This window comes from Streptomyces sp. UW30 (assembly GCF_008042075.1).
Lineage (GTDB): Bacteria > Actinomycetota > Actinomycetes > Streptomycetales > Streptomycetaceae > Streptomyces.
Genome location: NZ_RDBN01000005.1, coordinates 327,991 through 376,281, shown reverse-complemented (window position 1 = coordinate 376,281; position 48,291 = coordinate 327,991). Strand labels below are relative to the sequence as shown.

The 48,291-nt window shown below is 69.3% G+C and carries 44 protein-coding genes and 1 pseudogene; 30 read left to right on the top strand and 15 right to left on the bottom strand.

Going from position 1 to position 48,291, the window contains the following annotated elements:
• The first annotated feature begins 102 nt into the window (after positions 1-102).
• From EAO75_RS03375 to EAO75_RS03315, 13 genes are all read left to right on the top strand, one after another.
• Positions 103-2,013 (top strand): anthranilate synthase family protein, encoded by a 1,911-nt coding sequence (locus EAO75_RS03375; RefSeq protein WP_147993499.1) that lies wholly within the window; start codon positions 103-105, stop codon positions 2,011-2,013.
• On the top strand, positions 2,010-2,357 hold the full coding sequence (locus EAO75_RS03370; protein WP_147993498.1) for a YdhR family protein: 348 nt from the start codon (positions 2,010-2,012) through the stop codon (positions 2,355-2,357). The genes EAO75_RS03375 and EAO75_RS03370 overlap by 4 nt, the downstream gene beginning before the upstream one ends.
• Complete coding sequence (locus EAO75_RS03365; RefSeq protein ID WP_147993497.1) at positions 2,354-2,971, top strand: pyridoxal 5'-phosphate synthase; 618 nt, start codon at positions 2,354-2,356, stop codon at positions 2,969-2,971. The genes EAO75_RS03370 and EAO75_RS03365 overlap by 4 nt, the downstream gene beginning before the upstream one ends.
• A 42-nt stretch (positions 2,972-3,013) precedes the next feature.
• Positions 3,014-4,873 (top strand): asparagine synthase (glutamine-hydrolyzing), encoded by a 1,860-nt coding sequence (gene asnB / locus EAO75_RS03360; RefSeq protein WP_147993496.1) that lies wholly within the window; start codon positions 3,014-3,016, stop codon positions 4,871-4,873.
• A gap of 78 nt (positions 4,874-4,951) precedes the next feature.
• A complete protein-coding gene (locus tag EAO75_RS03355) occupies positions 4,952-5,353 on the top strand; it encodes a RidA family protein (RefSeq protein ID WP_147993495.1) in 402 nt (133 codons plus the stop codon).
• Positions 5,354-5,477: 124 nt separating this feature from the next.
• Complete coding sequence (locus EAO75_RS03350) at positions 5,478-5,969, top strand: PhzA/PhzB family protein (RefSeq protein ID WP_147993494.1); 492 nt, start codon at positions 5,478-5,480, stop codon at positions 5,967-5,969.
• Positions 5,970-6,016: 47 nt separating this feature from the next.
• Positions 6,017-6,427: a VOC family protein gene (locus EAO75_RS03345; protein WP_147993493.1), complete on the top strand. Its 411-nt coding sequence runs from the start codon at positions 6,017-6,019 to the stop codon at positions 6,425-6,427.
• A gap of 39 nt (positions 6,428-6,466) precedes the next feature.
• Positions 6,467-6,841, top strand: coding sequence for a DUF4186 domain-containing protein (locus tag EAO75_RS03340; protein WP_147993492.1), 375 nt, complete (start codon positions 6,467-6,469; stop codon positions 6,839-6,841).
• A 62-nt stretch (positions 6,842-6,903) separates the two neighbouring features.
• Positions 6,904-7,920, top strand: a complete 1,017-nt coding sequence (locus EAO75_RS03335) for a methyltransferase (RefSeq protein ID WP_147993491.1) — start codon at positions 6,904-6,906, stop codon at positions 7,918-7,920.
• Between the two features lie 61 nt (positions 7,921-7,981).
• Entirely contained in the window at positions 7,982-8,458 is a 477-nt protein-coding gene (locus EAO75_RS03330) for a DUF488 family protein (protein ID WP_261989135.1), read from the top strand.
• Positions 8,458-10,131: an asparaginase domain-containing protein gene (locus EAO75_RS03325; RefSeq protein WP_261989134.1), complete on the top strand. Its 1,674-nt coding sequence runs from the start codon at positions 8,458-8,460 to the stop codon at positions 10,129-10,131. Before EAO75_RS03330 ends, EAO75_RS03325 begins: the two co-directional genes overlap by 1 nt.
• A 56-nt stretch (positions 10,132-10,187) precedes the next feature.
• Positions 10,188-11,018 carry a PhzF family phenazine biosynthesis isomerase gene (locus EAO75_RS03320; RefSeq protein ID WP_315986984.1) on the top strand — a complete coding sequence of 277 codons (831 nt, stop codon included), beginning with the start codon at positions 10,188-10,190 and terminating at the stop codon, positions 11,016-11,018.
• A 128-nt stretch (positions 11,019-11,146) separates the two neighbouring features.
• On the top strand, positions 11,147-12,496 hold the full coding sequence (locus tag EAO75_RS03315; protein WP_147993488.1) for a replication-associated recombination protein A: 1,350 nt from the start codon (positions 11,147-11,149) through the stop codon (positions 12,494-12,496).
• Between the two features lie 62 nt (positions 12,497-12,558).
• Here EAO75_RS03315 and ychF read toward each other — a convergent pair whose 3' ends face one another.
• Positions 12,559-13,647: a redox-regulated ATPase YchF gene (gene ychF / locus EAO75_RS03310; RefSeq protein WP_147993487.1), complete on the bottom strand. Its 1,089-nt coding sequence runs from the start codon at positions 13,645-13,647 to the stop codon at positions 12,559-12,561.
• 586 nt (positions 13,648-14,233) lie between these two features.
• Between ychF and EAO75_RS03305 the strand changes: the two genes are divergently transcribed.
• The gene (locus tag EAO75_RS03305) at positions 14,234-14,632 is read left to right on the top strand and encodes a DUF6542 domain-containing protein (protein WP_315986983.1); all 399 of its coding nucleotides are present in this window, start codon (positions 14,234-14,236) and stop codon (positions 14,630-14,632) included.
• Positions 14,633-14,639: 7 nt separating this feature from the next.
• Here EAO75_RS03305 and ppgK read toward each other — a convergent pair whose 3' ends face one another.
• Complete coding sequence (gene ppgK / locus EAO75_RS03300; protein ID WP_147993486.1) at positions 14,640-15,389, bottom strand: polyphosphate--glucose phosphotransferase; 750 nt, start codon at positions 15,387-15,389, stop codon at positions 14,640-14,642.
• A gap of 29 nt (positions 15,390-15,418) precedes the next feature.
• Positions 15,419-16,444, bottom strand: coding sequence for a 4-hydroxy-3-methylbut-2-enyl diphosphate reductase (locus EAO75_RS03295; RefSeq protein WP_147993485.1), 1,026 nt, complete (start codon positions 16,442-16,444; stop codon positions 15,419-15,421).
• Between the two features lie 185 nt (positions 16,445-16,629).
• On the opposite strand from EAO75_RS03295, the gene xseA reads away from it, so the two are divergent.
• The 3 genes from xseA (at position 16,630) to EAO75_RS03280 (ending at position 18,849) form a co-directional block, all read left to right on the top strand.
• The gene (xseA, locus tag EAO75_RS03290) at positions 16,630-17,862 is read left to right on the top strand and encodes an exodeoxyribonuclease VII large subunit (protein WP_147993484.1); all 1,233 of its coding nucleotides are present in this window, start codon (positions 16,630-16,632) and stop codon (positions 17,860-17,862) included.
• Positions 17,863-17,871: 9 nt separating this feature from the next.
• The gene (locus tag EAO75_RS03285) at positions 17,872-18,114 is read left to right on the top strand and encodes an exodeoxyribonuclease VII small subunit (RefSeq protein WP_147993483.1); all 243 of its coding nucleotides are present in this window, start codon (positions 17,872-17,874) and stop codon (positions 18,112-18,114) included.
• 144 nt (positions 18,115-18,258) lie between these two features.
• The gene (locus EAO75_RS03280; RefSeq protein ID WP_147993482.1) at positions 18,259-18,849 is read left to right on the top strand and encodes a malonic semialdehyde reductase; all 591 of its coding nucleotides are present in this window, start codon (positions 18,259-18,261) and stop codon (positions 18,847-18,849) included.
• 97 nt (positions 18,850-18,946) lie between these two features.
• On the opposite strand, the gene EAO75_RS03275 is transcribed toward EAO75_RS03280, so the two are convergent.
• Complete coding sequence (locus EAO75_RS03275; RefSeq protein ID WP_147993481.1) at positions 18,947-19,468, bottom strand: DUF4245 domain-containing protein; 522 nt, start codon at positions 19,466-19,468, stop codon at positions 18,947-18,949.
• Positions 19,469-19,595: 127 nt separating this feature from the next.
• Here EAO75_RS03275 and glpX point away from each other — a divergent pair, with 127 nt between their 5' ends.
• On the top strand, positions 19,596-20,633 hold the full coding sequence (gene glpX, locus EAO75_RS03270) for a class II fructose-bisphosphatase (RefSeq protein WP_147993480.1): 1,038 nt from the start codon (positions 19,596-19,598) through the stop codon (positions 20,631-20,633).
• A gap of 145 nt (positions 20,634-20,778) precedes the next feature.
• Here glpX and EAO75_RS03265 read toward each other — a convergent pair whose 3' ends face one another.
• Together EAO75_RS03265 and EAO75_RS48475 are read right to left on the bottom strand one after the other, a co-directional pair.
• Positions 20,779-21,156: a WhiB family transcriptional regulator gene (locus EAO75_RS03265; protein ID WP_147993479.1), complete on the bottom strand. Its 378-nt coding sequence runs from the start codon at positions 21,154-21,156 to the stop codon at positions 20,779-20,781.
• Between the two features lie 173 nt (positions 21,157-21,329).
• Positions 21,330-22,211, bottom strand: a pseudogene (locus tag EAO75_RS48475) (DUF1707 domain-containing protein).
• Positions 22,212-22,381: 170 nt separating this feature from the next.
• Here EAO75_RS48475 and EAO75_RS03250 point away from each other — a divergent pair.
• The 4 genes from EAO75_RS03250 to EAO75_RS03230 all read left to right on the top strand — a co-directional run bounded on the left by EAO75_RS03250 (position 22,382) and on the right by EAO75_RS03230 (position 29,487).
• Positions 22,382-24,049, top strand: a complete 1,668-nt coding sequence (locus tag EAO75_RS03250; protein ID WP_187284287.1) for a fumarate hydratase — start codon at positions 22,382-22,384, stop codon at positions 24,047-24,049.
• 877 nt (positions 24,050-24,926) lie between these two features.
• Positions 24,927-26,312: a class II fumarate hydratase gene (locus tag EAO75_RS03240; protein WP_147993476.1), complete on the top strand. Its 1,386-nt coding sequence runs from the start codon at positions 24,927-24,929 to the stop codon at positions 26,310-26,312.
• 90 nt (positions 26,313-26,402) lie between these two features.
• Entirely contained in the window at positions 26,403-27,080 is a 678-nt protein-coding gene (locus EAO75_RS03235) for a DUF402 domain-containing protein (RefSeq protein WP_261989132.1), read from the top strand.
• Between the two features lie 277 nt (positions 27,081-27,357).
• A complete protein-coding gene (locus EAO75_RS03230) occupies positions 27,358-29,487 on the top strand; it encodes an ATP-binding SpoIIE family protein phosphatase (RefSeq protein ID WP_187284286.1) in 2,130 nt (709 codons plus the stop codon).
• 84 nt (positions 29,488-29,571) lie between these two features.
• On the opposite strand, the gene EAO75_RS03225 is transcribed toward EAO75_RS03230, so the two are convergent.
• Positions 29,572-31,977 (bottom strand): transglycosylase domain-containing protein, encoded by a 2,406-nt coding sequence (locus EAO75_RS03225; RefSeq protein ID WP_147993473.1) that lies wholly within the window; start codon positions 31,975-31,977, stop codon positions 29,572-29,574.
• A 268-nt stretch (positions 31,978-32,245) separates the two neighbouring features.
• Here EAO75_RS03225 and EAO75_RS03220 point away from each other — a divergent pair, with 268 nt between their 5' ends.
• The 5 genes from EAO75_RS03220 (at position 32,246) to EAO75_RS03200 (ending at position 37,081) form a co-directional block, all read left to right on the top strand.
• Positions 32,246-33,190, top strand: a complete 945-nt coding sequence (locus EAO75_RS03220) for an SPFH domain-containing protein (RefSeq protein ID WP_147993472.1) — start codon at positions 32,246-32,248, stop codon at positions 33,188-33,190.
• Complete coding sequence (locus tag EAO75_RS03215) at positions 33,187-33,435, top strand: hypothetical protein (protein WP_147993471.1); 249 nt, start codon at positions 33,187-33,189, stop codon at positions 33,433-33,435. The genes EAO75_RS03220 and EAO75_RS03215 overlap by 4 nt, the downstream gene beginning before the upstream one ends.
• Before the next feature lie 105 nt (positions 33,436-33,540).
• Positions 33,541-34,065 (top strand): PadR family transcriptional regulator, encoded by a 525-nt coding sequence (locus EAO75_RS03210; protein ID WP_147993470.1) that lies wholly within the window; start codon positions 33,541-33,543, stop codon positions 34,063-34,065.
• Positions 34,062-34,751, top strand: a complete 690-nt coding sequence (locus tag EAO75_RS03205; protein ID WP_147993469.1) for an ABC transporter ATP-binding protein — start codon at positions 34,062-34,064, stop codon at positions 34,749-34,751. The genes EAO75_RS03210 and EAO75_RS03205 overlap by 4 nt, the downstream gene beginning before the upstream one ends.
• Positions 34,748-37,081 carry an ABC transporter permease gene (locus EAO75_RS03200; protein WP_147993468.1) on the top strand — a complete coding sequence of 778 codons (2,334 nt, stop codon included), beginning with the start codon at positions 34,748-34,750 and terminating at the stop codon, positions 37,079-37,081. Before EAO75_RS03205 ends, EAO75_RS03200 begins: the two co-directional genes overlap by 4 nt.
• 68 nt (positions 37,082-37,149) lie before the next feature.
• Here the strand turns inward: EAO75_RS03200 and EAO75_RS03195 are convergent, their stop codons facing one another.
• The 4 genes from EAO75_RS03195 to EAO75_RS03180 all read right to left on the bottom strand — a co-directional run bounded on the left by EAO75_RS03195 (position 37,150) and on the right by EAO75_RS03180 (position 40,269).
• Positions 37,150-37,581 carry a hypothetical protein gene (locus EAO75_RS03195; protein WP_147993467.1) on the bottom strand — a complete coding sequence of 144 codons (432 nt, stop codon included), beginning with the start codon at positions 37,579-37,581 and terminating at the stop codon, positions 37,150-37,152.
• A gap of 4 nt (positions 37,582-37,585) precedes the next feature.
• The gene (locus EAO75_RS03190; RefSeq protein ID WP_187284285.1) at positions 37,586-37,978 is read right to left on the bottom strand and encodes a roadblock/LC7 domain-containing protein; all 393 of its coding nucleotides are present in this window, start codon (positions 37,976-37,978) and stop codon (positions 37,586-37,588) included.
• Between the two features lie 91 nt (positions 37,979-38,069).
• On the bottom strand, positions 38,070-39,134 hold the full coding sequence (locus EAO75_RS03185; RefSeq protein ID WP_261989131.1) for a MarR family transcriptional regulator: 1,065 nt from the start codon (positions 39,132-39,134) through the stop codon (positions 38,070-38,072).
• Positions 39,135-39,321: 187 nt separating this feature from the next.
• Entirely contained in the window at positions 39,322-40,269 is a 948-nt protein-coding gene (locus EAO75_RS03180) for a LysR substrate-binding domain-containing protein (protein ID WP_147993466.1), read from the bottom strand.
• A 135-nt stretch (positions 40,270-40,404) separates the two neighbouring features.
• Between EAO75_RS03180 and EAO75_RS03175 the strand changes: the two genes are divergently transcribed.
• Together EAO75_RS03175 and EAO75_RS03170 are read left to right on the top strand one after the other, a co-directional pair.
• Positions 40,405-40,959 (top strand): peroxiredoxin, encoded by a 555-nt coding sequence (locus EAO75_RS03175; protein WP_147993465.1) that lies wholly within the window; start codon positions 40,405-40,407, stop codon positions 40,957-40,959.
• A 5-nt stretch (positions 40,960-40,964) separates the two neighbouring features.
• Entirely contained in the window at positions 40,965-41,498 is a 534-nt protein-coding gene (locus tag EAO75_RS03170; RefSeq protein WP_147993464.1) for an alkyl hydroperoxide reductase, read from the top strand.
• 52 nt (positions 41,499-41,550) lie between these two features.
• Here EAO75_RS03170 and EAO75_RS03165 read toward each other — a convergent pair whose 3' ends face one another.
• The 4 genes from EAO75_RS03165 to EAO75_RS03150 form a co-directional block, all read right to left on the bottom strand.
• Positions 41,551-42,927, bottom strand: a complete 1,377-nt coding sequence (locus EAO75_RS03165) for an AI-2E family transporter (RefSeq protein WP_147993463.1) — start codon at positions 42,925-42,927, stop codon at positions 41,551-41,553.
• A gap of 138 nt (positions 42,928-43,065) precedes the next feature.
• Positions 43,066-43,779 (bottom strand): transglycosylase SLT domain-containing protein, encoded by a 714-nt coding sequence (locus EAO75_RS03160; protein ID WP_147993462.1) that lies wholly within the window; start codon positions 43,777-43,779, stop codon positions 43,066-43,068.
• A 418-nt stretch (positions 43,780-44,197) separates the two neighbouring features.
• Positions 44,198-45,523 (bottom strand): PhoH family protein, encoded by a 1,326-nt coding sequence (locus tag EAO75_RS03155; protein ID WP_147993461.1) that lies wholly within the window; start codon positions 45,521-45,523, stop codon positions 44,198-44,200.
• Between the two features lie 327 nt (positions 45,524-45,850).
• The gene (locus EAO75_RS03150; protein ID WP_147993460.1) at positions 45,851-46,624 is read right to left on the bottom strand and encodes an isoprenyl transferase; all 774 of its coding nucleotides are present in this window, start codon (positions 46,622-46,624) and stop codon (positions 45,851-45,853) included.
• Positions 46,625-47,476: 852 nt separating this feature from the next.
• Between EAO75_RS03150 and EAO75_RS03145 the strand changes: the two genes are divergently transcribed.
• On the top strand, positions 47,477-48,291 hold an 815-nt coding region (locus EAO75_RS03145; protein ID WP_147994268.1), incomplete at its 3' end, for a DNA glycosylase AlkZ-like family protein.

Below are 48,291 nucleotides of genomic sequence, written 5' to 3'. Positions count from 1 at the left end.
CGCCGACGCCGTTGGCGACTTCTCCGCCGAGCACCACCGGCTGGCCCTCGACTACGCGGCCGCTCGCTGCTCGGTGGTCACGACCACCGAGGAGGTCTTCCGATGAACTCGCGGCAGTTGCTCGAACACGTGCTGGGACCCAATCCGGGCCCCTTCGCCCTGCTGCACCGCCCCGAGACCCTGGGCCTGGACCGGATGGAGATCCTGCTGGGCCAGGTCAGCACCCCGGCCCGGCTGGCCGACATCCCGCTGGCCGACATCCCGCCGGCCGGGCGGCCCGGCGAGGTCCGGCAGGAAGCCCTGGTCCTGGTGCCCCATCAGCAGATCACCGAGCGCGGCTTCGCGGCCGCCGCGGACGGCTCACCGCTGCTCGCGATGTCGGTGACCGACCAGGGTCAGATCGCCACGTCCGAGGCGCTGAGACACCTGCCGGACGAGCCGATCGCCCTGGCCGGTGGACGTTTCGACACCGAGGACGACGCCTACGCCGACACGGTTCGCGCGGTGCTCGCCAACGAGATAGGCACCGGAGAGGGCTCGAACTTCGTCATCAAGCGCTCGTTCGTCACCACCATCACCGGGTACTCCACGCGCAGCGCACTGAGCCTGTTCCGCCGGTTGCTGACCCGGGAGACCGGCGCCTACTGGACCTTCCTCGTGCACACCGGTTCTCGAACCTTCGTCGGCGCCACACCGGAGCGCCACGTCAGCCTGCGGGACGGCATCGCGGCAATGACCCCGATCAGCGGCACCTACCGCTATCCCCCGACAGGGCCGGTCCTGTCGGAGGTCATGGACTTCCTCACGGACGGCAAAGAGACCGACGAGTTGTACATGGTCCTGGACGAGGAACTGAAAATGATGGCCCGGGTCTGCCGGGGCGGTGGCCGCGTGGTGGGCCCGTTCCTGCGGGAAATGGCCTGGCTTGCGCACACCGAGTACATCATCGAGGGGCGCAGCGACCTCGATCCCCGGGACATCCTGCGGGAAACGATGTTCGCGCCCACAGTGACCGGCAGCCCGCTCGAGAACGCCTGCCGGGTGATCGCCCGCTACGAGCCGCGCGGCCGCGGGTACTACGGGGGCGTCGCGGCCCTCATCGGCCGCGACGCCGGCGGCGCGCGCACCCTGGACTCCGCGATCCTCATCCGCACCGCCGACATCAGCACCTCGGACCTCGACGACAGCGGACATGTCGAGGTCGGGGTCGGCGCGACCCTGGTCCGGCACTCCGACCCCGACGCCGAGGTCGCCGAGACCCGTACCAAGGCCGCGGGCCTGCTCTCCGCGCTGGGCGCCGACGAGCGGCTCGACGCGCACCCGCTGATCCAGGAAGCCCTGGGCAGGCGCAACGGGACGATCGCACGCTTCTGGCTCAGCGACGCCCACTCGCGATCCCAGCCGCACCCGGTGCTGGCCGGCCGCCGGGCGCTGGTCATCGATGCCGAGGACACCTTCAGCTGGATGCTGGCCCACCAACTGCGCGCCATCGGGCTGACGGTGCAACTCTCCCGCTTCGACGCGCCGCACCGCTTCGACGACCACGATCTCGTCGTACTGGGCCCCGGTCCCGGCGACCCGCGGGACGCCGACCACCCCAGGATGGCCCACCTCACGTCGGCGATCGAGCACTTGCTGGCCCGGCGCATCCCCTTCCTGGCCGTGTGCCTGAGCCATCAGTTGCTGAGCCGACACCTCGGGCTCGGGCTGAGGCGCCGGGAGGTCCCGAACCAGGGCGTCCAGCGCGAGATCGACCTGTTCGGCTCGCGGGAACGGGTGGGCTTCTACAACTCCTACGTGGCCTGCGGGCGAGCCGAACAGTTGGAGTGTCCGGGAGTCGGCGAGGTGAAGGTCTGCCTGGACGCCGGCACGGGCGAGGTGCATGCCCTGCGCGGGCCGCACTTCAGCTCGGTGCAGTTCCACCTCGAATCGGTGCTCACCCAGGACGGGGAGCGTGTCCTGGGAGAACTGCTGGCACCGCTGACGGAGACCGAGGAGGTACTCAACGCATGAAAGCCACCATCTCCTGGTGGGACCTCTCCGGGTCCGACCAGACCATCGAGTCCCTACGCGCACACCTGCGCGACGAGGGCGTGGAGCCCTGGGCTCAGATACACGGGCTTCGGTCGAAGTTCTGGATCTCCGACCCGCAGACCAACCGCTGGGGCGCGGTGATGCTGTGGGAGTCCACGGCCGACCTGACCGCGCCGCTGCCGCCGAACCGGGCCACCGAGCTCATCGGCTACCCGCCGACTCTCCGCATGATGACCGACGTCGAAGCCATCGTCGAAGGTGTCCACTCCGGTCGGGCAGCCGATCTCGGCCTGGCCTTCGGACCGGTCAGGACGTCGTCATGAGCGTGCTGGCCAACTCCGCGGCACCCACCGAGTTCTCCGCCCCGCCCGCCGAACCGATGGGGCTGGTCCGAGCCTGGTTCGACAGCGCGGTCGCGGACGGCGTCTGCAAGCCCGCCTCGCTGGCGTTGGCCACCGCCGACGCCGGCGGCCACGCCTCGACCCGGATGGTGTCGGTGCTCGCGATCCGCGACACGGGGCTGGTGTTCGCCAGCCACGCCGGCAGCCGCAAGGGCCGCGACCTGGCGGAGACGGGCTGGGCGTCAGGCGTCTGGTACTGGCGTGAAGTCGACCGGCAGGTGATCGTGAGCGGCCCGACCCACCCGTTGCCCGACGCGGAATCCGACGCTTTGTGGACCGCCCGGCCGGTCAGTGCGCTCCCGATGTCGGTGGCTACGCAGCAGAGCGCGCCGCTGCTGGACGAGGACGCGCTCAGGGAACGGGCCCTGGAGCTGAGTCGCGCCGGCTCGGAGCTGCGGCGTCCGGCCACCTGGCTGGGCTACCTGCTCGAACCGGCGTCGGTCGAGTTCTGGCAGACCGCCCCGGACCATCTGTATCCGAGGCTGCGGTACGAGCGCGCTGACCCCGGCTGGCGCATTGACCGCCTCCAACCCTGACCGCGCGCTGGACAGTGCACTCGAGAGGAAGAAGGCAAATCGATGTGTGGCATTACGGGCTGGGTCTCGTTCGATCGGGATCTGACTCAGCAGCGCGCCGACCTGGACGCGATGACAGCGACCATGGCCTGCCGGGGACCGGACGCCGAGGGCGCCTGGCTCGACCGGCATGCGGCGCTCGGCCATCGAAGGCTGGCGGTCATCGACATCGAAGGTGGCACCCAGCCCATGGTGGTGCACACCGACGACGGTGCGGTGACGATCACCTACAGCGGTGAGGTCTACAACTTCACCGAGCTCAAGAGTGAGTTGCTCCGTCGTGGCCATCGGTTCCGGACCCGCAGCGACACCGAGGTGGTGCTCCATGGCTACCTGGAGTGGGGCGAAGCGGTCGCCGAACGGCTCAACGGCATGTACGCCTTCGCCGTCTGGGATGCCCGGGTCGAAAAGCTCGTGATGATCCGCGACCGGTTGGGCGTCAAGCCGCTCTACTTCTCCAGCACCGATGACGGGGTGCTCTTCGGCTCCGAGCCGAAGGCGATCCTCGCCAACTCGCTGGCGGACCGCGCGGTCGACCTCGACGGACTGCGCGAACTGGTCAGCTTCACGCAGACGCCGGGGGCTGCGGTGTGGTGCGGGATGCGCGAGGTGGTACCGGGCGGCGTGGTCACCGTCGACCGAGGCGGCCTGCGTGAACACCGCTACTGGACCCTTCCGACCCGTGCCCACACCGACGACCGGGCGGCCACCGTCGCCAACGTGCGCACGCTGCTCGAGGACATCGTGGGCCGTCAACTGGTCTCCGACGTGCCGCGCTGCACCCTGCTCTCCGGTGGGCTGGACTCCAGTGTGATCACGGCACTCGCCGCCGCCAAGCTCGGCAAGCCCGGGGAGCACGGCGAGCCCGGCGAGAAGGTGCGCAGCTTCGCGGTGGACTTCGTCGGGCGGGAGGACGACTTCGTCGCCGACGAACTGCGATCCACGTCGGACGCCCCCTACGCGCGTGAGGTGGCCGCACACGTCGGCTCCCTGCACGAGCCCATCGTGCTCAACCATGCTGCGATCGCCGACCCCGCGGTGCGCCGTGCGGTCATCACCGCGCGGGACAGTCCGCTCAGCCTCGGTGACATGGATGCTTCGCTGTACTTGCTGTTCCAAGCCATCCGCGAGCATTCCACGGTCGCCCTGTCCGGGGAGTCCGCCGACGAGGTCTTCGGCGGGTACAGGTGGTTCCACCAGCCGGAGGCACAGGCCGCGGACACCTTTCCCTGGATGGCCGTCTTTGTCAGCGGCGCGCGGGCCCAGGTGTCCGATCGGTTCAATGCCGATATCACCGCTGCCCTCGACCTGCCCACCTATATTCGCGACCGCTATGCCGACGCGGTTGGCGAAGTCGAGCGGGCCGACGGTGAGAGCGACTTCGAGATGCGAATGCGGGTCATGTGCTATCTGCACCTGACTCGTTTCGTGCGCATGCTCCTGGAGCGCAAGGACCGGATCAGCATGGCCGTCGGACTGGAGGTCCGGGTTCCTTTCTGCGACCACCGACTCGTGGAGTACGTCTACAACACCCCGTGGTCGATGAAGACATTCGACGGCAGGGAGAAAAGCCTGCTCCGCGCCGCGACTGCCGACCTGCTGCCCCAGTCGGTGCTGAATCGGACCAAGGCTCCCTATCCGGCCACTCTCGATCCGCTGTACACCGGCGCTCTGCTACAACAGTGCAAGGAGCTCCTCACGACCGACGATCCGGTGTTCGATCTGGTCGATCGCAGCTGGCTGGAAGAAATTACGCGGCGGGACTCGGGCGCGATGCCCATCGACGTCCGTAACGGCATGGAGCGAGTACTCGATCTGAGCACCTGGTTGGACATTTACCGCCCCGAGCTCCGTCTCCACTGACACCCTCGATGCCATCAGATCGAGGTGTCGGAGGCGACATCCGCAGGAAACACCCGTCCCACAGGAGAGGTAATTCAAGTGGCACACACGATCGTCAATCCCGACGGTTTGCACGACCCGGGCCCGTTCGGCTACAGCCACACCGCCAACGTCCCGGCAGGCACGGAGCTGGTGTTCGTCTCGGGGCAGTACGGGTCCGGCCCGGACGGCATGGTCGTCTCGAAGGACTTCAACGAGCAGGTCAAGCAGGCGTTCAGCAACCTCGCCACGGCCCTCGCGGCCCACGGGCTCGACCTCACCGACGTCGTCCAGCTCAGGACGTATGTCGTGGAGCCCGACTTCGACAAGCTCGGGGCGATCGGCCAGGCCGTGGCGAGCGGCGGCGCCGAGAAGCCGCCCACGCAGACGGTGATCGGGGTGGCCGGCCTGGCCATGCCCGACATCCTGTTCGAGGTCGAAGCGGTCGCAACGCGGTCCTGACACCCTGCCGCCGCCCGTGTCCGGGGGTCTTCACCCGGACACGGGCGGCGGCGCGGGGCCGTGCGACAAGCACCGAGAACAGGCCACAACTGGACGGTCACATCAAGGAATACGGGGATTCGAGATGGCAGACACCAGTACGCAGCCCGAGGGATTCGGCACCGACGTCGAACTCCGCCGCCGGCACCGCGAGGTTGTCGCGGACTACATGAGCCGAAAGGGCGAGAACCGCCTGACGCGGTATCTGCTGTTCGCCGAGGACGGTAGCGCCGGCCTGTACACCACGGATACCGGAGAACCGGTCGTCTCGCAGGGCCACGAGAAACTGAAGGCGCACGGCGAGTGGTCGTTGCGAATGTTCCCCGACTGGGAATGGATCAACGTGCAGATCTTCGAGACACAGGACCCCAACAGGTTCTGGGTCGAGTGTGACGGCAAGGGCGAGATCCGGTACCCGGACTACCCGGTCGGCACTTACGAGAACCACTTCATACACTCGTTCCTGCTTGAAGACGGAAAAATCAAGCAGAACCGCGAGTTCATGAACCCGTTCCAACAGTTGCGGGCCTTGAGTATCGAGGTGCCGAAGATCAATCGCGGCGGGATCCCCACGTAGGGACCAGGTTCAAGTCGTTCGACATCACTCACGCCAAGGAGCGTCAGATGGGATCTCAACTCAACCCGTACCTCGCCTTCAACGGGAACGCACGGCAGGCGATGGAGTTCTATCGGGACATCCTCGGCGGAAAGCTGGAGCTGGGCACGTACGCCGATTTCGGCTCGCCGGACGCGCCCAACGCCGACCAGGTCATGCACGCCGTGCTCGACACCCCGGACGGCTACCGGCTGATGGCGTGGGACGTCCGGAAGGAGGTGCCGTTCAACCCGGGCAACAACGTCGCGCTGTACCTCGGCGGCGACGACGCCAAGATCCGCGACTACTTCGAGAAGCTGTCGGCCGGCGGCATGGTGACGCTGCCTCTCGCGAAGCAGTCGTGGGGTGACGAGGCCGGCACGCTCGTGGACCGGTTCGGGATCACCTGGATGGTCAACATCACCCAGCGGCAGTCCTGATCGACCACGGGTCACTGCGTTCGAAGGCGCCCCGAACCGATGACGGACGAGTTGGACAACAGGTTGGAGCGGATCGGGCGGCACCCCTTCCGCGCGAAGTTCCGGCTGGTCGGAAGGGACCGCGCGGTGGTCGACCTGCGCGGGATCGTGACCGTCCGTAAGCATGCCGAGGATCTGATCGGTCGCAGGCTGGCCCCGGCCGAACCGCACAACGACGGCCGGCAGACGCCGTATCGAGGGCATCCCGTCTTCGTCGCCCAGCACGCCACCGCGACGTGCTGTCRCACGTGCCTCGCGCGCTGGCACGGCATCCCCGCCGGGCATGCGCTCGACGAAGCCGAGCGGGCCTACGTCGTGGAGGCGATCTGCCGGTGGATCGTGAAGCAGTACGCGCCCCACCACCCGCCGCCGTGACCAGGCCGACGCCCGCTCGGCGGCGGCCGGCGGGCTCGCCGTGACGGAACAAGGAGGTACGTGTGACAGTCGAAGTGCAGGCCACTCGAGACGTGGTCGACATAATCACCGGCGGGTGGCGGGCGCAGGCCCTCTACACCGCGGTCAAACTCGGCCTGCCGGACCACATAGAGGCCGGCCGGAACACCTGCGCCGAACTCGCCAAATCAACCGGGGCGAATGAACAGGGCATTCACCGCCTGATGCGCCTTCTGGTGGCGATGGGCGTGTTCGAGGGCAACGAGTCGACCGGTTACCGGAGCACGACGGTGAGCGCGGCGCTGCTCGACGGCCCGCAGTCCCTGCGCGACATGTGCCTGCTCTACGGCGAGGAGTTCTACTCCGCCTGGGGCCACGCCCACCACGCCATCAGCACGGCAAGCTCGGGTTTCGAAGTCGCCTACGGCCGGTCGTTCTACGACTACCTCAGTCAGGACGCGGCCACCGCCAGGCGATTCCAGCAGACCATGAACGCCGGAAGCATGTTCTTCCACCAGGTGCCCGAGGTCTTCGACTTCTCCGGCGGCAAGACGGTCGTGGACGTGGGCGGAGGGGGCGGGCACCTGCTCGCCACGATCCTCGGCGCCACACCGGATGCCGCAGGCACGCTCTTCGACCGCGAACACATGATGCCCAAGGCGCGTGAGCACCTGGCCGCCGCCGTCGGACTGGACCGCGTCCAACTGGTCGGGGGCGACATGTTCAAGGACGTCCCGACGGGCGGGGACGTCTACATCCTGTGCCGGGTGCTGGCCGGCTGGGACGACGAAGCGGTCGTCAAGGTCTTCGAGAACTGCCGCCGCGCCATGGCGGACTCCTCGTCGCGGCTGCTGATCCTCGATCGTTTCGTCGAGGACGTGGACTCCACCGTGCTGCCGGCTCTGTGGGATCTGCACCTGCTGATGACAACCGGCGGCGAGCACCGCACCGTTGACAGGGTCGAAGGGCTGCTGAACCGGGCCGGTCTGGACATTGCGCGGATCGCCGAATTGCCCATGGAAACGACCGCCCTGATCGCCGCGCCACGTCCCCGGAACTGAGTTGGCAGAACCTCGGGTGGAGCACGAGTAACAAGCAGACGGGAGATCTCCGGTGCCCAAGATGGCAACAATCGGCGTCTATGGCTTCGACGGCGAGTCTTTTCTGGAACGACTGCAACAGGCCGACGTGTCCCTGCTGCTCGACGTACGTGCGCGCCGCGGCGTCCGAGGACCCGAGTACGCCTGGGCGAACTCACGCCGGCTGCAGGCGGCCCTCGCCGATGCCGGGATCGCCTACGAGCACCACCGTGAACTCGCTCCGACAACCGAGTTGCGTCAGCTCCTGTACGCCGAGGATGACCGCCTCGGGGTCGGCAAGCGTTCACGCCGCGAGCTCGCCGGCGAGTACACCCCCCGCTACATCAGCGAGATCCTCGACAGCGCCGACCTCGCGCCGATCGTGTCGGCGCTGCCGGGCAGCGGGATCGCAGCGCTGTTCTGTGTGGAGCGCGACCCTGAGGCCTGCCACCGGTCGTTGGTCGCCCAGCGGCTGACCGAGCGGCACGGCGTCACCATCGAGCACCTGCGGCCGTCGTGATGGGTGACATTCTTCCGGGCGGCGGGCCGCGACCGCGGATAGCGGTGTTCGCCGGGCCGACGGCGACGATTCTGAACACACCGGACCTGATCACGTCGAACAAGGCACGCAGCCTCCACGGTCTCCCGCCACGCCCCTCTCAGTTCGACGTCCTACGCCCTCAGCGGCTCGCGGCACCTGTGACGGTGTACATCGAGGCGTTCAGCGCGCACCCACTCGAACGAGACGCGGCCCATTTGTACGCGCCCCCGGACGGCTGGCTCGACAAGGACGGCTCATTCCACAATGAGCAGCCCTTCGACGACTCCACACCGGTGTATGTCGTCGAACTTCACCCCGACGACGGTCCCTACCCCCTCCCCTACATGGCCAGGCAGGCGAACGGGTCCGCTTGGGAGGAAACCGCGACCACACCGTTCGCACCGCCGGGAGACGCTCGGCAGACGTTCTACCCCGATGCCCGCCGCCTCTACGAGGACATAGAGCGGTTCGGCCTCGCTGACCACGGCAGTCCCGTCGAGCTGGGGTCGATCGCCGACTTCGACTTCTTCCGCGCTGCTCCGTCGGGCGGATACACCGCGGACCCCGATTCCGAGCGCCACGGGCAGGACTTCTTTGTCTACTATCCCTACCACCTGCAGAGCGAACCCGGCCTGACGAACCTCGCCCAGGCGACCAACCAGGTCCAGGCCGTCCTCGCCACGGGCGAATACGCCGGCGCCCAATGGCTGGAGGGAAGTCCGACCGTCGACGAGACCCTGTACTGGCTCGGACTGATGGTCGATACGACGGTGCCACTCGTCGGACATGCCGCTCAACGCCGTCACCAGTCGTTGAGCGCCGACGGCGACCGCAATGTGGTGGACGGCGTCAAGTACATCGCGTCGGGCGTCGCCGTGAACGAACGGGGCGTAGACCGCGTCGGTGCCTGCGTGATCGTCGATGAACTCGTCTACACGGCCCGGGACGTGACCAAGGTCGACGCCCGGCCAGGGGGTTACGAGGTCACCGGCGGCCATGGGGGTGTCGTTGCCGACCTGGGTGGCTACGGTCCCCCTCAACTCACGTATCTCCCGGCCCGTAGGCACACACATTGCTCGGATCTGCGCCTCACCATGCTCCCCAAGCAGGTGACCGGCGTCGCCGGCACCTTGGACACGGGCGTGTCCCTGGTCGACGTCTCGACCAAGGACGCCGACGGACTCGTACCCACCGCCATGCCGGAAGTCACGATCACCAAGTACAGCCGGTATGCGGCATCGGGGACCGGCAGCGAGGGTCCGCCCGCCCCTGACGACGAGGTCGAGATCCTTGCCCGGATCAAAGCCAATCTCGCCGGGGCGCCACTGGCCGGTTTCGTATGTGAGGGCATGTCGCCGTTCGGGATGGCCGACCCGACGAGGAATGCGGCATTGAGCGTCGCCCTCTTCGCCGGGATGCCGGTGGTGCGCACCGGCCGCGGCAACACCGGAGGCATGGCGTACCGGACCGACCCGACGTTCATCTCGGGCAACAACCTCACGGCGACAAAAGCACGCCTGCTTCTCATGGCCGCGCTGCTCAAATTCGGTGCGCTGCCCCCTGCCGCCGATCCGTTCAACCCGACCTCCGACGAGCGTGCGGCCACGGAGCGCGCAGTCGCCCGATACCAGGCGCTGTTCGACACCCACTGACCCGATACCTGAACCGACTTCAAGAACGGGGACCCATGGGCACCTATGAGTACGCGGTGGCCGACGTCTTCACCGAAGTCCCGCTGGAAGGCAACCCGACCGCGGTCTTCGTGGATTCCGCCGGTATTTCCGCCGAGCGCATGCAGCAGATAGCCCAGGAGATGCACCTGTCGGAGACCGTTTTCGTCCTCCCCGCGGAAGACGATGGTGATGTGCGGGTCCGCATCTTCACCCCGGTGAACGAGTTGCCGTTCGCCGGGCATCCGACCCTGGGCACCGCCATTGTGCTCGGCGAGTCGCACAAGGCGGACACGATCCGGATGGAGACCGCCATGGGCACCGTGGCGTTCGACCTTGAGCGTGCCGACGACGGCCGGGCCGGCGCGGCTCGCATGTGGCAACCCGTCCCGACGTGGGAACTCTACGACCGCGCGGACGAGTTGCTCGCCGGCCTCGATCTGGCGGCGTCCGACTGCACCCTGCCGGTCGAGGTCTACCGCAACGGGCCGCGGCACGTGTTCGTCGGCCTGGACAGCGTGACTGCGCTCTCCGCTGTGGAGCCGGACCAGAGGATTCTCGCCAGGCTGCCCGACATGGCCGCCAACTGCTTTGCGGGATCGGGCTCGCGATGGAGGCTGCGGATGTTCTCGCCCGCCTATGGCGTGGTGGAGGACGCGGCCACCGGCTCGGCCGCGGGTTCCCTCGCGGTACACCTGGCCCGGCACGGTCTGATCCCGTTCGGGGAGTGGATCGAGATCCGCCAGGGTGTCGAGATCGGCCGTCCTTCGACGATGCGGGCCCGGGCGATGGGGACGCCGGAGCGGATCGAGTCGGTCCAGGTGGCGGGTTCCGCCGTCGTCGTCGCCCGGGGAACGCTGTACGCGTAGGTGTGACGGCGGACATAGGGTCCCTGCATGAACTACCAACCCACACAGGAAGGGCCACCGCGCGTGTCCAACACTCGCAGCCGACTCCGGCGCCTGGATGTGCTCCGTGGCGATGGCCGGGTGGAGGGATGACGACGGAGGAGCAGGGGCTGTTCGACCTGCCGACGTCCGACACCCCGCCCGCCGAGCCCGTGCGGGCCACCGCGCCGTTGGCGGTGCGGATGCGGCCGCGCACGCTCGACGAGGTGGTCGGCCAGGCGCACCTGCTGCGTCCCGGCGCGCCGCTGCGGCGGTTGGTGGAGGGCGGCGCCGCGGCGTCGGTGCTGCTCTACGGCCCGCCCGGCACCGGGAAGACCACGATTGCGCGCCTGCTCGCCACCGCCGACTCCCGGTACTTCGTCGCCCTCTCGGCGCTGTCCAGCGGAGTCAAGGAACTGCGCGACGTGATCAGCGACGCGCGCCGCCGCCAGGACCGCCAGAACCGGCAGACCGTGCTGTTCATCGACGAGGTGCACCGCTTCTCCAAGACCCAGCAGGACGCGTTGCTCGGGGCGGTCGAGGACAGGCTGGTGTTACTCGTCGCCGCCACCACGGAGAACCCGTCGTTCTCGGTGGTGTCGCCGCTGCTGTCGCGGCTGCTGGTGTTGCAGCTCCAGTCGCTGAGCGAGGACGAGCTCCGCGACCTGCTGCGGCGGGCGGTGACGGATCAGCGCGGCCTCGACGGTTCGGTCTCGCTGGCGCCCGAGGCCGAGGACGCCCTGGTGCGCCTTGCCGCCGGCGATGCCCGGAGCGCGCTCACCGCGCTGGAGGCGAGCGCCGACGGAGTGGCTCACACGGGCGGCACGGTGATCGACGTCCCGGCCGTGGAGCGGGCCATCGCCGAGGTCACTGTGCGCTACGACCGGCAGGGCGACCAGCACCACGACATCATCAGCGCCTTCATCAAGTCGATCCGCGGCTCGGACCCCGACGCCGCGCTGCACTACCTGGCCCGCATGCTCGTGGCCGGGGAGGACCCGCGCTTCGTCGCCCGGCGGCTGCTGGTGCACGCCAGCGAGGACGTCGGACTGGCCGACCCCACAGCGTTGCAGGCCGCCGTCGCCGCGGCGCAGACGGTCCAGCTGATCGGAATGCCCGAGGCCCGCCTCGCCCTGGCACAGGCCACCGTGCATCTGGCCCTGGCGCCGAAGTCGAACGCGGTGATCGTCGGAATCGACGAGGCCATGGCCGAGGTCCGAGCGGGCGCGGTAGGTGAAGTGCCGGCCCACCTCCGCTACAGCCGCTACGCAGGCGCCGCGGAGCTGAACAACGCGGTCGGCTACCGCTACCCCCACCGCACGTCCGAGGGAGTCCTGGAGCAGCAGTACCCCCCGGACGCACTGGTGGGCAAGGACTACTACCGCCCCACGCAACACGGCGGCGAACGCACCCTGCACGAACGCCTCACGAAGCTCCGCCGCACGGTCCGCGGCGAGTAGGGGTACCGACGCAGAACTCAGGGGCCCGACCCCGATGAGTCGAGCCCCTGGTTTGTCGACCGTCAGACGTTGAAGCGGAACTCCACCACATCCCCGTCCTGCATCACATACTCCTTGCCCTCCATCCGCGCCTTCCCCTTCGCGCGGGCCTCGGCCACCGAGCCGGTCTCCACCAGGTCGGAGAAGGAGATGACCTCCGCCTTGATGAAGCCCTTCTGGAAGTCGGTGTGGATGACGCCGGCCGCCTCGGGGGCGGTGGCGCCCTTCTTGATGGTCCAGGCTCGGGATTCCTTGGGGCCGGCCGTGAGGTAGGTCTGCAGGCCGAGGGTGTTGAAGCCGACGCGGGCGAGGGTGGTGAGGCCGGGCTCCTCAGCGCCGACCGACTCCAGCAGCTCCATCGCGTCCGCCTCGTCGAGCTCGGCGAGGTCCGCCTCCAGCTTGGCGTTCAGGAAGATCGCCTCGGCGGGGGCGACCAGGGCCCGCTGCTCGTTCTTGAAGTCCTCGTCGGTCAGTTCGTCCTCGTCGACGTTGAAGACGTAGAGGAAGGGCTTGGTGGTGAGGAGGTGCAGGTCGTGGAGGAGTTCCTCGTTGCCCGAGCCCTGGACGATGCCCTGCGAGAAGAGGGTGTCGCCCTTCTCCAGGATCTCCTTCGCCGCCTCGACCGCCGCGACCTTCGGCGCGATGTCCTTCTTGATCCGCGACTCCTTCTGGAGCCGGGGCAGGACCTTCTCGATGGTCTGGAGGTCGGCGAGGATCAGCTCGGTGTTGATCGTCTCGATGTCGTCCTTGGGCGAGACCTTGCCGTCGACGTGCACGACGTTCTCGTCCTTGAAGGCGCGGATGACCTGGCAGATCGCGTCGGACTCGCGGATGTTCGCGAGGAACTTGTTGCCCAGGCCCTCACCCTCGGAGGCGCCCTTCACGATGCCCGCGATGTCGACGAAGTCGACGGTCGCCGGGAGGATGCGCTGGGAGGAGAAGATCTCGGCCAGTTTCGTCAGCCGGGCGTCCGGGACACCCACCACGCCCACGTTGGGCTCGATCGTGGCGAACGGGTAGTTGGCCGCGAGCACGTCGTTCTTGGTCAGGGCGTTGAACAGGGTCGACTTGCCGACATTCGGCAGACCGACGATTCCGATCGTGAGCGACACGTTGCGACTTCCCGTACGTGAGAGGACTTCTGGGGCTGGGCTGGGGCCCGGTCCTTCTTCGATCGTCGATGCAGATGCACGGGCCGATCCACCAGTCTACGGCGTACCGGGCCCCGCCCCGGCGCCCCGTCGAACACCTGGCCAACGTCCGTCCCCGGGCGTGTCTGAGGGCCGATTCGCCACATAAACCGACCTAGGTTGGTCCAGTGAGGCAAGACAGGGCGTGACCTGCCCGGTACGGGGCGGGGGCCGGTCCGCGCGAGGTGTGGGCCGCTCGACGCCGGGCGAGGGCGGATTTCCGCCGGACGGGGACAGTGTGGAGCGGGGCGAGAGGCGTACGGGGCGCGGCGAGGGCAGTTTCCTGCGTGAGGGGAACAGTGCAGGCGCCAGGAGCAACGAGAGCGGCGGGAGTGGTTCGCGACGGTCATCCGGCTGGTCCGCCCGCGCCGCACAGGCCCGGGCATCCCGAGGCATGGCCCCCGGTGGGCCCGCCCGCTCCACGCGTCCCGGCCCGCAGCGCCGGCCGCGCTCGGAGCAGGCGGCAGCGGCGGTACGGCGACCGCTGCCGACCCCCGCGCCACAGCCCGTGAGCCGGTTTCCCAACCCCAGGCTCACCGGACTGGGCAGCGGCCTGTTCTGCGGGGCCGTGATGCTGCTGCTCGGCTACCTCGACTCGCTGCTGTTCGACTCGCTCGCGCTGTACAGCGTGCTGTTCCTGCCGGTGTGCGCGCTGACCGCCCTCTGGGTGCGCGACGGCGATCTGCTGACCGCGCCGGTGGTCGTGCCGATCGCCTTCGCCGTGGGGCTGCTTCCGGTGGCCGCGGACGGCGGGGGAATCAGCGGTCACCTGATGGGGCTGGTGACCGGCCTCGCCACGGAGGCCGGGTGGCTGTACGGGGGGACGCTGATCGCCGGTCTCCTGGTGATCGCCAGGAGAGTGCGCCTGGTGGCCCGGAGGGCGGCCGCCCGCCGTCGGCAGGGGTGAGCGGTGGCTAGCCGTCTCTCTCCGCCGCGTGCATCGCGGCACCGACGATCCCCGCGTTGTTCTGGAGCTCGGCCGGGACGATCTCGGCCTTGATGCCCTCGATGTAGTGCAGGAACTTCTGGGACTTGCGGCTCACCCCGCCGCCGATGATGAACAGCTCCGGGGAGAACAGCATCTCGACATGGGCGAGGTACTTGCGGACGCGGTGCGCCCAGTGCTCCCAGCTCAGCTCCTCGTCGTCCTTGGCCTTGCTGGAGGCGCGCTTCTCGGCGTCGTGGCCGTGCAGCTCCAGGTGGCCCAGCTCGGTGTTGGGGACCAGACGTCCGTCGATGAACAGGGCGCTGCCGATACCCGTGCCGAAGGTGAGGAGGATCACGGTGCCGCGGCGGCCGCGCCCCGCGCCGAAGTGCATCTCGGCGACGCCGGCCGCGTCCGCGTCGTTGACCACCGTCACCGGGTGGCCGCCGAGGCGGTCGCTGAACAGCGTGCGCGCGTCCGTGTCGATCCAGCTCTTGTCGACGTTCGCCGCCGTGCGGATCGTGGAGCCGTCGGTCACGACGCCGGGGAAGGTGAGCCCGACCGGGCCCGTCCAGCCGTAGTGCTCGACGACCTGCTTCACGCCGTCGGCGACTCCGTCAGGGGTGGCCGGGTGCGGAGTGAGCACCTTGAAGCGCTCCTCCGCGAGCTCGCCCCTGTCCAGATCGACCGGAGCGCCCTTGATCCCGGATCCACCGATGTCCAAGCCGAAGATCTGCATGGCCCTACGTTACGACGGACGACTGACGGTCACTCCCCGGAGTCACCGGAGTCAGCGGCCCCCGTGCGCCCGGCGATCAGCGACGCCGCCTCCTCGCGCAGGTCACGGCGCAGTTCCTTCGGCAGCGAGAAGGTGATCGACTCCTCGGCCGCCTTGACGAGCTCGACGTCGCCGTAGCCGCGCTGGGTGAGCCACTCCAGGACCTCCTCGACCAGCACCTCCGGCACGGAGGCGCCGGAAGTGACGCCGACCGTGGTCACGCCCTCCAGCCAGGCCTCGTCGATCTCGCTGGCGAAGTCCACGAGGTAGGCCTCGCGCGAGCCGGCCAGCTTGGCGACCTCGACCAGCCGCTTGGAGTTGGAGGAGTTGCGCGAGCCGACCACGATGACCAGCTCGGCCTCGGCGCCCATCTGCTTCACCGCGAGCTGGCGGTTCTGCGTGGCGTAGCAGATGTCGTCGCTGGGCGGGGAGATGAGCTGCGGGAACTTGTCCTTCAGGGCGTCGACGGTCTCCATGGTCTCGTCGACGGAGAGGGTGGTCTGGGAGAGCCAGACCACCTTCGACTCGTCGCGGACCTCGACCTTGGCGACGTCGCCCGGGCCGTCGACGAGCTGGATGTGGTCGGGGGCCTCACCGGACGTACCGATGACCTCTTCGTGGCCCTCGTGCCCGATCAGGAGGATGTCGTAGTCCTCGTTCGCGAACCGGACGGCTTCCTTGTGGACCTTGGTGACCAGCGGGCAGGTGGCGTCGATGGTGGCGAGTCGGCCGCGCTCGGCCTCTTCGTGGACGACGGGGGCGACGCCGTGCGCGGAGAACATCACGATGTTCCCCGGCGGCACCTCCTCCGTCCGCTCGACGAAGATGGCGCCCTTCTTCTCCAGGGTCTGCACGACGTACTTGTTGTGGACGATCTCGTGCCGGACGTAGACCGGAGCGCCGTACTGCTCCAGGGCTTTCTCGACGGCGATCACGGCGCGGTCCACACCCGCGCAGTAGCCACGGGGGGCGGCGAGCAGGACACGGCGGCCAGGCGAAGCAGTCATGCGTCCCATCGTAAGGGTGCGTTCGGGGCATCGAAGATCGCGTGGGTGACGGGTTGGTGCGGAGACTGACGGCGGGCTGTGAGGGGTGGGCAACGGCACTGCTGGTGAGGCACCGACGCAGACGTGGGTCGAAGCCCGTGCCGAGCCCCGGTCGGCTGGGCCGTGTTGTCGGTCGTGGCCGTTACGCTCGCGGCATGGCTGTGAACACGACCCCGGAGTCCCCCCTGCCCGTCGGCGAGGTGTCGCGGCTCATCGGGGGGTGGATCGATCGGCTCGGGGCGGTGTGGGTCGAGGGACAGATCACCCAGTTGTCGCGCCGGCCCGGGGCCGGCGTGGTGTTTCTGACGTTGCGGGATCCCTCGTACGACATCTCCGTCAGCGTGACGGCGTACCGGCAGGTCTTCGACGCCGTCGCCGATGTCGTGAGCGAGGGCGCCCGGGTCGTCGTGCTCGCCAAGCCCGAGTGGTACGCCCCGCGCGGGCAGCTCTCCCTGCGGGCCACCGAGATAAAGCCCGTCGGCGTCGGCGAGTTGCTCGCCCGGCTGGAGATGCTGAAGAAGGCCCTCGCCGCCGAGGGGCTGTTCGCGCCGGAGCGGAAGAAGGCGCTGCCCTTTCTGCCTCAGCTCATCGGGCTCGTCTGCGGCCGTGCCTCCGCCGCCGAGCGGGACGTCCTGGAGAACGCGCGGCACCGCTGGCCCGCCGTCCGCTTCGAGGTACGCAATGTCGCCGTGCAGGGCGTGCACGCCGTGCCGCAGGTCGTGCAGGCCGTCAAGGAGCTCGACGACATCGACGACGTGGATGTGATCATCGTCGCCCGAGGCGGCGGAAGCGTCGAGGATCTGCTGCCCTTCTCCGACGAGCAGCTCGTGCGTGCCGTCGCCTCGTGTCGTACGCCGGTCGTGTCCGCCATCGGGCACGAGCCCGACAACCCCCTCCTCGACCACGTCGCCGACCTGCGCGCCTCCACCCCGACCGACGCCGCCAAGAAGGTCGTACCGGATGTGGGCGAGGAGTACGAGCGCGTGCGGATGCTGCGCGACCGGGCCCGGCGCTCCGTCCAGGCGCTCGTCGAGCGCGAGGAGCGCGGGCTCGCGCACGCCCTGGCGCGGCCCTCGATAGAGGATCCGCACCGGATGATCGACGAGCGCGCCGATCACGTGGCCTCCCTCCTCGACCGTGGCCGCCGCTGCCTCGGTCACCTCCTCGACCGTGCCGAGTCCGAGCTGACGCACACGCACGCGCGCGTGGTGGCCCTCTCCCCCGCCGCGACCCTGAAGCGGGGGTACGCGGTGCTGCAGCGGGCCGACGGGCATGTGGTCCGCGACCCGGGCGAGGTGAGCGCTGACGAGGCGCTGCGGGCGCGGGTCGCCGAGGGGGAGTTCTCCGTACGAGTCGACGCGGAAGTCGACGCACGAGCCGATGCATAGGGTGGGCGAATGACCAGCAAGGTGGATGAAGCGCTCGGCTACGAGCAGGCCCGGGACGAGCTGATCGAGGTCGTCCGGCGGCTGGAGGCGGGCGGTACGACGCTGGAGGAGTCCCTCGCGCTCTGGGAGCGGGGCGAGGAGCTGGCCAAGGTGTGCCGGCGCTGGCTGGACGGGGCGCGGGCGCGCCTGGACGCGGCCCTCGCCGAGGAGGCCGAGGCTGGGTCCGCCGAGGACGGCGGGGACGAGTCGTAGGGAATCAAGCCTGGTGAGGCTGTGAAGCGGATCACCACACCCCGCTTTTCGTTGAACCTTGAACTTCTCTCGCGTACCGTCGGAGACGACAACCGGTCCCCGGTCCGTTTACGACGCACCACGCACTTTCGAGAAGGTTCACGCATGTCTCTCGTTCTTGACCCCACCGCCCAGGACCTGCTCTTCCGCGAGGCCCGCACCGCGAACACGTTCACCGACGAGCCGGTGACCGAGGAGCAGATCCAGGCGATATACGACCTGGTCAAGTACGGCCCCACCGCCTTCAACCAGACCCCGCTGCGCATCACCCTGGTCCGCTCCGCCGAGGCCCGTGAGCGCCTCGTGCCGCACATGTCCGAGGGCAACCAGGCCAAGACCGCCGCCGCCCCGCTGGTCGCGATCCTCTCCGCGGACAACGAGTTCCACGAGGAGCTGCCGACCCTGTTCCCGGCGTTCCCGCAGGCGAAGGACGTCTTCTTCAGCGAGCGCCCGGCCCGCGAGAACGCCGCCGGGATGAACGCCGCCCTGCAGGCCGCGTACTTCATCGTCGGCGTCCGCGCCGCCGGGCTGGCCGCCGGCCCGATGACCGGCTTCGACTTCGAGGGCGTCCGCAAGGAGTTCCTGGACGACGACCACACCCCGCTGATGGTCGTCAACATCGGCAAGCCGGGCCCCGACGCCTGGTACCCGCGCTCCCCGCGCCTTGCGTACGACGAGGTCGTCACCACGGTCTGAGCCCGTCGGGCCGACCCCACGACCGCACATGACGAAGGCCCCCGGCGCTGCAGCCGGGGGCCTTCGTCGTGCTCGGGTGCTCACCGCGCCCGCACGGTCACTTCGCCTTCAGGGCCTTCGCCATCTGCGTCAGCTGCTCGAACGACCCCGTGCCCGCCACCACGGTCGTCGCGCCCTTCTCCTGGTGCACCAGCGCGTCGTAGCGACCGCCCGTGTACCGCGTCCAGGTCCGGTCGCCGATCTCCTCGGTGACCTTGGTCGCCCGCCCGCCCTGCGTGGCCTTCTCCAGGAACGTCGCCGGCTTCTCGGCGGACTGCTCGACCTGCACGTAGTCCCCGTCGGCGGTGTGGAAGCCGAGATGCCAGGCGTCGAAGTCGGCGCCCTTGAAGCGCACGGACGTCGCCTTCCAGGTGTCGGCCAGGCCCTGGGGCGCGACCACCGGGTAGGACGCCGCGCGACGGGCTGTGAGCAGCTCGACGCGGTAGTCGATCCGCGGGAGGTCGGGAGCCTTGTCGTCATGGGGGACGAAGACATAGATGACCCCCGCCGCGAGCACGGTCACTCCGAGCGAGAGGACCATGTTGCGGACCGTTTTCTGCTTACCGTTCGAACCTGCCACGCGCCCTATCGTCGCAGGTGCCCCGCCCGCTCATCCGTGGGGCCCCCTGCTCATTGTGTGCGCCCGAGGATAGAGTCAGGGACGTCACCCTCATCCGGCCGTCGTCGTATCAGAAAGGTGCGTGTCGATGACCGAGAATCATCATCATCTGCCGTCCGAGCTCGAAGTGCCCAGCGAAGCCCCTGACCGCAACCTCGCCCTGGAGCTGGTCCGTGTGACCGAGGCCGCGGCGATGGCCGCGGGCCGCTGGGTGGGCCGCGGCGACAAGAACGGCGCCGACGGTGCCGCGGTGCGCGCCATGCGGACCCTCGTCCACACCGTGTCGATGAACGGCGTCGTCGTCATCGGTGAGGGCGAGAAGGACGAGGCGCCCATGCTCTTCAACGGGGAGCGGGTCGGCGACGGAACCGGGGCCGAGGTCGACATCGCCGTCGACCCGATCGACGGGACCACGCTGACCGCGAAGGGCATGCCCAACGCGATCTCCGTGCTCGCCGCGGCGGACCGGGGGTCCATGTTCGACCCGTCCGCCGTCTTCTACATGGACAAGCTGGTCACCGGCCCCGAGGCCGCCGACTTCGTCGACATCGACGCGCCCGTGTCCGTGAACATCCGCCGGGTCGCCAAGGCCAAGCGGTCCACGCCCGAGGACGTCACGGTCGTCATCCTCGACCGGCCCCGGCACGAGGGCATCATCAAGGAGATCCGGGACGCCGGCGCGCGCATCAAGCTGATCTCCGACGGCGATGTCGCCGGGTCGATCTACGCGCTGCGCGAGGGCACCGGCGTCGACATGCTGCTCGGCATCGGCGGTACGCCCGAGGGGATCATCTCGGCCTGCGCCGTGAAGTGCCTCGGCGGCACCATCCAGGGCAAGCTGTGGCCGAAGGACGACGAGGAGCGGCAGCGGGCGATCGACGCCGGGCACGATCTGGACCGGGTGCTGATGACCGATGACCTGGTGTCCGGGGACAACGTGTTCTTCGTCGCGACCGGGATCACCGACGGTGAGTTGCTGCGGGGTGTGCGGTACCGGTCGCAGAACGCGACGACCGACTCGATCGTGATGCGGTCGAAGTCGGGGACGGTGCGGCGGATCGACTCCGAGCACCGGCTGAGCAAGCTGCGGGCCTACAGCGCGATCGACTTCGACAGGGCGAAGTGAACTAGCGCCTGACAGCTGGGGGCCGGTGGATCGTCGGCGACTGCGGGTCCGTTGCGGCCTGTCGCGCGGTTCCCCGAGCCCCTTGCGGAAATACGCAGCCAACAGGGCGCCCCCGGTGCGGAGGGGGCGCCCTGTTTGTTGCTTCTCAGCCCGCCTGCGCTATCCGGTTCGTCGCCCTCGCCGCCTTCTTCAGCTCCATGTCGCGGCGGCGGCGCCGGGCCAGGACCACGCGGCGCTCCGCCGCGGTGAGGCCGCCCCAGACGCCGTACGGCTCGGGCTGGAGGAGCGCGTGTTCGCGGCACTCGACCATGACGGGACAGCGGGCGCAGACCCGCTTGGCCGCCTCCTCACGGGAGAGGCGGGCCGCTGTGGGTTCTTTGGAAGGGGCGAAGAACAGGCCGGCCTCGTCGCGGCGGCACACGGCTTCTGTGTGCCATGGGGCGTCTTGGTCCCTGTCTCGCACTGGCACCCGCTGGGCCGGAACGGCAGCTACCTGCAGGGACGAATGCGGCGGTTGCAGCACGGTCTACTCCTGACGACGGCTTCGCGAGCGAGAGACGATGCAGCAAGGTCTACCCGCTGTGCGCGCGCCTATGCAGTGAGTTCCGAACCGCTGGATTTCGGGGAGTCCTGCGCACCGCTGTGCGGCCCTCCAACGGCCCGGAAGCCGGAGTCGGGGGGTCCGATTCACAACCGTCAACGATCCAGATGTTTGCGCAAACCCTTGTCGACCTTGCGCTGAACCCGGTCGAGAATGTCCGCGACGAGCTTGCCCCGTTTCGGCCTGCCCTCGATGTTGCCCAGCACGGCCCAGCCGTCGACATGGACGACCGGCGCCTCGGGGTCCTCCGCGTCGAGGTGGTCCACCTCGAAGTTGCCGAGCACTCCGCCGCCGGTGCCGCGCAGCGAGACGTTCTCCGGGACGCGGACCTCGACATTGCCGAAGACCGAGATCGCCCGGATCACGACCTGCTGGTACTCGAACAGCGCCTCGCTGAGGTCTATCTCCACGCTGCCGAAGATCGCGTACGCGTGGATGCGGCGGCCCGCGCGCCAGCGGCCTTTGCGGACGGCGCTGCTGAAGACCGCCACCACGTTGTCGTCGGGCTCGGCCGGGATCAGATCACGGGTGACGGCGGCGGTGGCGGCGATGTGGATCGAGGAGGGGAAGACGTCGTTGGAGGACTGCGAGGCGTTCACGTGATCATTGGGGTGGACGTCCCGCCCGAGCCGCTCGGTCGCGAGGGTGGCGATGACTGACCTCCCATGGGGAGCAGATCGGTGTACGCGAACTCAGGCATGGCGCCCATTCCTCACTCGACAGACAGCGCGGCTGACCTCCATTGGCAGCGTCCACCAGCGTAGAACCTGCCACTGACGGCGAGCTTGTGAGGTAAGGCTCAGTTCGMCGRCCGTCTTGGCCGCCAGGGCACCCTCGACCCGCTCGGCGTGCTCGTCGGCGGTGACGCGCCCTTCGGCCAGGGCGTCGCGCAGGATGTCGGCGATCCGATCCCGATCGGCGTCGGAGGCCCGGAGCTCGGTGGCGGCAGCGGGTGCGGTCTGCTTCTGAAGGTCCACGAACGCAGCGTACCCAAACACGATAGATCGCGATAGCCCCCGTCAGGATCATTCGACGGCCGTCGAACTGAGCCTTACCTCACAAGCTCGCCGTCAGTGGCAGGTTCTACGCTGGTGGACGCTGCCAATGGAGGTCAGCCGCGCTGTCTGTCGAGTGAGGAATGGGCGCCATGCCTGAGTTCGCGTACACCGATCTGCTCCCCATGGGAGAGGACACCACCCCGTACCGGCTGGTGACCTCCGAGGGTGTCTCCACCTTCGAGGCCGACGGGCGGACGTTCCTCAAGGTGGAGCCGGAGGCGCTGCGCAAGCTGGCCGAGGAGGCCATCCACGACATCCAGCACTATCTGCGCCCGGCCCACCTGGCGCAGCTGCGGCGGATCATCGACGACCCCGAGGCGTCGAGCAACGACAAGTTCGTGGCGCTGGACCTGCTGAAGAACGCGAACATCGCGGCCGCCGGCGTGCTCCCCATGTGCCAGGACACCGGTACGGCGATCGTCATGGGCAAGCGCGGGCAGAACGTGCTCACCGAGGGCGGCGACGAGGCGGCCCTCAGCAAGGGCATCTACGACGCCTACCTGAACCTCAACCTGCGGTACTCGCAGATGGCTCCGCTCACCATGTGGGAGGAGAAGAACACCGGCTCCAACCTCCCCGCGCAGATCGAGCTGTACGCCGCGGACGGCGGCGCCTACAAGTTCCTGTTCATGGCGAAGGGCGGCGGCTCCGCCAACAAGTCGTTCCTCTACCAGGAGACGAAGGCCGTCCTGAACGAGGCCTCCATGATGAAGTTCCTGGAGGAGAAGATCCGTTCGCTGGGCACGGCCGCCTGCCCGCCGTACCACCTGGCGATCGTCGTGGGCGGTACGTCCGCCGAGTACGCGCTGAAGACCGCCAAGTACGCCTCCGCGCACTACCTGGACGAGATTCCGGCCGAGGGCTCGCCGCTCGGGCACGGGTTCCGGGACAAGGAGCTGGAGGAGAAGGTCTTCGAGCTGACGCAGAAGATCGGGATCGGCGCGCAGTTCGGCGGCAAGTACTTCTGCCATGACGTGCGGGTGGTGCGGCTGCCTCGGCACGGCGCCTCGTGCCCCGTCGCCATCGCCGTGTCCTGCTCGGCCGACCGGCAGGCCGTCGCGAAGATCACCGCCGAGGGCGTCTTCCTGGAGCAGTTGGAGACCGACCCGGCGCGGTTCCTTCCGGAGACGACGGACGAGCACCTCGAGGCCGACGGTGACGTCGTCAAGATCGACCTGAACCAGCCGATGGACGAGATCCTGGCCGAGCTGACCAAGTACCCCGTGAAGACCCGGCTTTCGCTGAGCGGGCCGTTGGTCGTGGCGCGTGACATCGCGCACGCCAAGATCAAGGAGCGGCTGGACGCGGGTGAGGAGATGCCGCAGTACCTGAAGGATCACCCGGTGTACTACGCCGGTCCGGCGAAGACGCCGGAGGGTTACGCGTCGGGTTCCTTCGGTCCGACGACGGCCGGTCGTATGGACTCCTACGTCGAGCAGTTCCAGGCCGCCGGTGGCTCCAAGGTCATGCTCGCCAAGGGCAATCGCAGTAAGCAGGTCACGGACGCGTGCGACGCGCACGGCGGGTTCTACCTGGGCTCCATCGGTGGGCCGGCGGCCCGGCTCGCCCAGGACTGCATCAAGAAGGTCGAGGTCGTCGAGTACGAGGAGCTCGGCATGGAGGCCGTCTGGAAGATCGAGGTCGAGGACTTCCCGGCGTTCATCGTGGTCGATGACAAGGGCAACGACTTCTTCCAGGATCCGGCGCCTGCGCCGACGTTCACGTCGATTCCGGTGCGGGGGCCTGGGCTGGCGTAGTACCTGCGGTGCGGCGGGGAGGGGTCGCCCCCGCCGCCCCTACCCGTCCCATCCCCAAGGGGCTCCGCCCCCTGGACCCCCGTCGGCCCTGAACGGGCCTTGTCCTCAAGCTCCCCCAAGCTCTTCGAGCAGGGGGACCCCCCAGACGGGCTGGGGTGCGCGTGAGGCCTTCTTGGTGACGGTGCGACCGAGGTGGCCACCGTGCTCGGCGCGATGTCCAGGTCGGCCGCGCACTCGGCGTCGGACAGGTCGTGGACATAGCGCAGCACCACGACCGTCCGCATCCACATGGGCAGTTGCTGCAGCGCACGCACCAACTGGTCCCTGCTGTCGGCCTGTCCGTACTCGTCGCCGGGAGCGGCCCGGCCGGGGCCGTCCGCCTGCGGCACCGTACGGCGGAAGCGGCGCCGGCGGTCGTCGGCCAGGCTCACCATGCTCCGCCGTACGTAGGCGTCCAGGGCGTCCTCGGCCGAGATCATGCGCCACTTGCGGCAGGCCCGCTCCAGGGTCTCCTGGACCAGGTTCTCGGCCGCGTCGCGGTTACCCGTCAGGACGAGGGCGCCCCGGAACAGCGCGGCCGACCGACCGAGCGGGGACGAAACCGTGGAAGTCCCTCGGTCGCGTCGCGGCGGCCCGTCAGGACGAGGGCGCCCCGGAACAGCGCGGCCGACCGAGCGGGGACGAAACCGTGGATGTCCGTCTCCACACGCCTCCTCCCTTCCTGTCAGCCCGTCCTCCACGCGGTCGTCGCCCGATCTGCTGCATGAGCCGGGTGAGACCCCGGTCACAGCGGCCGATCGGCATCCGGGCCGGAGACACCGCCACACGGGCGGCCCAAGCGCGGAACATCCCCGCCGCCCCGATCGCTGATACAGGCATGAGCGAATACCGCATCGAGCACGACTCCATGGGCGAGGTACGCGTCCCGGCCGAAGCCAAGTGGCGGGCGCAGACCCAGCGGGCCGTCGAGAACTTCCCCATCTCCGGCCAGCGCATCGAGCGGGCCCACATCGAGGCCCTCGCCCGGATCAAGGGCGCCGCCGCCAAGGTGAACGCGGGACTCGGGGTGCTCGACAAGGACATCGCCGAGGCCATCGAGGACGCGGCCGCCGAAGTCGCCGGGGGCCAGTGGGACGAGCACTTCCCGGTCGACGTCTTCCAGACCGGGTCCGGGACCTCGTCCAACATGAACACCAACGAGGTCATCGCCACCCTCGCGACCGAGCGGCTCGGGCGGGACGTCCACCCCAATGATCACGTGAACGCCTCGCAGTCCTCCAACGACGTCTTCCCCTCCTCGATCCACATCGCCGCCACCGCCGCCGTCACCCGTGATCTGATCCCGGCGCTGGAGCACCTCGCCTCGGCCCTGGAGCGCAAGGCCGAGGAGTTCGCCGACGTCGTGAAGTCGGGGCGGACCCATCTCATGGACGCCACGCCCGTGACGCTGGGCCAGGAGTTCGGCGGGTACGCCGCCCAGGTGCGGTACGGAGTCGAGCGGCTCCAGGCCTCCCTCCCCCGCCTCGCCGAACTCCCCCTCGGCGGCACGGCGGTGGGCACCGGCATCAACACGCCCCCCGGCTTCTCCGCCGCCGTCATCGAGGAAGTCGCCCGCGCCACGGGGCTGCCGCTCACCGAGGCACGCGACCACTTCGAGGCGCAGGGCGCGCGGGACGGCATCGTCGAGACCAGCGGACAGCTGCGGACCATCGCGGTCGGACTGACGAAGATCGCGAACGACCTGCGGTGGATGTCGTCCGGGCCGCGCACCGGGCTCGCCGAGATCAGCCTCCCCGACCTCCAGCCGGGGTCCTCGATCATGCCCGGCAAGGTCAACCCGGTCATCCCGGAGGCCGTGCTGATGGTCGCCGCGCAGGTGGTCGGCAACGACGCCACGGTGGCCACCGCCGGCGCCGCCGGCAACTTCGAGCTGAACGTGATGCTTCCGGTGATCGCGAAGAACGTACTGGAGTCGATCCGGCTGCTCGCGAACGCCTCCCGGCTGCTCGCCGACCGCACCGTCGASGGCMTCGTCGCCCACCGCGAACGGGCCCGGGAGTACGCCGAGTCGTCACCCTCCGTGGTCACACCGCTCAACAAGTACATCGGGTACGAGGAGGCCGCCAAGGTCGCCAAGAAGGCGCTGGCGGAGCGCAGGACGATTCGCCAAGTCGTCCTGGAGGGCGGGTACGTGGAGCGTGGCGACCTCACGCTCCAGCAGTTGGACGAGGCCCTCGACGTCCTGCGGATGACACGGCCGTAACCGATGATCACGGCCGCGTGAACCGTGACGGGCGCCGCAGCGTCGTATGCCTGTGGCACCTAATATCTGTTCATGGCAGACGGTGGAGCGATGACGACGCAAGTGGAAGCGGGCGGATCGACGGAGTTCTGGGCGCCCGGGACACAGATCCTGTGGCGGTACCGGGAGAACGCCGGCCGTCGCTTCCACATCGCGCGTCCCGTCACCGTCGTACGCGACGACGAGGAGGTCCTCGCCGTCTGGCTCGCTCCGGGCACGGAGTGTGTGAAACCGGTGCTCGCCGACGGGACGTCGGTGCACCAGGAGCCCCTGGAGACCCGGTACACCAAGCCGCGTTCCGTGCAGCGCGACCGGTGGTTCGGGACGGGTGTGCTGAAGCTCGCGCGGCCCCGTGAGCCGTGGTCGGTGTGGTTGTTCTGGGATCCCGGATGGCGGTTCAAGAACTGGTACGTGAATCTTGAGGAGCCGCTGGCCCGTTGGGCGGGCGGAGTGGACTCCGAGGACCACTTCCTCGACATCTCCGTGCATCCGGACCGCAGTTGGCACTGGCGGGACGAGGACGAGTTCGCGCAGGCCCAGCGGGACGGGCTGGTGGACGAGGAGCTGGCCGCGCGGGTGCGCCGGGCGGGCCACGACGCGGTGGACGTGATCCGCGCCTGGGGGCCGCCGTTCGCCGACGGCTGGCAGAACTGGCGCCCGGATCCCTCCTGGGCTGTACCTTCTTTGCCTGAGGACTGGGATCGCACGCCCGCGCACATGTCCTCATGAGACCCTTGATGCGCCCCCGGGCAACAAACGTAGGATCGTCCTCCGCAAGGGCGCACAAGGGCAACTACCGGAGTGCGCGCCGGGCTTGACCGATCGTCACCGAGGGGCGGCAGGACGTGAGCGAGGGTTACCAGGGCGACGCCGGGACGGGCAGACGCTCCACCGGCGGCACAGGAACTGCCTCTGGCCACGCGGGGATTCCGTTCCTGGGGCATGTATTCCGGGTATCGGAGTCTCGGCGGGACGAACTGTGCGCGCGGCGCGCAGCCCCGGACGGATGGATTCGAAAGGCGTGACGGAGCAGCCGACCTCCTTCGAACGCCCCGAGACGGGCGTCGACCCCGCGGAGTCCCGCGGGGCGCTCGTGCGTACCTCGACACCGTCGACGACGCACTCCACGCCGCCGCACACCCCCGGCGGCGGCACCGCCTTACCCGCGCAGGCGCGCACCGGAGACACCCCCTCCACGCCGGGCACCACCACACCGTCCGGCCCGAGCAAGGAGCCCCCAGTCATCGCCGGCAACGGCCCCGAGCACTCTCAGCCCTCCGTCGCCGCCGAGCCCGACACACACCGGCCGCGGCCCGTTCCGGAGGCCATCCCGCCCCAGCCCGGCACCGAGCAGTCGCAGGCGTCCGCCGAGCGGCGCACCGGTCAGGGCGGCGTGCAGCCTGGCCGGCCCACGCCCATGCGGCGCGACGGTGACCGGCTGCGCTTCGTGGGCGCCGCCACCCGGCGCATCGCCCGCGGCATCGACCTGGACGAGATCGTGATGGGGCTGTGCCGGGCGACCGTGCCGACCTTCTCCGACGCGATCCTCGTCTATCTGCGCGATCCCCTGCCGGTCGGCGACGAGCGGCCCACCGGCCCCGTGGTGCTGCGGCTGCGCCGCACCGACCGCATCCCCGAGGACCGGGACAGCGAGAACGGCTTCCTGCCCGCACAGCAGCAGCCGGAGCCGACCGAGCTCTCCGAACTGTCCACCCTCACCGCCGAGCTGTGCGAGGTGCGGCCCGGCGGCGCCCTTGCCGAGGTGCTGCGCGGGGTACGCCCCGTGTTCGCCGACGCTCCCGCCGCCCGCGCCGCCCTGCCGGAACTCCTCGGCGACGACGGCGAGTTGATCATCCCCGACGGTCAGCGCGCGATTCTCGCCCCGCTGCGCGGCCGCCGGCGTGTCATCGGCGCCGCGGTGTTCCTGCGCCGCCCGGACCGCCTCGCCTTCGAGCCCGACGACCTCCTCGTCGCCGCCCAGCTGGCCACGCACAGCGCGCTCGGCATCGACAAGGCCGTGCTGTACGGCCGTGAGGCGTACATCGCCGACGAGCTCCAGCGCACCATGCTCCCGGAGACCCTGCCGCGCCCGACGGGCGTACGCCTGGCCTCCCGCTATCTCCCCGCGGCGGAGACGGCCCGGGTGGGCGGCGACTGGTACGACGCGATCCCGCTGCCCGGCAGCCGGGTCGCCCTCGTGGTCGGCGATGTCATGGGCCACTCCATGACCTCGGCGGCGATCATGGGCCAGCTGCGCACGACGGCCCAGACCCTCGCCGGCCTCGACCTGCCCCCGCAGGAGGTCCTGCACCACCTCGACGAACAGGCCCAGCGCCTGGGCACCGACCGCATGGCGACCTGCCTCTACGCGGTCTACGACCCGGTATCGCACCGCATCACCATCGCCAACGCCGGCCATCCGCCACCCGTCCTGCTGCACCTGGGCGGCCGGGCCGAGGTGCTGCGCGTGCCCGCGGGCGCGCCGATCGGCGTCGGCGGCGTGGACTTCGAGGCCGTGGAGCTGGACGCGCCGGCCGGGGCGACCCTGCTTCTCTACACCGACGGCCTGGTCGAGTCCCGCCTGCGCGACGTATGGACCGGCATAGAACAGCTGCGCGAGAAGCTCGCCGCCACCGCCCAGCTGACCGGGCCGGACCATCCGCCGCCGCTGGAAGCCCTGTGCGACGAGGTGCTGGACATGCTCGGGCCGGGCGACCGGGACGACGACATCGCGCTGCTCGCGGCCCGCTTCGACGGGATCGCGCCGAGCGACGTGGCGTACTGGTTCCTGGAGCCGGAGGACGCCGCACCGGGCCGTGCCCGGCGGCTGGCCCGGCGTGCCCTGGCCCGCTGGGGACTTGAGGAACTCACCGACTCCGTCGAGCTGTTGGTCAGCGAGGTCGTGACGAACGCCGTGCGGTATGCCTCGCGGCCGGTGACCCTGCGGCTGTTGCGCACCGATGTGCTGCGCTGCGAGGTCGGTGACGATGTGCCGCAGTTGCCGCGGCTGCGGCAGGCCCGGGCCACGGACGAGGGTGGGCGGGGGCTGTACCTCGTCAACCGGCTTGCCCGTCGTTGGGGGGCGACCCGGTTGAGCACCGGCAAGGTCGTCTGGTTCGAGCTGAATCGAAGCTGATCGCCGTAGGGGAACTGCGCGATCCCGATCGCGGGTTCGTCGTGGCTTGCCGCGCAGTTCCCCGCGCCCCTCGGGGGCGCTGTCCTACTGGTCGTTGTCTCCGGGTCTGCCCGGGTCCAGGGTGATGTCGCCCGTCGGTTCGACCGTCGGCGTCGTCGTGGGCTCCTCGGTCGTCGGCTCGTCCGTCGGTTCCTCGGTCGTCGGCTCGTCCGTGGGCTTCTCGGTCGTCGGCTCGTCCGTCGGTTCCTCGGTCGTCGGCTCGTCCGTCGGCTCCTCGGTCGTCGGCTCCTGCGAGGGGGTCGGCGTCCACGTCGGCTGGACCGCCGCGCCCTGGTCGGTGTCGAGGTCGAACCGGGCGTCCGGGTCCGTCACGCCGAACATGTACGCCGCCCAGATCTGCGCCGGGAAGCCACCGCCGTTGACGCGGTCGAAGCCGCCGGCGCCGTACATCTTGGTCTGCGCGTGGGTCTTGTCGTCCTCACCGAACAGGCCCACCGACGTGACCAGGTCGGGCGTGTAGCCGGTGAACCAGGCCGACTTGTTGTCGTCGGAGGTACCCGTCTTGCCGGCGACCTTCTGGCCGTTGCGCTTGGGGTTGTTCGCCACGGACTGCCGGGCCGTACCGTCGTCGACCACGCCGGTCAGGACCGAGGTCACGGTATCCGCGGCCTCGGGGCTGATGACCTGCTCGCCGATCGGGTCGGGGATGGCGACCGTGGTGCTGTTGTGCTCGGCCTTCTTGAGAATGCCGGGCGTGACCTTCTTGCCGTGGTTGTCGAGGGTGGCGTACACCCCGGCCATCTGCAGCGGGCTCGCGCCCATGGTGCCCAGGGTCTGCGCGGGCACGGCCTGTTCCTTGGCGGTGTCCATGCCGAGCTTGCCGGCCACGTCCATGACGTTCTTCATGCCGACGTCCACGCCCAGCTGCGCGAAGACGGAGTTGACGGACTTGTTCATCGCCGTCTGGACGGTGATGTCGCCGTAGTCCCGGTCGTCCTCGTTCTCGGGCGCGAAGCCGACCTTGTCGCCGTCGGCGTCCAGGACCGGGCGCTTGCTGGTGCCGTCGTAGACCGTGCTCGCGGTGATCGGCTTGCCGGACCGGGTCTCGGCGCTCTCCTCCAGGGCGGCGGCCAGGATCACCGGCTTGAACGTGGAGGCGGGCTGGTAGTCGGGGCGGGTCGCGTTGCTCGTGTAGTGCTTGAAGTAGTCCACACCGCCGTACAGGGCGACGATCTTCCCCGTCTTGGGGTCGACCGAGACCGCGCCGGCCTGGACGTCCGCGTCGACCTTGCGCTTCTTCTTGTCCAGCTTGCTGGTCAGTTGGGCCTTGACGGCCTTCTCCAGCTCGGACTGCTTCTTCTTGTCGATGTTCAGGGTGATGGTCCAGCCCTGGTCCTCGACCGCGGCCTCGGCCTGGGAGCGGGTCAGGCCCTTCTCCTCCATCAGCTGGTCCTCCAGCTGATGGTTGGCGAGCTCGATCAGATAGCCCTTCTGGCCCTCACGACCGGCGGTGGGCTTGGGCTCCTTCGGCTTCGGGAGTTCCGTCATGCCCTGGCGCTCGGCCTTGCTCAGCCAGCCCTCCTCGACCATGTTGTCCAGGACGTAGTTCCAGCGGGCCGTGACCAGCTTCTTGCCGGTTTCGGACGCCGCCTGCCAGTCGTACTGGCTCGGCGCCTGGAGCAGCGCGGCGAGGTACGCGCCCTGCTCGACGGTGAGCTTCTCGGCGTCGACGCGGTAGTAGGCCTGGGCGGCGGCCTGGATGCCGTAGGCGCCGCGGCCGTAGTAGCTGGTGTTGATGTAGCCGGCGAGGATGTCGTCCTTGGACATCTGGCGGTCGACCTTCAGGGAGATGACGATCTCCTTGAGCTTGCGGCTGACCGTCTGCTCCTGGCTGAGGTAGTAGTTCTTGACGTACTGCTGGGTGATGGTCGAACCACCCTGCGCGCCCTTGCCCATCAGTGTGTTGAGCACACCGCGGGTGGTGCCCTTCAGGTCGATGCCGTGGTCGTTGTAGAACGTCTTGTTCTCAGCCGCGACGAAAGTGCGCTGGACCTTCTTCGGCACCTTGGCCAGGTCCACGATCTCGCGGTTGACCTCGCCGTCGCGGGCCAGGGTGGTCGTGCCGTCGCTGTACTTGTAGACGTTGCTCTGGCGCTGCGCGGCCTGGGCGGCGGCGTTGTCCGTGGGCACGTCCACCGCGAGGTAGAGCGCGATGAAGGCACCGATGGCGAGCAGGCAGAACCCGAGGAACGTGCCCAGGATCTTCTTCCAGGTGAACAGCCGGCGTATTCGGCCCTTGCCGTCAGCGCCCTTGCCGCCGCCCTTGGCCGCACGCCGGGCGGCCGCGCGGCCTCCGACGGCAGCCGACGGTGCGCCGATCACGGTGGTCGACGGGCTGCCCTCGGTGTTCGACGGCGTCCCGGACGAACGCCGGGGCGCAGCGCGGCGGCCACCGCGCTGCCGTGCTCGTCTCTCTTCCGCTCGTCCCATGGGTCCGTTCCGCTCCGCTTCGTTCTTGTGTGCACTGGTGCCACACAGGTTCGCCGCTCAGGTCAGCTCAGAAAGCTAACACCGCACGATGTGACAAAGGGCGGTCGATCCGGTCTTTTACGGACGTGAGAATCAGCACCTGCCCCACCGGAACCGACGACTGAGGGGTGCGTAGGGTTGCCCGGGCGGGGTAAAGTGATATCACTTAGCTAGACCGAAGCTAGTGGATACCCACTGCGGCTTCCGAAGGAAACGGGGGACACCACCCATGTCGAACGACAAGAGCGACGCCACATCCGTCATCACCGACGTGCCCGACATGCCCGCGCCACGCGTACGGGAGTTCACGGCGCACAGCATCGGCGGCGGGCTCGCCCTGCTGCTCGGCCTCGTCGGCCTGCTGGTCGGAGCAGGCCTGATCGTCACCGGCGGCGTGGTCACCGGGGCCGGCGCCAAGGCGGCCCTGATCGTCATAGGCATCGTGGTCGCCATCGCCGCGGTCCTGGCGATGTGCGGGCTGAACATGGTCGCGCCGGGCGAGGCGCGGGTCGTCCAGCTCTTCGGGCGGTACCGGGGGACGATCCGGGAGGACGGGCTGCGCTGGGTGAACCCCTTCACCTCCCGCACGAAAATCTCGACCCGGGTCCGCAACCACGAGACGGCCGTACTGAAGGTCAACGACGCCTACGGCAACCCGATCGAGCTCGCCGCGGTCGTGGTGTGGAGGGTCGAGGACACCGCGCAGGCCACCTTCGAGGTGGACGATTTCCTGGAGTTCGTCTCCACCCAGACCGAGGCGGCGGTGCGGCACATCGCCATCGAGTACCCCTACGACGCCCACGACGAGGGCGGCCTCTCGCTGCGTGGCAACGCCGAGGAGATCACCGAGAAGCTCGCCTTCGAACTGCACGCGCGCGTGGAGGCGGCCGGTGTGCAGATCATCGAGTCCCGCTTCACGCATCTCGCGTACGCTCCCGAGATCGCCTCCGCGATGCTCCAGCGGCAGCAGGCCGGGGCGGTCGTCGCGGCCCGGCGGCAGATCGTCGACGGAGCGGTGGGCATGGTCGAGGCGGCGCTCGCGCGGATCTCGGAGCGGGACATCGTGGAGCTGGACGACGAGCGGAAGGCGGCGATGGTGTCGAACCTGATGGTGGTGCTGTGCGGTGACCGTGCCCCGCAGCCGGTCCTCAACACCGGGACGCTCTACCAGTGACGGTCCCCTCCGGGGGTTCAGCCCCTCAGCGTCGGCCGCAGCAGCGCAAGCAGGTGCTGCTGCGGCTGGACCCGTCCGTGTACGAGGCGCTGGCGCGGTGGGCAGGGGACGAGCTGCGCTCGGCCAACGCGCAGATCGAGTTCCTGCTGCGCCGCGCGCTCGCGGAGTCGGGACGCCTGCCGGGCGACACCAAGCCGATTCCACGCCGGGGACGCCCGCCCGCGAACCCACCCGAGTCCCAGTAGCAAAACCGTGACAATGGCCCTTCACCTGGGCCTCCACACCCCCCGCCATGATCTACACACTCCGCGTATACATGCGGGGTATACACCCCGTGTAGTGTCCTCCCCATGTCCATCGGTCACACCCTTCTAGGGCTCCTGGAGTCGGGCCCCCGCCACGGTTACGACCTCAAGCGGGCCTTCGACGAGAAGTTCGGTCACGACCGGCCGCTGCACTACGGCCAGGTCTACTCGACGATGTCCCGGCTACTGAAGAACGGCCTCGTCGAAGTCGACGGGATCGAGCCCGGCGGCGGGCCCGAGCGCAAGCGGTACGCCATCACCGACGCCGGGATCACCGACGTACAGCGGTGGCTGGCGACGCCCGAGAAGCCGGAGCCGTACCTCCAGTCGACCCTGTACACCAAGGTCGTCCTCGCCCTGCTCACCCGGCGCAACGCCGCCGACATCCTCGACACCCAGCGCGCCGAGCACCTGCGCATGATGCGCATCCTCACCGACCGCAAGCGCAAGGGCGACCTGGCCGACCAGCTGATCTGCGACCACGCCCTCTTCCACCTGGAGGCCGACCTGCGCTGGCTGGAGCTCACCGCCGCGCGTCTCGACAAGCTCGCCGAGGTGGTGACCAAGTGACTCATCCCCCCGGTTCCCTGCTTGCGGCCGACGGGCTGTACAAGGCCTACGGCCCGACCGCCGCCCTCGACGGCGCCGAGTTCTCCATCCACCCCGGCGAGGTCGTCGCCGTCATGGGGCCGTCCGGCTCCGGCAAGTCCACGCTGCTGCACTGTCTCGCCGGCATCGTGCCGCCCGACTCGGGGTCCATCACGTACAACGGGCGCGAGATGGCCACCATGAACGACGCCCAGCGCAGCGCGCTCAGGCGCTCCGAGTTCGGGTTCGTCTTCCAGTTCGGGCAGCTCGTGCCGGAGCTGACCTGCGTCGAGAACGTCGCCCTTCCGCTGCGGCTCAACGGCACCTCCCGCAAGGAGGCCGAGAAGGCCGCCCTCACCTGGATGGAGCGGCTGGAGGTCGACGACCTGCGCAAGAAGCGGCCCGGCGAGGTCTCCGGCGGTCAGGGGCAGCGCGTCGCCGTCGCCCGCGCGCTGGTCACCAACCCGCGCGTGCTGTTCGCCGACGAGCCGACCGGCGCGCTCGACTCCCTCAACGGCGAGCGCGTGATGGAGCTGCTGACGGAGGCCGCCCGGTCGACCAACGCCGCCGTCGTCCTCGTCACGCACGAGGCACGGGTCGCCGCCTACTCCGACCGCGAGATCGTCGTACGGGACGGCAAGTCCCGGGACATGGAGCGGGTCGTATGAGCACGGGTCAGTGGGTCAGGGATCTGGGCATGGGGGTCCGGTTCGCCTTCGCAGGCGGACGTGAGGGCTGGGTCCGTGCCCTGCTGACTGCCATCGGAGTCGGGCTCGGCGTGGCACTGCTGCTGCTGACGACCGCCGTGCCGAGCGCGCTCACCGAGCGCGACCATCGCGGCAGCGCCCGGGACGACTTCACGTACGGCGCCGATGTGCTGCCGAAGGCGGACGACACGCTGATCATCGCCGATGCCGGGACGACGTACCGCGAAAAGGACGTACGCGGCCGGCTCCTGGAGCCCGAGGGCGCGAAGGCGCCGCTGCCGCCAGGTGTGGAGAAGTTCCCCGCGAAGGGCGAGATGCTCGCCTCGCCCGCGCTGAAAAAGCTGCTGGAGTCCGACTCCGGCAAGGTGCTGCGCGAACGCATCCCCTACCGGATCACCGGCACCATCGAGCAGAGCGGACTGGTCGGGCCCGCCGAACTCGCCTACTACGCGGGCGCCTCGGGGCTCGCGGAGCGCATTTCCGGCGGCTACGTCGAGCGCATCGACTACTTCGGGCCCTCCGCCGGGGTTCAGGACGACGGGATGGATCCGATCCTGATCCTGCTCGTCATGATCGTCTTCGTGGTGCTGCTGCTGCCGGTCGGAGTGTTCATCGCGGCAGCCGTACGCTTCGGCGGCGAGCGCCGGGACCGCCGGCTCGCGGCGCTCCGGCTGGTCGGCGCGGACGGGGGGATGGCGCGCCGGGTCGCCGCCGGCGAGGCGCTCGCCGGGGCACTGCTCGGGCTCGTCCTCGGCACCGGCTTCTTCCTGGCGGGACGCCAGTTGGCGACCCTGATGCAGGTGCGGGACATCAGCGTGTTCACGAGCGACCTCAACCCGTCGCTCGGGCTGGCGCTGCTGGTCGCCGTCGCCGTACCGGCCGCGGCCGTCCTGGTGACGCTGTTCGCGCTGCGTGGGGTCGTGATCGAGCCGCTCGGTGTGGTCCGTGCGGCGAAGCCCCCGCGCCGCAGGCTGTGGTGGCGGCTGCTGCTGCCGCTGGGCGGCCTCGCGCTGCTCTACCCGATGGTGGGGCAGGGCAACGACAACGGGAACTTCAACGAGTGGATGGTGATCGGCGGCACCGTGCTGCTGCTGGTCGGCATCACCACGCTGCTGCCCTGGCTCGTCGAGGCCGTGGTGGCCCGGCTGAACTCCGGCTCGGTCTCCTGGCAACTGGCGGTCCGCAGGCTCCAGTTGAGCAGCGGTACCGCGGCCCGCATGGTCAACGGCATCGCGGTCGCGGTGGCCGGGGCGATCGCCCTGCAGATGCTGTTCGCCGGCGTCGAGTCCGGCTACACCGAGGACACGGGCAACGACGTCAACCGGGCCCAGATGACGTTCAGCGTGCGGGACGACATCAAGCTGAGCGAGGTCACCGGACAGTTGGCGCGGACCGAGGGCGTACGCCACGCGTCGGCCCTTTCCGAGGGCTCGCTCGGAGACAAGGCCAAGGAGCCCGACAACTCGGTGGAGGTGGCCGTCGGCAGCTGCGCCGAGCTGCGCGAGGTGGCGCGTCTGACGTCGTGCCGGGACGGCGACGTCTTCCGGATCCTCGGCAGCCAGTACGGCGAGGGCACGGAGAAGATCACCAAGGCGGGCGGCACCCTGTACTTCGACCCGGGCTACCCCGGGTCGACAGCACACACGACGTCCTGGAAGGTGCCCACCGGCATCAAGACGGCAGGGCCGCGCGAGGATCCGACCGGCTACGAGCGCGGCGGCCTGCTGATCACCCCGCGCGCACTGCCCGAGGGCGCTGCGGCCGGCATGTACCAGAAGGTGTTCCTCTCGCTGGACCAGTCGGTACCGGACGCCGCCGAGTACGCGCGCAACACCGCCGCGCGGCTCGATCCGCTGACGAGCGTGAACACCCTGGCCTCCACCCGGCAGACCGAGGAGTTCCGCGCCATCCGCACCGGCCTGTTCGTCGGCGCCACCTGCGTCCTGGTGCTGATCGGCGCGAGCCTGCTGGTCTCCCAGCTGGAGCAGCTGCGCGAACGCAAGAAGCTGCTGTCGTCCCTGGTCGCCTTCGGCACCCGGCGCCGCACCCTGAGCCTGTCGGTGCTCTGGCAGACCGCGATCCCGATCGCGCTGGGGTTGCTGCTGGCATCGGCGGTCGGACTGACGCTCGGCGCTGTCCTGCTGAAGATGGTCGGCTACACGGTGAGCGTCGACTGGTCGAGCGTGCTGGCGATGACCGGCATCGGCGCTTCGGTCGTCCTCGCGGTGACCCTGCTCAGCCTGCCGCCGCTGCTGCGGCTGATGCGTCCGGACGGGCTGCGCACGGAGTAGCCGGACCTGATGAGGACCCGGTGCGGTGGTCCGCTCCCTCGGGGGCGGACCACCGCACCGTACGTCCGTCACAGCCCGCCGTGCTCCCGCATCACGCGTCTGGCCTGGGCGAAGAGCATGCCCACGTTGACGGACTTGCGGCACACGGCGACGGCCACGACGTCCTGCTGGTCGTTCATGCGCAGGAACAGGTGCGTCAGGTTGTCGCTGTTGACCAGGATCTCCTGGAAGTAGTGCTGGTCGGTCTCGATGCCGCGGCGCTCCTTGAAGACGTCCTCGATCGTCACGACCGTACGTCCCTGGAACAGGTCGAGCGTCGCCCCCGCCAACAGGTCCAGAACCTCCGTCGGGTGGGTCTCCACCGTCTCGTACGACAGCAGCATCCCGGTCGACATATCGACCGCGCCGGAGGCGACGCAGTCGGGTGTCTCGCTGCGCAGCGCCTTCACCAGGGACATGACCCGGTCCGAGAAACCGGCGTTCATCCGCTTCGAGGCCATGAGGTCACGCCCTTCCGTCTACTGGTGCCGTCGCGGCCAGGAGGGCACCGATACGCCGCAGGGCGGGCTGCGTTTCCTGATGGAGCCGGTCGAGGTCGATGCCCTCGTCGCCGAGGACGACCATGAGGGCGGTGTCGCCGACTGCGTAGAAGGCGGCGCAGCCGTGGCTGCCGTAGGCGACGGTCTTGCGGAGCGTGCCCCGGCCGGTCGCCTCGGTCGCGCGCCGGGCGATGCCCAAGCCGGCGGCGGCGATGGCGGCGAGGCCCTCGGCGTCGATGGTCTCCGCTGTGTCCGCCGCGATGAGCAGGCCGTCGGCGGCTGCCACGGCCGTGTCGGTGATGCCGGTCACTTGCTCGCGCAGGCCCCGGATCTCCAGGGCCAATGCTTCGTGATCCATGTGGTGAACTCCCTGGCGCCGGGCGGTGCATGTCCGATCCCACGGCCGGCGCCGTCTCTCTTTCTCGCGACGGTTCTTCGTCCGCGACGTCTCAGACACCGGTCTCGGACGGGCGGATGCGGCTGCGCAGACGGAAGAACCCTTTCCAACTCGTCCCGTTCCTGCTGGGTCCGAGAGTCTCGGTGATGCCACTGGCCCCCGGCCGCCGCCGAGGCAGATTCCGGGAAGCCGCGGGGTCCGGCACGACGGCCGGGATGGGGGTGGTGTCCGGGACCGAGGTGGGGGTGTCCAGGTTTCGGGAGGTGGCTTCTGGCGACTTGGCCACAGCGGACGCCAGTGCGGACAGCACTTGGGGCGGTATGTGTGGCGTGCGACAGGCGGCCGGTCGGGTCGACGTGTCCGGCACCCTGGGCAGCAGCCCGGCCAACGGGACGCCCGTCGTCACGGGGGTGTGTCCGGAGGGGAAGGCCAGGTGCCCTTCCTGGAGCATGCGGGACAGCTCGACGGTGACCGTGAACACGCTGCGGCCGGTTCTGAAGGCTATGTCGCGGCCGGTGCGGCGGCCGTCGGCGTGGGACAGCAGCTCCCGTTGGGAGGGCGGGAGCCACCGGAGCTCGTCGTCGGTTGCCGGCGCCGGTACCAGCCGTGCGCCGTCGGGCAGCACGGCCCGGGGTAACGCCGCCAGCGCGGCCAGCTTCCTGGTGGCCTCCTGGAGCAGCCGCGCCGGCGCCTCGCCGTACGGTACCGGCGCAAGCGGGTGCCCCTCGCCGAGCGCCTCGCACCCCTCCACCCGGCCGGCGAGGACCGCGAAGACCGCGTCCTGCATCGCCATCATCGATACGACCCGGAGCTGCACCGACCCCGCGTACCCATGGCTGACCAGCCCGTTCTCGGGCCACCGCCCGGCCCCCGGCTCGCGCATCAGCTCCGCCCACTGCGCACCGCTGACCCGCCCCGAGCGCAGCAGCAGGACGTCCGGCCCCGGTGCACCCGGGCTCTCGACGGCGACCACCAGCCCGTTGCGGAAGTGGAAGGTTCCCCCGGGCCGGCCCGACACCCGCAGTTCCCCCGTGCACAAGCCCGTCGCGACCTCGGAGAGGGCCCGCGACAGTCGCTCGTAGCCGTCCCGGTCAAGGGAATCCCGAATGCCCGCCATCACTCCCCTTGATACGCGAATTTCGCACATACGCGTGGTGCGTAGCACTGAGGGAGTATGTGTACCAGTGTGGGCGGCCGTCACTCAGAGAGTCGCACTACCTGACGGAAGATGAAGTCTTCCGCTTTTCAAGGCGCTTTGTCGGACGTCCATTTGAGCAATTGGCACCCGGGTTCGCCCGAACACATCAGCGGCAGTATCGCCACACCCGTACCGGCAGCGGCCGCAGGGCATCGCGCAGGGCCACCGCGAGCTCCTCGTACTCCGCTCCCCGCGCCGCCCCCGCCCGCATGGCCAGGGCGACGCGGCGGGTGGGGGCCGGGTCTGCGAAGTACCCGGTGAGGAGCTGGCTGCTGCGGGTTGTCTCCAGCTTGAGGGCGGTGCGCGGCAGCAGGGTCACTCCCAGCCCGCCCGCGACGAGCTGCACCAGCGTGGACAGCCCGGCCGCCGTCGTCGTCACGGGAGCGTCCGCCCGGCCCGCCTCCCGGCAGATGTCGAGGGCCTGGTCGCGCAGGCAGTGCCCCTCGTCGAGAAGCAGCAGGTTCAGCTCCTTGAGCGCCTCGCGCGCGATGCCCTCGCGGCCGCCGAGCCGGTGGTCGAGCGGGGTGACGAGCACGAAGTCCTCGTCGAAGAGCGGGAGTTCGGCGACGCCGGGCACACCGAGGGGGACGGCGAGCAGCAGCAGGTCCAAGCGGCCGGTGAGGAGGCCGTCGACGAGGCTCGCGGTCTGCTCCTCGTGCACCTGGAGGTCGAGGTGCGGATAGCGGTCGTGGACGAGCCGCAGCACGGTCGGCAGGAGGTACGGCGCCACGGTCGGGATGACGCCGAGGCGCAGCGCACCCGTGAACGGAGCCCGGACCGCCTCCGCCTCCTCCAGCAGCGCCCCGACCTCCGCCAGCACGGCCTTGGCACGTACGGCGAGGCGTTCACCGGCGGGCGAGAGCAGCACCTTGCGGGTGGTGCGCTCCAGCAGCGTCACTCCGAGTGACTCCTCCAGGGCGGAGACGGCACCGGACAGGGCGGGCTGGCTCATGCCGATCGCGGCCGCCGCGTCCCGGAAATGGAGGTGCTCGGCGACGGCCGCGAAGGCACGCAGCTGGGCGAGACTGGGCTGTCTCCTCTTACTTACGGTCACTGATAGCACCCTCCGATCAACCGGACCGAGTGTAGCTATTTCCCGTATCAATGCAGCCTGTGCCAGGATCGGTAAGGTCCAACCCAAGGGAGACACCTGTACTGAACAGGTGTCTCTTCGCTGCAAGGAGAGCGTGTGCTCACTGTCGGTGACAAGTTCCCCGAGTTCGAACTGACCGCCTGCGTCTCGCTGGAGAAGGGCAAGGAGTTCGAGACGATCCACCACAAGACCTACGAGGGCAAGTGGAAGATCGTCTTCGCCTGGCCGAAGGACTTCACCTTCGTCTGCCCGACCGAGATCGCGGCGTTCGGCAAGCTGAACGAGGAGTTCGCCGACCGCGACGCCCAGGTCCTCGGTTTCTCCGGTGACTCGGAGTTCGTCCACCACGCCTGGCGCAAGGACCACGACGACCTGCGCGACCTGCCGTTCCCGATGCTGGCCGACTCCAAGCACGAACTGATGCGCGACCTGGGCATCGAGGGCGAGGACGGCTTCGCCAAGCGCGCCGTCTTCATCGTCGACCAGAACAACGAGATCCAGTTCTCCATGGTGACCGCCGGCTCCGTCGGCCGTAACCCCAAGGAGGTCCTGCGGGTCCTGGACGCCCTCCAGACGGACGAACTGTGCCCGTGCAACTGGAGCAAGGGCGACGAGACGCTGGACCCGGTCAAGCTGCTTGCCGGAGAGTGACGGACATGTCCCTCGACTCCCTGAAGTCCCGCATTCCGGACTACGCCAAGGACCTGAGGCTCAACCTGGGCTCGGTCATCGGCAATTCGGACCTCCCGGCGCAGCAGCTGTGGGGCACCGTGCTCGCGACCGCCATCGCCGCACGCTCCCCGATCGTGCTGCGCGAGCTGGAGCCGGAGGCGAACGCGAACCTCTCGCCGGAGGCGTACACCGCGGCCAAGTCCGCGGCCGCCGTCATGGCGATGAACAACGTGTTCTACCGGACCCGGCATCTGCTGTCCGACCACGAGTACGGCAACCTGCGCGCGGGCCTGCGGATGAACGTCATCGGCAACCCCGGCGTCGACAAGGTCGACTTCGAGCTGTGGTCGTTCGCGGTGTCCGCCATCAACGGCTGCGGCCTGTGCCTCGACTCGCACGAGCAGGTGCTGCGCAAGGCCGGGGTGGACCGGGAGACGGTCCAGGAGGCCTTCAAGATCGCGTCCGTGATCCAGGCGATCGGCGTCACCCTTGACGCCGAGGCGGTGCTGGCGGAGTAGCTTTCGCCGCTCAACGCGGGGCCCGTTCACCTCGACGGTGAACGGGCCCTTGTCATTGCTCCGACGCCGACTTGGCCAGGTCGGCCGGCGGCTGCGCGGAAGCCACGTCCACCGCCGACGCGCCCCTCGGCTCGGGCGCATAGCGAAGTGCCGCCTCCTGCGAGTGCGCCTTCAGATACCCGACGATCGTGTTCGACACCGCCACCAGCGGCACGGCCACCACCGCGCCGCCGATCCCGGCCACCATGCCGCCCGCCGCCACGGACAGGACGACCGCCAGTGGATGGACGCGGACCGCGCGCCCGAGGATGAACGGCTGGAGGATGTGGCCCTCGATCTGCTGCACGGCCAGCACGACGATGAGGGTCATGACCGCGGTGAAGACGCCCTGTGTCACCAGCGCCACCACGACCGCCAGCGCGCCGGAGGCCACCGCGCCGACGAGGGGGATGAAGGAGAACAGGAAGATGAAGACGGCGAGCGGGACGGCCATGGGGACGTCCAGGAAGTAGATGCCGATGCCGATGAACACGGCGTCGATCAGGGCGACCATCACCGTGCCGCGCACATACGCCGTCAGCGTCGCCCAGGCCCGCGGCCCGGCGCCCGCCACACCCGGACGGGCCGCGGCCGGGACGAGCTTCAGGGTCCACTGCCAGATCCGCTTGCCGTCGTAGAGCAGGAACAGCGTCGAGAAGACCGACAGCAGGATGCCGGTGAGCGCCTCGACGATGACCGTCACGCCTTCGAGGCCGGCCGAGGTGATCGCGTCGGTGTTGGCGCCGATCGCCTCCCGCAGGTTCTCGGCGATGTCGTTGATCTGCTTGTCGGTGACGTGGAACGGGCTGTTGAGCAGCCAGTTGCGCAGCTCGTCGATGCCGTCCTGGATCTGGTCGGAGAGATTGTCGATGTTCTCCATGACCTGCCAGGTCACGAACCAGCCCATCAGCCCGATGACGACGAACCCCAGGATCGCCGTCAGGGCGGTGGCGAGCCCGCGCGGTACGCCACGCCGGGTCAGCCAGACCACCGAGGGCTGCATCAGCGCGGTGAGGAGCAGGGCGATGACGAAGGCCAGCACGACGAGTTGGACGGCGCTGATGACCCGCATCAGCACCCAGACGGTGCCGGCCAGCACCAGCAGCCGCCAGCCGGCCTCCGCGGCGACCCGTACGCCCCACGGCACGACCTGTGCGGGGTCGGGGCGCGGCGGCGGGGCCGTGGGCGCGTAGTCGGGCGGTCGTGGCACGTGGTCGACGACGGGCGGCGGGTCCTCAATGGGGGGCGGCACAGTGCCGACGGCGGTCTGCGGCACCGGCTGGGGCTCCGGGCTCTCCCCTTCCACCGCCGCGCGGCGCTCGTCCAACCGCTCGCTCATCTCGGTCAGACCGGCACCGAGCCGACCCAGCCACCCTGGCACTCGCGACATGATCCGTCCTCTTCCCCCGTCTTTCCCCACCACTCCCCCCTGGAGTCGTTGAATCCGACCGTACATGGCACCGGTCGGAGAAGAACGAAAGCCCCTCACCGAAGGACGGTGAGGGGCTCCACAGGGTTGAGCGCGGGCTCAGTACCAGCTGTTGGCCTGCCAGAAAGCCCAGGCTCCGCAGGGGCTGTCGTAGCGGTCGTTCATGTAGTTCAGGCCCCACTTGATCTGGGTGGCCGGGTTCGTCTGCCAGTCGGCGCCGACGGACGACATCTTGGATCCGGGCAGGGCCTGGAAGAGGCCGTAGGCACCGGAGGAGGGGTTGACGGCCTGGTAGTTCCAGTCGGACTCGTGGTCCACGATGTTGCTGAAGCACTGGAACTGGTCGCTCGGCACCATCTGGCGGGCCATCGACTGGATCTGCGAGATGCTGTACGAGCTCTGGACCGGGAAGTCGCCGGCGGAGGACCGGGAGGCCTTCGCCTCGGCCTCTTCGCGCTCCTTGGCTTCCTCTGCCGCCTTCTCTGCCTTCTCGGCGGCTTCCTTCTTCTCGATCGCGCTCTGGGCGGCAGCCTTGCGGGCGGCCTCCTCGGCGTCCTTCTTTGCGCTCGCGTCCGCTGCGATGGCCTGGACATCCGCTTGCGCCGACAGGGACTCGGTCTGCACCTGGGCCTGCTGGCCCGCGGGTATGTCAGCGAGGAGCGTCGAATCGGCTGCCGTCGCCTCGGCGTCGTTGTTCTGCGCGGTGCTGCCCGAGGCAACGCCGACGACGCTTCCGACAGCGGTGACCGCGGTGGCAGAGGCCACTGCGAATCCCCTGACCGAAATCGGACTCACACGGGTTCCTTCCAGCATCGCCCGCTTCGGTGACCCTGGCGGACGCAATCTTGCCCCTGGCTCTGGCCTCCCAACTGCGGGGTCACGGGAGGCGCGGACCCGATGGGCAACTCCCGGACAGGGAGCACCACGTGGTGACTCGGGCGGCATACGACGGCGCTATGCAATTGGTGGTGCTGCTGTGGTTCCGTACCGCTGGGGGTACAGGTGTGTCGTATGCGGGGCCTGACAGGAGTGAGACTCTGCCGCACCCGGACGCCGCAAGGCAATTCTGTGTTGCGTGTGAAAGCTCACACCTCGTTTGTCCCAGGGGTTTTGCGGAAAGCCGCACACGCCAAAGCGCCGCCCGGCTAGGCTCTTCGCCTTTCCGGACGGCGCCAACTGCCGCGTAACCACTATGAAGTTGGGCAGTTCTCTACAGGTCCGAGCAGACCCGTCAGATCTGGCCGTCTTCGAGCATTTCGGTCACAAGGGCGGCGATCTGGGACCTCTCGGACCGCGTCAGCGTGACGTGGGCAAAGAGGGGATGTCCCTTCAGTTTCTCCACCACGGCGACGACACCGTCGTAGCGCCCGACCCTCAGATTGTCCCTCTGGGCCACGTCATGGGTCAGAACCACCCGCGAGTTAGCACCAATTCGGGACAGAACAGTCAGCAGGACATTCCTTTCCAGCGACTGGGCCTCGTCCACGATCACGAACGCGTCATGCAGCGAGCGTCCGCGGATATGAGTGAGGGGCAGCACCTCCAGCATGCCCCGCGCGGTGATCTCTTCGATGACCTCGCGGCTGGTGACCGCGGACAGCGTGTCGAAGACCGCCTGCGCCCAGGGGCTCATCTTCTCGGCCTCGCTGCCGGGCAGATAGCCGAGCTCCTGCCCGCCCACCGCGTACAACGGCCGGAAGACCATCACCTTCTGGTGCTGACGGCGCTCCAGCACCGCCTCCAGACCCGCGCACAGCGCCAGCGCCGACTTTCCGGTGCCGGCCCTGCCGCCCATGGACACGATCCCGATGTCCGGGTCGAGCAGCAGGTCGAGCGCGATGCGCTGCTCGGCGCTGCGGCCCTTGATGCCGAAGGCCTCCCGATCGCCGCGCACCACCCGGACGTTGCCCTCGGGCGTGATCCGGCCCAGCGCCTTGCCGCGCTCGGAGTGGATCGTCAGCCCGGTGTGCACGGGCATGTCGGCGGCCTCGGGGACGTAGACATGGCCTTCCTCGAAGAGGATGTCCACCTGTTCGCCCGGCAGGGTCAGTTCGGACATTCCGGTCCAGCCGGAGGAGTCCGTGATGGCGAGCTCGGCGCGGTACTCCTCGGCGAGGAGACCGACGGACGAGGCCTTGATCCTGAGCGGAAGGTCCTTCGACACAACGGTGACGTCGAACCCCTCGGCCTGCAGATTGCGGGCGACCGCGAGGATGCGGGAGTCGTTGTCCCCCAGGCGGTAGCCGGTCGGCAGAACGCTGGGGTCCGAGTGGTTGAGCTCGACACGGACGGTGCCGCCGAGGTCCCCGATCGGAATCGGGGCGTCGAGACGACCATGCTTCACCCGGAACTCGTCGAGCAGGCGCAGTGCCTGCCGGGCGAAGTAGCCGAGTTCGGGATGGTGCCGCTTGGCCTCCAGTTCCGTCACCACGACGATGGGGAGCACGACCTCGTGCTCGTCGAAGCGGTTCAGAGCATTCGGGTCGGCCAGCAGGACGCTGGTGTCGAGAACGTAGGTGCGCCGGTCGGGCTTGTGGCGCTTTGTGCTGGTCACCACGGAAGGACGTACCCCCTCGGATGAGGTCGGGGAGCGACGGAGTGGAGCTGGACCGGTCGTCGGCCGCTGTGCACGGGCCGAAAACCGGCCCCCCGCGTCTTCTTCCGTGCCGTGACCGCACGGTGGGGCTGGTGCAAAGGGCCTCCCGGGCGGACGGCTCCGGCGCCGCCCGCTGAGATACGACACCCGTGGTTCGGGTGTCGACCTGCTTGGCTTATGCCCTCGAACATGCGGTGCCATGCTTACGCATATGACGGCGCCCTGGTGAACTCCTTGTTACTTCCGCCCCAAATGCGGCACTCGCACTGCCGCTGGGAACGCGCTGTTTCAGCCGCCGTAGCGCCGGTGCCGCGCCGCGTAGTCGCGCAGGGCCCGCAGGAAGTCGACCTTGCGGAAGGCCGGCCAGAAGACCTCGCAGAAGTAGTACTCGGCATGAGCCGTCTGCCAGAGCATGAATCCGGACAGCCGCTGCTCGCCGCTGGTGCGGATCACGAGGTCGGGGTCGGGCTGGTCGCCGGTGTAGAGGTGGCTGCCGATCAGGTCGACGCTGACGGAGTCGGCGAGGTCCTCGATCGAGGTGCCCTTGTCATGGGCGTCGACGATCATCGCGCGCACCGCGTCGGCGATCTCCTGGCGGCCGCCGTAGCCGATGGCGACGTTGACCAGTATCCCCTCGACCTGTGCGGTGGCCTCTTCGGCTTCCTTGAGGGTGGTCTGCATCCCGGACGGCAGCAGATCGGGGGTGCCCACGTGGTGCACCCGCCAGCGGCCGTCGGCGGCGAGGGTGCGGACGACGTCCTCGATGATCCCGAGGAGCGGGCCGAGCTCGTCCTGGGGCCGATCGAAGTTGTCCGTCGACAGCAGCCAGAGGGTGACGACCTCGACGTCCGTCTCGCTGCACCAGCCGAGGAACTCCTCGATCTTCTCGGCACCGGCGCGGTGACCGTGCACGGTGGTGGAACCCGAGGCCTTCGCCCAGCGCCGGTTGCCGTCCATGATGACGCCGATGTGCTTGGGCACCTGAGCGTGGTCCAGGTGCCCCTCCACCCGGCGTGCGTACAACCTGACCAGCAGGCCGCGCAGCTTGTCGCGCAGGTTCACGTGTTCGTCAGCCCCTCGGTACGGATGCGGTCCCCGCGGGCCGCAGCCTACCCCTGCGGGGCTTGGGCCGGGTTTTCGGGTGCGGGTCGGCCGTCGGCGCCTTGAGTGGGGAGCGCATCGGTTTTTGGGCGGCTGCGGGTTGGTTGTGGCTGGTCGCGCAGTTCCCCGCGCCCCTTGAGGGCGCGGGGGCCCCCGGCGCTTGAAGGCGGCCCCGTGTGAGCAAAAAAACGGGCCGGTCCGTGGGGGGGAGACGGACCGGCCCGAGGGGGGGTTTCCACCATAACCCTTCGTAAGTGCTGCTGTGTGCATCGGCGTGCCACAACTACTCTCCGAAGTCGCTCGGCGACGGGGCGGTGGCCGCGAAACGGCTCTTTCATGGCGGATTCATGGCGTGACAGGGGCGGATTCCCAGGGGAAACGGGTGGGATACGGCCGGATCCGGAGGTTTTGGCGTCTCTTGAGGCCTGCCTGGCGACTTGTCCGCGCTTCCCTCCCCCGGGTGACCCTGAGCGCGAATGGCCCCTTGACGACATGCGGGGACCGGCGGGGAGGAGGCGGCTTCGGCGCGACGCGCGTTCAACAGGGGGCCGAATCGAGGGCACGGCACCGCGCAGTCCCCTCCACCACGCGGTGCCACCGCGCAGCTTTGCGTACGCGAATTGCCTTGGTCCGAACTTACGTGGGGGAGGGGAGGAAATCGAGTCGGCCGCCATAACAATGTGGAAAAGGTGAAGGTTCCTTGGATGCGCAGGGACTGAGGGGCCTTCGCGCACGGATGCACGGTTTGCACCTTGTGCACTCTTGGGGCCAAAGCGGACAGCTTCTGACCTATACCGGGGCTAACGTCGCCGTATGACGAGGGCCATTACATGGGACGAAGCGAGTGCTCGGCGGCTGGAGCGGCAGTTCCTGACCCGTCCCGCCGTGCCCGGCACCCCGGTCGCGGAGGTGGTCGGGGCGATGCTGGGCGCGCATGCGCAGGTGCTGTCGGCGGCCGAGGTGTCGGTGGGGGTGCGGGCCGCCGGGGTGACGCGGGCGGATGTGCGGGCCGCGCTGTGGGAGGACCGTTCGCTGGTGAAGACGTTCGGCCCGCGCGGAACCGTCCATCTGCTCCCCACCGCCGAACTGCCCCTGTGGTGCGGTGCGCTGACCGCCATTCCGACGGGCCACAACGCGTTCGCCCCGGACGTCCGGGTGACGCCGGAGCAGGCGGAGCAGATCGTGGCGGCGATCGGGGACGCCCTGGACGGGGTGTGTCTGACCGTGGAGGAGCTGGGTGCGGAGGTCGTGGCGCGCACCGGTCCCTGGGCCGGCGACCTGGTGATGCCCGCGTTCCAGGAGCTGTGGCCGCGCTGGCGCCAGGTGATGCACCGGGCGGGCCAGTCGGGCGCGCTGTGCTTCGGCCCGAACCGGGGCCGGAAGGTGACGTACACCCGTCCGCCGTCAGCCGCGCCGGTCCCGGGCGCGACGGCCCTGCGGGAGCTGGTCCGGCGCTATCTGCACGCGTACGGACCGGCCACGCCCCAGCACTTCGCCAAGTGGCTGGCCGCCCCGGCCGGCTGGGCGGTCTCCCTGTTCACGGAGCTGGCGGGGGCCGGGGAGATCGAGGAGGTCGCCTTCGAGGAGGCGGCGGGCTGGGTGGTGGCGGGGGACACGGGGTTCCCCGA

Bases quoted from the DNA above. Each gene is read 5' to 3' on its own strand.
- EAO75_RS03325 (WP_261989134.1), top strand. From the start codon at position 8,458: ATGGGTGACATTCTTCCGGGCGGCGGGCCGCGACCGCGGATAGCGGTG.
- EAO75_RS03210 (WP_147993470.1), top strand. From the start codon at position 33,541: ATGTCCATCGGTCACACCCTTCTAGGGCTCCTGGAGTCGGGCCCCCGC.
- EAO75_RS03250 (WP_187284287.1), top strand. From the start codon at position 22,382: ATGCCTGAGTTCGCGTACACCGATCTGCTCCCCATGGGAGAGGACACC.
- EAO75_RS03225 (WP_147993473.1), bottom strand. From the start codon at position 31,977: ATGGGACGAGCGGAAGAGAGACGAGCACGGCAGCGCGGTGGCCGCCGC.
- EAO75_RS03235 (WP_261989132.1), top strand. From the start codon at position 26,403: ATGACGACGCAAGTGGAAGCGGGCGGATCGACGGAGTTCTGGGCGCCC.
- EAO75_RS03165 (WP_147993463.1), bottom strand. From the start codon at position 42,927: ATGTCGCGAGTGCCAGGGTGGCTGGGTCGGCTCGGTGCCGGTCTGACC.
- EAO75_RS03200 (WP_147993468.1), top strand. From the start codon at position 34,748: ATGAGCACGGGTCAGTGGGTCAGGGATCTGGGCATGGGGGTCCGGTTC.
- EAO75_RS03190 (WP_187284285.1), bottom strand. From the start codon at position 37,978: ATGGATCACGAAGCATTGGCCCTGGAGATCCGGGGCCTGCGCGAGCAA.
- EAO75_RS03350 (WP_147993494.1), top strand. From the start codon at position 5,478: ATGGCAGACACCAGTACGCAGCCCGAGGGATTCGGCACCGACGTCGAA.
- EAO75_RS03345 (WP_147993493.1), top strand. From the start codon at position 6,017: ATGGGATCTCAACTCAACCCGTACCTCGCCTTCAACGGGAACGCACGG.
- EAO75_RS03285 (WP_147993483.1), top strand. From the start codon at position 17,872: ATGACCAGCAAGGTGGATGAAGCGCTCGGCTACGAGCAGGCCCGGGAC.
- EAO75_RS03195 (WP_147993467.1), bottom strand. From the start codon at position 37,581: ATGGCCTCGAAGCGGATGAACGCCGGTTTCTCGGACCGGGTCATGTCC.
- EAO75_RS03375 (WP_147993499.1), top strand. From the start codon at position 103: ATGAACTCGCGGCAGTTGCTCGAACACGTGCTGGGACCCAATCCGGGC.
- xseA (WP_147993484.1), top strand. From the start codon at position 16,630: ATGGCTGTGAACACGACCCCGGAGTCCCCCCTGCCCGTCGGCGAGGTG.
- asnB (WP_147993496.1), top strand. From the start codon at position 3,014: ATGTGTGGCATTACGGGCTGGGTCTCGTTCGATCGGGATCTGACTCAG.
- EAO75_RS03295 (WP_147993485.1), bottom strand. From the start codon at position 16,444: ATGGGACGCATGACTGCTTCGCCTGGCCGCCGTGTCCTGCTCGCCGCC.
- EAO75_RS03170 (WP_147993464.1), top strand. From the start codon at position 40,965: ATGTCCCTCGACTCCCTGAAGTCCCGCATTCCGGACTACGCCAAGGAC.
- EAO75_RS03315 (WP_147993488.1), top strand. From the start codon at position 11,147: ATGACGACGGAGGAGCAGGGGCTGTTCGACCTGCCGACGTCCGACACC.
- EAO75_RS03185 (WP_261989131.1), bottom strand. From the start codon at position 39,134: ATGGCGGGCATTCGGGATTCCCTTGACCGGGACGGCTACGAGCGACTG.
- EAO75_RS03330 (WP_261989135.1), top strand. From the start codon at position 7,982: ATGGCAACAATCGGCGTCTATGGCTTCGACGGCGAGTCTTTTCTGGAA.
- EAO75_RS03220 (WP_147993472.1), top strand. From the start codon at position 32,246: ATGTCGAACGACAAGAGCGACGCCACATCCGTCATCACCGACGTGCCC.
- EAO75_RS03280 (WP_147993482.1), top strand. From the start codon at position 18,259: ATGTCTCTCGTTCTTGACCCCACCGCCCAGGACCTGCTCTTCCGCGAG.
- EAO75_RS03230 (WP_187284286.1), top strand. From the start codon at position 27,358: ATGGATTCGAAAGGCGTGACGGAGCAGCCGACCTCCTTCGAACGCCCC.
- glpX (WP_147993480.1), top strand. From the start codon at position 19,596: ATGACCGAGAATCATCATCATCTGCCGTCCGAGCTCGAAGTGCCCAGC.
- ppgK (WP_147993486.1), bottom strand. From the start codon at position 15,389: ATGCAGATCTTCGGCTTGGACATCGGTGGATCCGGGATCAAGGGCGCT.
- EAO75_RS03365 (WP_147993497.1), top strand. From the start codon at position 2,354: ATGAGCGTGCTGGCCAACTCCGCGGCACCCACCGAGTTCTCCGCCCCG.
- EAO75_RS03160 (WP_147993462.1), bottom strand. From the start codon at position 43,779: ATGCTGGAAGGAACCCGTGTGAGTCCGATTTCGGTCAGGGGATTCGCA.
- EAO75_RS03370 (WP_147993498.1), top strand. From the start codon at position 2,010: ATGAAAGCCACCATCTCCTGGTGGGACCTCTCCGGGTCCGACCAGACC.